Origin of the sequence: Aquamicrobium zhengzhouense (assembly GCF_016124105.1) — a bacterium.
Taxonomy (GTDB): domain Bacteria; phylum Pseudomonadota; class Alphaproteobacteria; order Rhizobiales; family Rhizobiaceae; genus Aerobium; species Aerobium zhengzhouense.
The window spans coordinates 1-47,013 of record NZ_JADGMQ010000024.1; the positions used below are offsets into that span (position 1 = coordinate 1).

Genomic DNA, 47,013 nt, shown 5'->3' on the forward strand with positions numbered 1-47,013 from the left:
CGCGCAACAAAGCCACCAGTCGGCCTCTATTGCCGCACTTCCCAGCGCGGATCTTGCCAGCGCCGACATCGGCCACAGATCGAAATCCCCATAGCCACCGACTATGGCCCGCGGGTTCCTGCATGAGAGGCTTTCGTACGCCTGCCGGCACCCGAAACCCTTCACCATCCCAGTCATTCGTCGATCGATTGCGATTTCCTGAAAGCTGACATTCCTTTGATCTCCAGCTTGGCGAGATGGGGTCGGGAGCTGACTGTCGTTCGGGTCAGACCTAGCATGCGGCATCCTCGTCTGCGGCTATTCGTCCGTGATGGACTTGCGCCCATGAGTTTGCTGCTGAATAGTGCCAGTTGCGATACCAAGGGGGGGTGCGGGTGAAGACTTCCGATGAAATTGCTTTCGAAGATTATCGCGCTTCTTGGCTCGAAGATGTAACCAAAGGCGGCCCTTCAACGGTTGAGCTCGGACGCCGTTTTGCCCTAAAGCTGATTACCCAGTGGATGGAAGACTCTATAGAAACCGACAACTTTATATACTGCGATGGGTCTAGGGATGGTGGAATTGACCTAGCACTCCTTGATACCGGGCCGGAAGAAGCTGCCGACGAAACCGGTGTGAGTGGGCACACTTGGTATTTAGTGCAAAGCAAGTACGGATCGGCCTTCGCAGGTCCGCAGACGCTCCTCATCGAAGGGCAAAAGGTCATCGACACCCTCGACGGCAAACGCGAGCGACTGAACTCGTTAGCCGAAGGACTCATGGAGCGTCTTTCAAACTTCAAGCGGGGGGCGGGTCCCGCGGATAAAATAGTATTGGTATTCGCCACGGAAACGCCTTTGAGCGAAGATGAGAAGCGCGCTTTGGCCGATTTGCGGTCCATGGGGACTACGCGTCTTGGACCCATGTTTGATATTGAAGCACTCTCGATTGAAACAATTTTCGCCCGCCTGCAAGAAATTGAAGCAGTTGGTTTGACGAAGAGGCTGAGAGTTTCCCTTGATGCGCAGATGGTGCCTTCTGGTCCAGATTTGCTGGTCGGCTCTGTTGGACTTCCTAATCTCTACGCGTTCTTGAAACGCTACCGCAATGAGACGGGCGATTTAGATCGGATTTATGAAAAGAACGTCCGCCGTTTCCTCGGTGCGCGTGGCAAGGTTAACAAAGCCATGCAGTCCACGCTCCGTGATGCGCCTGAACGTTTCGGCCTCTACAACAACGGGATCACCATCGTCGTTCACGACTACAGCGTCGGGGAAGGATCGGTTGAATTGGCTGAACCGTTCATCGTGAACGGCTGTCAGACTACAAGAACGATCTGGGATGTCTTTCATACCCGGTTGAGTTCTGGTGGCACAGGTGTGAATCCCGAAACCGAGGCATGGAAGGCAAAGGCCGACCAAGGTGTCGTGGTGGCCAAGATCGTCAAGGTGGGCAATAGCGGCGAAAGCCTGTTGCAGGCGATTACCCGCTATACCAACAGCCAGAACGCCATCCGCGAGAAAGACTTCCTCGCGCTAACAGGTGACTTCAAGACTTGGCAGGGGCAATTGGCGGATCAGCACGATCTTTATCTCGAAATCCAGCGTGGTGGATGGGACTCGCAGAAAGCTCTCCAGAACACCAATCCCGCTACCAAGCAGTTCACTGAACATGCTAACGCCGCTGATCTCATCAAGGTCTATGGTGCGGGTTGGATGGGTGAGGCGGGCTTGGCGTTCGGCAAAAATCCACCGTTCTTGCCAGATGGTTCTGTCTTCAAGCGAATTGTCAATGGCGCGGATGTCGATGGCGGGGCGTTTGGCGTCACAGACCTGTACGCCGCTTATCTGCTCCAAAAATATACGGCACAATATGGATTTGGGCGAGGTGCGCCCAAGCAGTCGCGGCGACAGTCACGATTCCTGTACTTCCTTGTGGTTCTCGACCTGTTCAAGGACGTCCTTTCTCGCGCGCCTCATCCTACCGATCATCGTTCCGTTGCCACAGCAATGGTCAAGGTGCTGAAAAACGACAGCGGGCGATCCGCGCTTCTGGACCGAGCGGCCGAGGTGATCGACTCCTATTTCACACAGGGTAACGACGATAGTTTGTTCAATGAACCGAGCTATCTGAATAGCTTCAATGCCGACCTGAACGCCTTCCTGAAATGGGAAAAGCTGGCACGGTCTGACGCCGAGACACCACGGCTTAAGCAACTGCTAGCGGTGAACAAGTCTGTCATGGGTATGTCGCTGGCCGGTAACCAGACACCCCGACAAACGATCATGGCAGCCGTGAACGCTGCTTGACGGTTGCGCTATACGGCTGTGTGTCGGTCCGCAGGCTAACGGTTGGAGGCGAGCGGGTCGAACTTGCCCCCTTTCTATCAGAACTGCGCGATGCCGCGACCCAAAGAGGCGGAATAGCGAGTATTCACTTGTTGAACGCCCGAGATGAGAGCGCGTTGCCGCGCCGAAGCTAGTTGATGCGATGAAAAGGCGGCTTTTCCAACTCTGCGGCCCGAAACCTGTTGGTCCGTTCCCCACCCCGTTGCCGAGGTTTAATCATGAGCTCCGTATTCGTCTTGGTCAGCATCGCCCTTTTATAAGCTCCGCAGCGCCCCATTGCACTCAGTGCCCCGCACCATCGCTTCTGCGATTTTACGCTCTGTAGATTCTCCCAGGCAGTAACCCGCGCGTAACCGCGGTATCCGGAATCAATTCTGCGCGTAAAAATTTCAGGGAGCTGAAAAGACGAAAGCCGCGCTTTCGCGCGGCTTTTCGTTTGAGGCAAACTGGAGCGGGCGAAGGGATTCGAACCCTCGACCCCAACCTTGGCAAGGTTGTGCTCTACCCCTGAGCTACACCCGCTCGCTTGTTGCGCCGCAGCTTGGCGCCGCGGACGGGTGCTATATGGCTGAACTCGGATTTGAATGCAACAGGGAAAATGCAATTTTTTCATTTCCTTGCGGAAGCCGGCAAATCCGGCCCCTTACCTGTTGAGAACCGAACCTGGCGACGGTCGCGGACGCAGCCTTGAGCGGCACTGAGCGCCCGTCCGTCAGGGCGGCAAGGCTGGACAGCAGCGCTTGCCATCGTTTACCGACATGCATCGCGCATCATGGGGGAGACGAATGGCAAAGAACCAGCAGGAACTTCTCGATTTTCTCGCAGGCCTTGGAATCGAAACCACCACTGTCAGCCACCCCCCGCTCTATACGGTTGCAGAATCGCAGGCGTTGCGGGGCGAGATTGCCGGCGGCCACACCAAGAACCTGTTCGTGAAGGACCGCAAGGACCGCTACTTCCTGCTGGTGGTCGAGGAAGATGCGGAGGTGGATCTGAAGCAGGTGCACCACATCATCGGTGCCTCCGGCAAGGTCTCGTTCGGCAAGCCGGAAAAGCTGATGGAATTTCTCGGCGTGATTCCGGGCGCGGTTACCGCCTTCGGCATCATCAACGATGTGGAAAAGCAGGTGGCGATCATCTTCGATGAAGCCCTGCTTCGTCACGATGTCATCAACGCCCATCCCTTGACCAACGAGGCGACCACCTCGATCAGCCGGGAAGGGCTGCTTCGCTTCGTCGAAGCGACCGGTCATGAAGCACGCGTCTTGAAACTGACGGCGTAGAAGCCACATTTTATCGCAATGTTGCTCTACCGCAGTTCGAAGGACGTTCGGGCGGTATGAGCCTTGAACCTTAAGGCAGGCAGGGGATTTTCATGAGCGCTGACAACAATTCATTTGGTGGCGGCTATACCGTCCAGTACGGCGCACCGCCTTCAGGCGAGTCGGCCGGCGCTGACAACACGATCAAGGATACCACCACGGCATCCTTTACGGCAGACGTCATTCAGGAATCGCGCCAGCAGCCGGTACTGGTCGATTTCTGGGCGCCCTGGTGCGGGCCCTGCAAGCAGCTTGCGCCTGCATTGGAAAAGGCCGTTCGCGAAGCTGGCGGCCGGGTGAAGCTGGTCAAGATGAACATTGACGACCATCCGGCAATTGCCGGTCAGCTTGGCATCCAGTCGATCCCCGCCGTGATTGCCTTCAGCAATGGCCAGCCGGTCGACGGCTTCATGGGCGCGGTGCCGGAAAGCCAGATCCGCGAGTTCATCGACAAGGTGGCGGGACCCGGCGGCGAAGCCCTTGCCGCAGCCGAGGCGCTTGCCGCTGCGGCCGATCTGCGCGCCGAGGGCGATCTGCAGGGCGCGGTGCAGGTCTATGCCGCCGTTCTGCAGGACGATCCGGAAAATCTCGAGGCGATTGCAGCGCTGGCCGACGTGCTTGTCGATGCGGGCAATCTCGACAGTGCCAAGGAAGTCCTTGCGCGCATCCCGGAAGGGAAGGACAATGCCCCGCAGCTTGCCGCTGTAAAGGCCAAGATTGCACTGGCTGACCAGGTCGCCGAGCTTGGTGATTCCGCCGAACTTGAGCGCAGGCTGGCTGCCGATCCGAACGATCACCAGGCACGCTTTGATCTGGCGCTGATCCAGAATGCCCTCGGTGAGCGTGGCCAGGCGGCTGACAGCCTTCTGGCGATCATGAAGGCCGACCGCAGCTGGAATGATGATGGGGCTCGTTTGCAATTGCTCCAGTTCTTCGAGGCGTGGGGCATGAGCGATCCGGCAACGCTCGCCGCGCGCAGAAAACTTTCCTCGCTTCTGTTCTCGTAACGGCGAGACCAACCTTTGGAGACGAGTGTGCAGGCAGGAAATGCTCGCTATCGGACCGCGGATGATCTTCCGGAAACGGTCATCGTCTTTCCGCTGGAGACTGCCCTGCTTCTGCCCGGCGGGCGGATGCCGCTCAACATTTTCGAGCCGCGCTATCTGGAGATGGTCGATCATGCCCTGCGCCATGATCGGCTGATCGGCATGATCCAGCCGCGGCTCGACGGGGCGCTGCGCGAAGATGGCGAGCCCGAACTTTGCGATGTAGGGTGCATCGGGCGGATCACTTCATTCGCCGAAACCGGCGACGGGCGATATCTGATATCGCTGCAAGGCGTCTGCCGGTTCCGTGTGTCCTCCGAGCTCCATGTAAAAACGCCATTCAGGCAGTGCCGCATTTCATCCTTCCTCACCGATCTGGATGCGGATGCTGGCGCCGCCGATGTCGACAGGCCGGCGCTCTTGAAAGCGTTCCGCGCCTATCTGAAGGCCAATGAGCTCGATGCCGATTGGGACAGCGTCAGCCGCGCGGAAAATGCGACGCTTGTGAACGCGCTGTCGATGATGGCGCCTTACGGCCCGGCTGAAAAACAGGCGCTTCTTGAGGCCCCGGACCTTAAAACCCGCGCCGAAACCCTGATTGCGATCACCGAAATCGCACTTGCCCGCAATGACGACGAATTCGGGACGAGCCTCCAATGAGTGGCGTGCCCGAGGGGAAGGGAGAGGGAGAGGGACCGGGGCAGGCCTCGGACGTGCCCGCACCTCGCTCCGCTCGCGGCGGGGTCGATCCCAAGCTTCTCGAAATGCTCGCCTGCCCGCTGACCAAGGGACGGCTGATCTGGAAGCCTGAGACCTGCGAACTTGTGTCGCCGGCAGCCCGCATCGCTTATCCGGTCCGGGATGGTGTGCCAATCATGCTGCCTTCCGAGGCGCGCAGCTTGCGCGATGACGAGCTCCAGCAGTGAGTGACGGCCTTGCATCCGGCGTGAAGGTCACGGACCGCCGCATCAAGAAGGGCAAGGCCAACCGCGAAGCAATCGTTGCCGCCGCTGCCAGTCTTTTTTGGCAAAATGGCTTTGCTTCGACATCACTGGCGGATGTCGGGTCGGATGCGGGTGTCCCCGCGGGCAACCTCTTCTACTATTTCCGGACCAAGGCAGATCTTGCCCAGGCAGTTGCAGATGTCTTCGTGATGGAAACCCACGCCATGCTGGAAGAAATCGCAGCCGAGGAAACAGATCCACGCAAGCGGCTTGTCGCATTGGTCGCGCGGCTTTCGCGCAGCCAGCGAAGCCGCGTTGCCTATGGCTGCCCGATCGCACTTTGTGTTCGCGATTTCCGGATCACCGCGCCGCAGGCATCCGAGCGAGCGGCAGAAAGCTTCACCATCCTGATCGCTTTCATGGCGCGCGAATTGGGGCGGGCAGGCCTTCGCCCTTCACTTGCGCTGGCGCAGGCCCGCGCAGCGCTCGCCGAATGGCAGGGCGGCATGATGCTGGCGCATGCCATGAAAGACGCGACGGTTCTGGCTGAAAGTTTCAGGCGTCTCGAGCGGCTGCTGGCTTCGTAAGCGTTAGCGAGTCAGGTCGGCGACGGTGCAATCGAGCACCGCGACAAGGTCCGCCGGTCTCATACGGATTTGCAAACCGCGCTGCCCGCCATTGAGATAGATTTCGTCGTAGAGCAGCGAAAGCTCATCAAGCGCCGTCGGCACGCGCTTGCGCTGGCCCAGCGGACTGATGCCACCGACCTTGTAGCCGGTCAGGCGCTCGGCATCGGCAGGCTTCATCATGCTGGCCGACTTGCCGCCAAGCGCAGCTGCCAGCTTCTTCATGTTCACTTCCTCATCCGAAGGCACGATGGCGCAGACCGGCTTGCCATCAAGCTCCAGCATGAGGGTCTTGAACACTTCGCCCGGCGCAGCGCCAATCGCTTCCGCCGCCTGCAACCCGACGCGCTCGGCATTCGGGTCATAGTCATAACTCGCCAGCGTGAAGGCGATATCGGCTTTGGTGAGCGCAAGCGTGGCAGGCGTGATCTTCGACATGACGCCTTTTTAGTCGAAGGACGCGATCAGGCAAGCTGGTCGCGCGCTCACCGTCTCAGTGAAAATTCCGCCCCTTCGGCATGGCGCTGGTGGTTGATCCGGGGGCCGGATGGCTTCCGCGTCGATCTTCGATCACTGGCCGTTTGGTCTCGTCCGTCGGCGCGCGGAAATCGACGCCTTGCGCGGCCTCCGACAGCTTTTCGAGCCGCACGCTGATATCCTCGATCTTGTCGCAGACGACATGAATGACGCCGGACGCTGATTGCAATTTGCCCGTCACGCGTACGAGCCGCGCCCCCAGAACGATCGGGCGAAACGCCTCAAACACCTTGGGCCAGACGATGATATTGGCCGTGCCGGTCTCGTCTTCGATGGTCATGAAGATGACGCCCTTGGCCGAGCCCGGCCGCTGGCGGATGAGAACAACGCCCACGACACTCACTCGCCGGCCATTGTTGATCGTCACCAGCTGGCCATTCGGCACGATGTTTTCGCGCCCAAGTTCTCCCCGCAAGAACGACACCGGATGCGCCTTCAGCGAGAAGGACTGGGTGCGGTAATCGCGAATGACATGTTCGCTAAGCGGCATGGTCGGCAGCTTTGTCTGCGGCTCCCGGTCCGGCAGTTCAACGTCAGGGCGGTCAAACAGCGGCAGGCCTTCCGCCGCCTGCTTGCGGTCAAGCGCACGCGCGGCCCAGAGCGCGGCGCGCCGGTCGAGCCCCATCGAGCGAAACGCATCCGCTTCGGCCAGCCGCTCGATTACGGCAGCCGACAGGCCTGTGCGCAGCCACAGATCGCGCACCGAGGCGTAGCCGTCTCCACGCTTGTCGGTCAGACGTTTAAGGTCGGCCTCCGACAGGCCCTTCAGCTGCTTGAAACCAAGCCGCACTGCATGGCTGCTGCGGATCGTTTGCGCCATCTCGCGATGGCGCGGCGCAATGCGCTGCGGATCAAACCGGCTTTGTTCGAGCGTTGCATCCCATTGCGAAAAGTTGACGTCGACGGGCCGCACCTCGATGCCATGGTCCCGCGCATCGCGCACCAATTGGCCCGGCCCATAAAACCCCATCGGCTGCGAGTTGAGGATCGCGGCGCAAAAGATGTCCGGATAGAAGGTCTTGAACCAGGACGAGGCATAGACGAGCAGCGCAAACGAGGCCGCGTGGCTTTCGGGAAAGCCATATTCGCCAAACCCCTCGATCTGCTTGAAGCAGCGATAGGCAAACTCTTCCGGATAGCCCTTGGCGATCATCGCCTTGACCATGCGCTCCTTGTACATGGCAACGCGGCCCGTACGCTGGAACGTCGCCATTGAGCGGCGCAGCTGATCGGCCTCGGCAGCGGAAAAGCCGCCGACATCGATCGCGATCTGCATCACCTGCTCCTGAAACAGCGGCACGCCAAGCGTGCGCTTCAAGATCCGCTCCAGCGCCTTGCCGTGATATTCGACCTTCTCCTTGCCTTCGCGCCGGCGCAGATACGGATGCACCATGTCGCCCTGGATCGGCCCCGGCCGCACGATCGCAACCTCGATGACGAGATCGTAGAATTTGCGGGGTTGCAGGCGCGGCAGCATCGACATCTGCGCCCGGCTTTCGATCTGAAACACGCCGATCGTGTCAGCCCTGCAGATCATGTCATAGACCTCGGATCGCTGATCGCGGTGAAGATCGGTCAGCTCCAGACGGCGCGGCCAATGGTGGCTGTATTGGGCTTCGAGAAGGTCAAAGCAGCGCCGCAGGCACGACAGCATGCCAAGCGCCAGAATATCGACCTTCAGAATGCCGGTGGCGTCGAGATCGTTCTTGTCCCACTCGACCATGCGCCGCTCTTCCATGCCCGAGCGTATGATCGGCACGAATTCATCCAGCCTATCCTGCGTGATGATGAAGCCGCCGACATGCTGGCTCAGATGGCGTGGAAATTCGAGGAGGTCATTGGCATGGCCCATGATATGCGCCGTCACCGGATCGCTGGTGCTCAAACCGCCGGCGCGCGCTTCATCTTCGCCGACATCCTTCGACCAGCCCCAGACCGCGCCCGACAGCGCGCCTTGCGCATCCTGCGACAGGCCAAAGGCTTTCGCGACTTCGCGCAGCGCCGAGCGCCCGCGATAGGAGGTGACGGCTGCCGCCAGCGCGGTGCGGCTGCCGGTATATTTCTCGTAGATATAGGCCATCACCTCATCGCGCCGCTCATGCTCGAAATCGACGTCAATATCGGGTGGCTCATGCCGCTCCACCGACATGAAGCGCTCGAAGAGAAGATCGTGAATGTTGGGGTCGACCTCGGTGATGTGCAGGCAAAAACAGACGGTGGAATTTGCCGCCGAGCCGCGCCCCTGACACAGGATGCCGCGCTCTTCGCGCGCAAACCGGACAATGTCGTAGACGGTCAGAAAATAGGGCGCATAGCCAAGCTGGGCGATCAGCTGAAGCTCGCTGACGATCGAGCGCCGGATCTTTTCCGGCAAGCCGCCCGGATAGCGTTTGAGCGCGCCTTCCCAGGTCAGCCGTTCGAGCTCGGCCTGCGGGTTCTTGGTCGTCTCATCGGGATAAAAATGCCGAAGATCGCCCAGCGAAAAGGTCAGCGTTTGCGCAAAGCGGATCGACTCGCTCAGCGCTTGCGGATAGCGACGAAACAGCCGCGCCATCTCGGCGACCGGCTTCATGTGGCGCTCGGCATGGACGCTCAGCGCATGGCCTACCTCGCCCACCGGCGTATTCAGCCGGATGGCGGTGACGACATCGAGCAGCGAGCGCCGCTCGGCATCATGATAGAGCACGTCATTGACCGCCATCAGCGGCACGCCCGATGCTTGGGCCAGCGCCGCCGCCTGCTCCAGCCGCCAGCGATCGTCACCCTGATAATGTGGCGCATGGCCAAGCCAGACCGCATTTTTGAACCGGTTTTTTGTCCGCGTGAGAAACGCGAGAATATCGTCGGCGGGCGTCTCGAGATCGGGAATGACTGCCAGCGACATGCCGTCGGCCCACTCGAAAAAATCCTCCTGTCGAAGGTCGGGCGTTCCCTTTTCGCCGCGCTCATTGGCAATGGTCAACATGCGGCAAAGCCGGCCCCAGGCGGCGCGGTCGCCCGGGTATGCAAGCACCTCTGGTCCACCATCGGCAAAGACCAGCCGGCAGCCGGGGTGAAAGTTCAGCCCCTCAACCTTGGCCTTGCTCCACGCCCGCACGACGCCCGAGACAGTGTTGCGATCAGCCAGCCCAAGCGCGCGGTAGCCGTAAAGCTTGGCCGCGATGACAAGCTCTTCGGGCCTTGAAGCTGCGCGCAGGAACGAAAAGTTCGACTGCACTGCAAACTCGGCATAGGCCGTTTTGACCTCGATATTCATGCAAACAGCCCGTGCATGTACCAGCGAGGCAGTTCCGGCGTTGCGCCGTAGAGGCCTTGGCGAAACAGCCAGTAGCGGCGACCCTCCTCATCCTCGATGCGGAAATAATCGCGCGTTGGCGCATCCGGCTTGTCGAGCCACCATTCGGGCGCAATGCGCTCGGGGCCTTCGGCCCGCGCAACGCGATAAAACACGCGCCGCCAGCGGAAACTTGCAGGAGCGCCTTCCGGAATTTCTGCAGCCGCCACCTCGACGGGTTCGGGCCGCGCCAAAAGCCGGATGGGCCGCTCGATCAGCGGGAAAGGCTCGGAGCGCACTTTCCGAACGGCTGCAGATGTGGCGCGAAACGGTGTGAAGGAAACAGCTCGTTCAGGCAGGTGGCTTGCCACCAGCCTTGGTTGCACAATGGCGCTACCTCCAAGCCGGGCGCAGATACGATCGGCAAACTGGGCAAGATCTTCCTCTGCATTTTCGTTCCGCCCGGTCAGGCTGGTCTGATCATCCCGAAAGGCGGACGTGGCAAGGGCGGCCAGCCGCACCATTTCGAAGCCGAAATCGGCATCGATCTTCGAGACCGCCAGCTTTTCCCGAAAAAGCCTCTGAATGGTGGGCGGATCCCGCAATGGTCGGGAAACGCCAAGCCTTAGTCGAAAGACCAGCCCATCGACGCGAAACAGCACCAGTTCCAGCGCGCGCGCGCCTTCACCGCGTCGTTCAAGATCGGCTTTCAGCGTTTCCGCCAGCGATAGAACCAGCCGCTCTATGTCGTGCGTGGCGGAAACGGGTTCGATCAGATGGCGCTCGACGCCAAGTGTCGGCACTGGCAGGCGCGGCGAGATCGCTTCTTCAACGCCACCGAGTGCCTGATCAAGGCGCAGCAGAAGATGGGCACCATAGCGTCTTGCCAGCGGTGCACGCGGCGCTGCCATCACCATGCCTATCGTGCGCAGCCCGACGCTTTCAAGACGTTCGCAAATGGGACCATCAAGGCGCAGGGCCGGCAGGGGAAGGGGGCTCAAGGCCTCTCGTTCGCCGCCTTGGGCAACACGGATGCCATCAAGAAATCGCGCGCCCGCCCAGGCCATTCCAGGGGTCGAGGCGAGCGAGGCCAGAGCACGAAACCCTTGCTCGGCCAGCCGCGTGACAACATCTTTCAGCATCGCCTCTTCGCCACCAAAAAGATGCGCGCAGCCGGTAATGTCGAGGAAAAGACCGTCATTTCCGCTCATTGCCACCAAGGGTGTGTAGCGGTCGCACCAATCGGCAAGGGCGCCGAGCAGGCGCGCATCTGCTTCGGGGTCTGCCTCGACGATCTCGACCTGCGGGTGCATGGCGCGGGCATCTGCAATGCCAAGGCCACGCTTCAGACCGAGCGCTTCAGCGCCTTCATCGAGACAGCCAATGATGCGCCGGTTGCCCTGGTGGTGGCTGACAATCAGCGGCGCATGTTCAGGCGCGCTTCCTTTGCGCCATGCCCGGCCCAGACGAGCCCGCAGAATGCGTTCGACCGGAAGATAGGGAAACCACAGCGCCAGAATCCTGCGCCCGGCCGGTTGATCCGGCCTGTCGTTCGCGAAAAGAGTGCTCATCCCGATTCCATTCGAGTGTCAGAGTTGCGGGGATCGATGTGCGGCTTCTGGAAACCGTGACAGTGAAAGCAGGAGGCCCGAGCGAGCCTGCAAGCGGGCCGAAAAGCGTGTGCCGTTCGCCGGCTGGGGCAGGAGAGACGATCAGCCGGACTGGCGCGGCAGTGGGTTCTGGCGCCGCCGATTGGCGCAGCAGATAAAGTGGCCTGCCTGTCGCTCGCGTGCGGTGATGCAGCCGGCGTGTGGCGGTAAGATCAAGACGGGCGGAGGTGCCGCGCACTTCGAGCAGCACGGCCGACAGGGCGCTCAGGCCTGCGGCTTCTTCCGCAATCCACAGCGCATCTTCGGTCTTGCGTGCGCTCGCAAGCAAAAGGTCTGACGGCTGAAGCGCGAACCGGTGCAGAAGGCCCGGCGCATAAGGCTGCCCGCCTTCATGCAGAACCTCTCCGGTAGAGATCCAGAGGATGGGAGAAGGCGCGGCGGCTTGCTTGCGGGCAAGCGCTGCCAGTGCCAGTGCAAAGCCGGCAACCGACCCTGCATCGCGGCTCTGGCGTCCGTGAATCTCGGTCAGCGCCGCGCGTGGCAGCCCGCCGCCCAGAACGGCATCAAGGCGGACGGCCCTCGTGGGCAGAAAATGGCGGTCTGAACCATCACCCACCTTGTCCGCAGGCAATTCCAGCCGTTCCGGCAGGGTGCCCTCAATGCGTGCGATTTCCTGGCGCAGAGCAAAAAAAGTCTCACGCGCCATGGCGGCCTTCGCCATGATGCCGTAACCCTCAGTAATTTGTTCCTGTTATGTTCCTATAGATTCCCGAGAGGGCAAAAGGAGTCAAGGGAAGCGAGGGAAGATTTTATTCCTATCCAGTGCGTTTGACCGAGAGGGGCAGTCTTCCACCTTCTCCGCGCCTATCCATGGAAAGGGACGCCATCCGCTATAAGCCTGGCGTGCAAAGAAAAAGGCGGGCCTTGCGGTCCGCCTTCAAAATCAGTCTATCCGAAAGGATCAGGAGACTGCGCCGCCGATCCAGGCCGACAGGGCAGTCTTCGGTGCAGCGCCAACTTTCATGTCGGCAATTTCGCCGTCCTTGAACAGCATCAGGGTCGGAATGGAGCGCACGCCATACTGGGCGGCAAGCTCGGGGTTCTCATCAATGTTGACCTTGGCCACTTTGACCTTGCCGGAAAGCTCGGTTGCGATTTCCTCCAGCGCCGGAGCAATCATCTTGCACGGACCGCACCATTCGGCCCAGAAGTCGACGACGACCGGCTCGGAAGCCTGAAGAACGTCGGACTGGAAATTGTTCTTGTCGATGGTGATGGTGGCCATGGGGAATCTCCCTGAGACAGAATTGTAGGCTGGAATGTGGGGCACGAGGCCGCGTGTTTCAACCGCTCTTGTCTCACGCTGATGTGAGTCGAGCAAGCGCGCCGTCCATCAGCTCGTTCGGAACCTCGATAAGAATTGGCGTCTCCGTATAGATCAACGCCGCCCGGATTTCCTTGCCAGGATAGATCGGTTTCAGCAGTTCGCGATAAAGCGCCATCTGCGCAACATGGCCCTGCGGCAATTCGGAAATGCCGGTTGGGGGAGGGCGGTTGGTCTTGTAGTCAACGACAAGAACACTGTCTCCATCAACGATCAGCCGGTCTATCTTTCCGGAAATCGCCCGCTCCACCGTGCCAAGCCTGACCCGGCCCATGACCGAAATTTCAGCGCGTGAGCCTGGCGAGAACAAGGGTGCGAATTCGCGCGTCTCGAGGATCGCTTCAACCGAATCCCAGAGCCTTTCCCGCTCGCCTTCCGGCCAAGTCTGCCCGATCCGTGCGAGATAGCGTTCTGCCGCCACCGCGCGCCGCTCGTGCTCGATCGAAGGAAGGATCTGCAACAGCCGGTGTGCTGCAATGCCGCGCTCGATCGCAAAGGACGGCTCATTGGCAGCGTCCAGTACGGGTGATCGCAGCTTCACCATCTCGACAGGTTCGGGCTCGATCATTGCCCCAGCCCCCGATGGCGAAAGCGGCCGCGGCAGCGCTGGCGGCGCCGGTGGCGTCGACAGCAATTGTGGTGGCAGTGGCGGCAGCACAACGGTCGCCGTGTCTTCCTGCTTTGCCGGTTCCTGCTGCGCCATGGGCGGTGTCACCTGATAGCGCAACACCTTGTCGCCGGTGGCAGGATGCTCGATCTGCTGTGTGTGGGGCGAGGTGCAGAGCGTTCTTTGCACCATGGCATGCCAGCTGCCTTCCTTTTGTCCGCGCTTGCCATGATAGCCGCAGACAATCAGGCGATCCTCAGCCCGGGTCATGCCGACATAGAGCAGGCGTCGATATTCCTGCTCGGCCTTGCGCTTGGCTTCCTCGGCAAGGCCCGCCGCAAACGAATTGGCCCGGCCAGAACCGGCCCGCCACAAAAAGCCGTCGCCTTTCCAGCCTTGCTCAGGAGGCAGGAACGGCATCAGGCGCGGCATGTGGCTGTCGACAAAGGCTTCGCCGCCACTATCAACGAGGAACACGATTGGCGCTTCCAGCCCCTTGGAGGCATGAGCGGTCATGATCCGCACCTCGCCGCGCGTCTGGTCCATCTCCCGTTTCACTTCCGGGCCGCCCCGGTCCAGCAGCGCGACCAGAGCTTCCAGCTGCGTTACGCCGGTCCGTTCGGCGGCAAGGCAGAAATTGAGGAATTCGTCGACAACGTCGCCTGCCTCGGCGCCGAGCCTGGCGATGAGCTTGCGCCTCAATCCATCGCGCGCCAAAAGGTTGGAAAAGAACTCGAACGGCTTCCGGTAGCCGGCTTCATTTCGCCAGCGCGCCAGCGTTTCCCAGGTCTGCTTGTGCATTTCCGAGCGCCGCAAGGATGCCAGCAATGGCTCCGCCTTGTCGCGCTTGGCCGCCAGTTCGAACAGCGCCTCTTCGGAGACGCCAAAGGCGGGGCTCTTCAGCAATGCCGCCAGCGACAGGTCGTCATCCGGCTGCAAGGCAATGCGTGCTGCGGCCAGCAGATCCTGAACCGCAATATGACCGGTCAGGAGGATGCGGTCGGCACCCGCCACCGGGATCTGCCGGTTCTTCAATTCGCGGCTCAGCGCATGGATGAAGCGGTCGCGCTTGCGCACCAGCACCATGATGTCGCCGGGACGAACCAGCCTGCCGCGTCCTTCGATCCGGTCTCCCGTCCGCAACCATTGGTCAATGGTTTTGGCGATCTGCTCCGCGAGGCGAACGGCGGGTGCCGAGGCGTGATCAACCGCCTCGGTCCAGTCTTCCGGTTCCTCGACATCGACCGGGCCGAGTGAGGGCCACAATTCGACGTGCCCCGGCTGGTTAGAACGGATTGCCAGATGCTGGATCGGTTCCGGATCCTGAGTCAGGCCGTCGCGGTGGCTTGTATCGGAAAAGACGAGGTCAACCGCGGCAAGAACATCCTCAGTCGATCGGAAAGAGCGTGTCAGCCGAACATGCTCGAACCGCTGCATCGCCGTTGACACGCGCTCGCGAAACTCGCGCCCGCTGCGGTCGAAAGCTTCCGGTTCCGCACCCTGAAACGAGTAGATGGATTGCTTTTCGTCACCGACGGCAAAGACCGTCCGGGCAACGCCTTCGCGCGATCCTTCGCCGGCAAAGAATTCAGCCGCAAGCGCGCGAACCACGGCCCACTGGTCCGGGCTGGTATCCTGCGCCTCATCCAGCAGGATGTGGTCGATCCCCTTGTCGAGCTTGTATTGCACCCACGCACCCGCGTCCGTGCGCGACAGAAGCGTTGCGGTGCGCACGATCAGATCATTGAAATCGAGGAAGCCGCGCGCGCTTTTCAATCGCTCGTAGCGCGCGATCAGCCAGTCCGCGATGATCAGTGCAGCCCGCGTGTCCTCCAGCATCGACAGCAATTCGACCCTGTCGAGGACGCGCATGATTTCCTGGCAATAGCGCTCGAACTGGTCCGGGAATTCCGGAAAATGCTCGCCGACGCCCTTGGCCATGATGTTCTTGACCGAACGAGGCTTGAAGCTTGAGCCACTGCCGGAGAAGAAGGCCTTCTTGAGATGTGCCAGCCTCTCGAGCGGATCGCTGGCGGCGCAGGCAGCGCCAAAATCCTCGGCAAACTGAAGGGCGATCTTCTTTCCGGCCTTCGAAGCCGCCGCACCGACATCGCCGCTCAAGGACGGAGTGAAATAATGGTCCGGCCACAGGCCGGCAGCCAGAGCGGAGGGGTTGTCGTTCGGGCCGAAGCCAAACTCCTCGAACAGAGGCCGGAACTTGCCGTCACCGGTGCTGATCTGCTCGATGAAGCGGCGCAACGCGTCACGCTTGCCGACAATATTGCCGAGCAGGGTCTCAAGTCCTGCCTCGCCGCCGCGCTGCAGAACGGTGGCGAACGCATCTGCAAGGCCGGGCTCATTGCCTTCGGAGGCGCGCGCGATCATCTCGCGGCGTGCTTCCGCGACCAGCGCTTCTTCCATCTGGCTGTCGAGGAGTTCGAAATGGCCGGCGATGTTGGCTTCCAGCGGAAATTGATGCAGCACCGCTTCACAGAAGGCATGGATCGTCTGGATCTTCAGGCCGCCCGGTGTCTCGAGCGCGCGTGCAAACAGCCGCCGTGCTCGCTTCAACCTGGTCGCGCTTGGCGCCTTGCCGTCCAGCTCCTCGATCGCTTTGGCAAGGTCCGCATCCGGAAGCGTTGCCCAGCCCGACAGGTTCTTGAAGACGCGGGTTGCCATGTTGGCCGCTGCAGCACGCGTATAGGTGAGGCAAAGGATGCGTGAGGGATCGCTGCCCTCCAGCAGAAGCCGCATCACGCGGCTTGCCAGCACATGCGTTTTGCCAGAACCCGCATTTGCGGACACCCAGGCGGACAGACCGGGCTCGGATGCAAGGCCCTGCGCCTTGCGCGTATCATCCGGAACGATGAACGGTGCGCTCATTCGCCATCACTCCCGCCAGCATCGCCATCGCCGCCTGCCGACCATTCGAGCACGCGGGCAAGATGGTCATAGTCGCCGCCAACATCGCCTTCACGGAACGGCAGTGCCCGGGAAAGGTATCCTGTCGTTTCCTTGGCGAAATGCGCAATCAGCTGCTCCAGCCGGGACCAGGCTTCTTCCGACAGCTCGATGCCGGACTTGATCGACTTTTCCTGACCCACGGGCTTGTATTCGAGGATGGTCTCCTCAACCACCTCGCCATTGGCCTTCATGCGCACATAGGCAAGCTGCGATGGTTCTGCGGTTCCGACATCGATGAAGGCGCCGCGACGCAGCAGCGCGCCTTCGAGCGCAAGTTGCGGTGACAAGAGCGTATGCGCCTGCGCCTTGGATGGTGATGAGCCGGTCTTGAAGTCCAGAATATCGGCCATGCCGCCAGCCAGAAGATCGATGCGGTCGGCGCGGCCGCGCAAGGTCGCGCCCGTCATGCCGATCGGCGTTTCGGTGGCGCGCGTTTCGGAGATCCGTTGCTTGATCGGCGGGCGGTTGCGCTCCCATTCTATGAAGTGCGCAGCCATGCGAGCAAAGCGCGGCCACCACACGGCGTCCACATCAAGCGGCAGCTCGGCCTGATCGAAGATTTCGCGACCGATCTTGAGAAGCTGGTCTTCTGCGAGCGGCGCGCTGGGCTCGATTCCGGCCTGAGTGAATTCATGCACGATGTCATGAAACAGGTTGCCGCGCTCTGCAGCGCCGGGGTCACGCAGCAGCGGCTCCAGCGCCTCCAGCCCAAGGATACGCCGGGCATAGATTGCATAAGCGTCCCGGCGCAGCGTCTCGACCTCCGTCACGGAAAAACGTGTGGGGCGCACATCAAGCGGCGGTGTCGGATTGGGACGGGGAGCAAACTTAACCGGATCGGCAACATCGAGCTCACGCGCCCAGTGCGTCAGCAACATCCCGCGATCACGCATTCCCGCAAAAACGGAGCTGCCGGCAAATGTCTCAAGCCGTTGAAGCCAGCGCGAGGCAATCGCCGGCGCATCGCCCGAGCGGGCAGCGCGGGTGAGGATCACCTTGCGGGTTCCCATGGCCAGCACGAAGTCGTGTGCCGCCTGACCGATGCGCCGTTCCGGCGGATCAAGCTCAAGATCGGACTTCATGAAGCGGGACATGAAACGGTCGGGCTCGGCCTTGCGCGGCCAGGATCCCTCGTTGAGGCCACCAAGAACAAGCGTGTCCACATCCTGAAGGCGCGCTTCGAGCGCGCCCCAGATGGAAACGCGGCTGTCGCCCGATACCGATGCCTTGACGCTTTCGCCCGAGATCAGGGCGTTCAGGACGTCCGGCCATTCGCCAGCCTCGACTTCCAGATCGACCTCGACGCCTGCAAGCGAGCGCAGGAAGGAGGCGAGCCTGTCGCCTGCATCGCCGCGATATAGCTCCGTCACCGAGCCGTCTTCATCACGGCCAAGTGCTTCAAGGCATTCAACGGTTCGTCTGACGAGTTCGGAAAGCGGCACTGCGCAGTCGCGAAGTTCCTGTAGCGGCGCAACGGCTTGCTCAAGCGCGGTTGCAAGCGCGCGCGCCTGCGTCAGCCGTTCTTCATTAAGGCGTGGCCACCAGGCGGGTTTGCGTGGGTCTTCGCTGCGCTGGCGGTATCTCTTTTCAAATTCTTCAGCAAGGTGGCCGATATCGGGCCGCCCCACGCCGCCTCGCAGCGCGACGAGATCCAGCGTTTCCGCGGCCTGCCGCGTGACCGAGCGTGCAAATCCGGCATGCAGCAATGGATGCTTGGCAAGCGCAAGGATGGTCACCGCGTCGCCCGGGCGAAACGCTGCCTCCAGCATCAGGTTCAACAGCGTCGCCGGTGGGGTCGCGGTGAGTGGCGTTCCGCCTGAATCGTCAGCCTCGATGCCAAAGCGGCGCAGTTCCATCGCCACCCGACGCGCCAGAGAGCGGTCGCCGGTGACGAAAGCGGTGGTTCCGTCCTCAAGTGCAAGACGCAGCGCAACCGCTATCGAAAGCGCTTCCTCGCGCTCGTTTGCGGCCTCAACCAGCGTGACATCGCGAAAGGCGGCTTCATTGCCCGTGCCGACATGTTCGACCCAAAGATCGGTGGTCTCTGCCGGTCTCAACGCCTCATTGATGATCGAGATGCGCTCGGCAATGTCGTCCGGCGCTGCGCCGATCTCGATGACGTCCTCCCGCTCTATGCCAAGGGTTGCAAGCAGCTTCTTCATCACCGCTTGCGGGTGGCCAAAGCTGGCAGGCGTCATGCCCGGCACGCCGATTTCCTTCCAGGCGGTCTCGTCCATCCCCAGGTCGAGACCCGGAAGCACAACAGCGCCTTTGGGGAGAAGGGCGATCGACTTCAGAAGCTGCGCCGTCGCCGGGATCGATCCGGTTGATCCTGCTGCGATCACCGGGCCCTCAGGCGGGTGTCGGAGCAGCCGTTCCGCCTCCGCCCTTATCATCGCATTGCGATGGGCGGCAGGGTTCGAGCGGGAGCGCTCGGCTAGCAAGGCGGGCCATGCCTGCGACACGATCTCGAGAAATTCGAGCGTCACCTGCCACCAATTGGCAAGATCCTCCGGAACCAGTCCCGAGAGCCGGTTCCAGTCGGCTCCGCCCGTCTCGACCTCGTCCATCAGCCCTGAAAGATCGCGCGCCAGCCAGATGGCATCGGCGAGCGAAGCGGGCACCACGACGTCTTCGCCAAACATCGCCGCAACGTGAGCGGGAAGCCGTTTCTTCCACGCCTGAACCAACGGTGCGAGCAGAAGGATCCGGTCGAGCTGGCCGATTGGCGGATTGAGCGACAGCTCATCCTCTTCGCTGCCCTCGAATATATCGGCATCATCATCGAATTCACCGAGCGGTCGGATCGTCGGCAGGATCGCGGCCACCCCGCCAAGCTTCTCGACGAAGGCATCGCGCAACGCGCGGGCGGCACGACGGGTCGGGACATAGATGGTCGCTTCCGCCAGGCGCAACGGGTCGGTGCCGTCGCCGGAAAATCCGGGGACAAGGCGGCCCTCAAGAAGCGCTTCGGCAAGTGTGGACAGAAACGGCGCGCCAGAGGGGATCGAAAGAACCCGGGGCGTCATTGCGTCCGTGCAAGCGCAATGGCTGCTTCAGCTGGCGCGATGGCATCCGGCGTGCCGACCGTGATCCAATGACCTTCCATTACCTGGCCGAACAGTCTGCCTTCGGCAATTGCGCGATCGAAATAGATATTGAGCGAATGCGCTGTCGCGCTGGCCTTGTCAAAAATGCGCGGGTGCACGATTGCGGCCCCGGCATAGATGAAGCTCTCGCTTGCGCCTTTCGCGCGGGCAAGCCGGCTGTCCTGACCGATCAGAAAATCGATCGACCCCGAATGACCAGTGGCACGGTGCGGATCTGCGAGCATGAGAAGAATATCCATGGCTTCGCCGTCCCATGCAAGCGCAAGCCTGTCGAGATCCGGCTCCCCGCGATCAATCCAGAACGTATCCGCGTTGAGAATGAAGAACGGCTCGTTGCCCAGGGCTGGCAAAGCCTTGACGATGCCGCCCGCCGAATCCAGCAATTCCTCGCGCTCATCCGAGATGGTGATTGTCGGCTTGTCGCGGTGCCTCACATGCTCGATGATCTGGTCGCCGAGATAGTGCACGTTGACGATGGCAGTCTCGACGCCGCTGGCGGCGAGGCTATCGAGCCCCCGGTCGAGCAGCGTTCGTCCAGCGATCTTGATAAGCGGCTTCGGCGTATGGTCGGTCAATGGACGCATGCGCTTGCCGAGCCCGGCCGCCAGAACCATCGCCTTTTTCGGCTTTCCGCTCACAATATCCCCGCCTTCTCGTAGAATTTGCGCACTTCGGCGAGCGCCGGATGATGTATCGACCGGCTGACATAATCGCGAATGCGCGGCAGGTGCTGCATGTAGCCCGGCTTGCCGTCGCGAACATTCAGACGGACGAAAATGCCGAGGATCTTCGAGTTTCGTTGCGCAGCCATGATTGCGTAAGCGGCTTTAAAGCCCGCACGATCGAACCCTTCGCCGCGAGCGCGCACATAGGCATCCAGCACCTGCGCCTCGAGTTCAGGCGAGATGGTCACGCGCGCGTCCTGTGCCAGCGACGCGACATCATAGGCCGATGGCCCGATCACAGCGTCCTGAAAATCGATCAGGCCCACCCGGTCATGCCCTTCCAGATCGCCGCGCCAGATGAGGTTCGGCGAGTGGTAATCACGAAGAACGATGCTCTTTTCCGCGGTTTCCAAAGCATCGAAGGCCGTATTCCACGAAGCAGTAAGCTCCTCGCGTTCCGCCTCTGTAGCCTGGCGCCCGACGATATGCGGCAGATACCAGTCCGTGACCAGCTCCGTCTCGATGCCAAGGGCCCGGCGGTCATAAGACGGGATCTCGTGGACAATGCCTTCAGCTACCGGAATCGTGGTTGGCCAATTGCGCTGATGCATCCTCGCCAGCAATTGTGCCGAGGCAATGTACCGCTCTGCGATCGGAGTGCCCTCCGCGTCGAGGACTCCCTCGCTCCCCAGATGCTCGACGAGCATGAAGCCCCGGTCGAAATCAACGGCCGGGATCTGAGGCGCGGCGAAACCTTCCTCGCGCAGCACCTTGGCAATCGCGACAAAGGGGATCACGTCTTCGGCAAGATGGGCGATACGGCTGTAGGGAAGGCCATCCCGGATCGGCGGACCGTCAGGTCGTCGCGGCGAATTCATCAGGATGATGGTGTCGCGACCTTCCTGATCGATGCTCTCATAGGCGCGCGCCGACGCATCGCCGACGAGAAAGGCGCGCCTTGCGCTCTGATAACCTGCTTCGTCGAGAAAGGCGCGGATCGCAAGGGATCTGGCCAGGCGATCGAGAAAGGCAGCCGGGCCGAGAATGGAGACGGTCCTTCCCGCGCCATCTTCCTCAAGATGAAAATGAACCGCGTCCTGCGGCATGTAGTCTTCGGCGCGTTCCGGCCATTCGATCAGGGCAGCGCCATCGCGGATGGCTTCGTCGAAGCCGAGCTCTTCGAGTTCTTCGGGTGAGCCAAGACGGTAGAGATCGAAATGCTGCACCGGAACCCGCGTCGCATAGGCCTGGACGAGGGTGAAGGTTGGACTTGGAACCTCCAGCGCCGGATCGTTGGCGATTGCGCGGATGATCGCCCGGGCCAACGTAGACTTGCCCATGCCAAGGTCGCCATGCAGCGCCAGCACGTCGCCGGCTGCCAGGATGATGGCGATGTCTTCGCCGAGGCGGTTCGTGGCGGTTTCATCCGCCAGGTGGAGGCGCATTTCTGACAAGCTGGCTTACTCGGCGGCGGCGCGGATACCTTCCGGCGCCATGGGAAAACGGCAAATGACGGTGGTGCCACAGCCCTTGTCGGTCTGGAATTCGACCGAACCGTGGTGCAGCCCGACGAAACTCTTGACGATCGAAAGGCCGAGTCCGGCGCCGCGGCGGCGTCCGCCATTGGCGCGTGGCTCGAAGCGGCGGAAGATTCCGTCAAGAACGTCCGGCGGAATCCCCGGTCCATCATCATGGACGGAGAAGGCAAGACCGGCTGCATCGCGTTCGCAAACGAGCTTCACCACCGAATTGTCGGGTGCGAAATTGGCTGCATTGTTGAGCAGATTGATGAGGATCTGGCGGACGCGATTTTCATCGGCATGGAAGGTGGCAGGCGCGTTGCGAAGGTCGATCTCAAGAGCGATCCCATGCTCGCGCATGCGCTCGGTCACGACTTCCGCCGCCGAATGAACGATGCGTTCGATCGGTACTTCGCTGACCGACAACTCCATCATGCCGGCATCGACGGTGGCGAGGTCGATGATGTCGTCTACGATCGTTTCGAGTTCCGACGAAGACGACGCGATGTGCTCGACATAGTCGCGCTGGCGCTGGTTGAGCGGTCCGGCTGTCTCCTGGCCCAGCAGCTCGGCAAAGCCGATGATGTTGGTCAGCGGCGAACGCAGCTCGTAGGAAACATGCTGGATGAAATCATTCTTCAGCCGGTCAGTGCGCTCCAGCGCTTCATTGCGCTCCTTCAGCATCCGCTCGACATTCACGCTGTCGGTCACGTCGAAGAAGGTCGTCATCAGCTGGCCGTTGGGCAGATGCACGACGGCGTAGCTGAGAATATTGCCGTTATTCAATTCGACCTGACCGCGCCCGTCGCGGCGCTCTTCGTCGAAGCCGGTCGCGGCGGCAGCTAGATCGCTCCACGGGTTGAAGCGCGTCAGGCTCTGGCAGGCCGCCCTGATGGCGGAGATGTGAGTGCCGGCCTGGACGAGATCTTCCGGCAGGCCCCAAAGCGATGCGAAGGCGGGGTTAGACAGGCGCACCCGCCCATCCGAGCCGAACACGGCAACGCCCTCGGCCAGATTGTCGAGCGTAACGCCCTGAACCCGAACCGCAGTGTTGTAGCGACTTTCGAGGCTGATCTTCTCGGTCAGATTCTCGAACACCCAGGTCACACCGCCATCGGCCTGCGGATTTCCGACCACGCGCAATGTCTGACCGTCTGGCAGATGCCAGATGTCTTCCAGCGGCTCGACGGAACGGTAAGCGGACAGGAGATTTTCCTTCCACCGCCGCCATTCCGGCTGCTCTGCCAGCTTGCCTTCCGAACGCAGACGGTCGAGCAGCAAGGTGTTGTCAGGATTGCTGTCAAGGAAGCCCGCGTCGAGTTCCCAGAGCTTCTGGAAGGCGCGGTTATAGAACCGAAGATCCTGGCTCGCATCGAAGATCGCGACCGCCGTGTTCAGGCGATCCAGCGTTTCGGCATGGCCGCGCAGGGTGCGTTGGTGCTCGGTTCGTGCAGCCTCGGCATCCGAAATGTCGTGCGCGAAGCCGGCCGAGCCTTCGCGTCCTGCGTAATCGGTGACGGCGAATACGCGACGATCCCCGCCGATGACTGTCGACAGGCCGCCAGCGAAGATCGGACTTGAAAGGTGGTCACGCGCGATCTGCTCGCGAGCGCCGGTGCCGAAGAGCTCTAGACCCTCGCTCGTTGCCGCCAGCGCGTCAGGCGCTTCCACGGCATCGGCATATGCCTTGTTGACCCAGCTCAGCCGCCCCTCCGGTCCGCGCAGCCATACGGGGGTCGGTATGGAATGGAGGAGGCCGAGGAGATTGTCGTGGTCGCGGCGAAGCTGCTGATATTCGAGCCGAAGTTCCGCATGTTCGCGCCGTGCCTGTGCCAGCGAGATGAATTTTACGGCAACGTTATTGGCGGCAGAGCGCCCCTGGATTTCCAGAAGGCTTCCTTTGGTGGTCTCGATCACCAGATCGAAAGCCTGCCGCTGTTCGCGCAGATCCGCAATGGCGCGCTCGATCTGCGCTGCGCTGCGCGGCGTCAGCCATCGTCCGAAGGCAAGGAAGGTGGCACGGTCTTCCGGAGCTTCCGCAAGCGTGCCGACCAGTTCCGGCTTACGCGTGTCGCCGAACCAGACAAGGATGCGCTGGTCGCGAAGATTCAAAAGGGCATCGGATCGCTGAACGGCGCTGTCGAGCTCCGCGACGCGGCCCCGCAATTCGACGTTTTCGGCGGCTGTGCGTGTCCGCTCGCGGATCAGCAGGATCGCCGACAGCATCGCTGCGCCGGTAATGCCCAGAAAGAGCGAAAGCTGGATCACCTCGCCGGTGGTCATCGAAAATGGGTGCACGAGTGCTGCTTCCACCTGCTGCGCCAGGGCAGCAGCCGGCCAGGCCACCGTCGCCAGCAAAGTGCTGACGGCGAGGCCCCGTCGCCTCTTCCTTGTGGAATCCTCAGTGTCGCCGGTTCCGGATTTCTCCGTACCCAGTGGGAAAACCCCAGGCATCTAAACTGTCCTCTCCGCCGCACGGACGCGAAAGACGTCCCGAAGGGACGCGTGTCCCCAACTGCTTCCCCTGACTGGGAACATCGCGAATCATGACACTGTACAGCGCCGCCGAATCGTCGTGAAGCCGCGCGCCGCGCAAAAATATAGCCGGGCGAAAAGTCAATCGCCCGGCCGCAACATCTTGTAGGTAATGGTTAATAAATCAGTACCTGTAGTGCTCGGGCTTGAACGGGCCGTTTGGCGATACGCCGATATAGGCAGCCTGTTCATCGCTAAGCTTGCTCAGCTTCGCACCAACGCGGTCGAGGTGCAGTCGGGCGACCTTCTCGTCCAGGTGCTTTGGCAGCACGTAAACCTGGTTCTGGTACTCTTCGCCCTTCGTGAAAAGTTCGATCTGCGCCAGCACCTGATTGGTGAACGAGGCCGACATGACGAAGCTCGGGTGGCCGGTCGCGTTGCCGAGGTTGAGCAGGCGGCCTTCCGACAGAAGGATGATCCGCTTGTTGTCCGGAAACTCGATCATGTCGACTTGCGGCTTGATGTTGGTCCACTTCAGGTTGCGCAGGGCTTCCACCTGTATCTCGTTGTCGAAGTGGCCGATATTGCCGACGATCGCCATGTCCTTGAACTTGCGCATGTGCTCAAGGGTGATGACGTCCTTGTTGCCGGTCGTCGTGATGATGATGTCCGCGGTATGCGCGGCATCTTCCAGCGTCACCACCTCGAACCCGTCCATTGCTGCCTGCAGGGCGCAGATCGGATCGACTTCGGTGACCTTGACGCGCGCGCCAGCGCCCTGGAGCGAAGCGGCAGAACCCTTGCCCACATCACCGTAGCCGCAAACGATGGCAACCTTGCCTGCCATCATCGTATCGGTTGCACGGCGGATACCGTCGACGAGCGATTCCTTGCAGCCATATTTGTTGTCGAATTTCGACTTGGTGACCGAGTCATTGACGTTGATTGCGGGGAAGGGCAGCAGGCCCTTCTTCTGCAACTGGTACAGGCGGTTGACGCCGGTCGTGGTCTCTTCGGTAACGCCCTTGATCGCGTCGCGCTGCCGGGTGAAGAAGCCGGGCGTTGCGGCCATACGCTTCTTGATCTGCGCGAAGAAGATCGTCTCTTCCTCATTGCCCGGATTGGACAGGACGTCCTCGCCAGCCTCGGCGCGAGCACCGGTCAGGATGTACATGGTGGCGTCGCCGCCATCATCGAGGATCATGTTGGAAACGCCGCCATCGGGCCACTGAAAGATGCGGTCGGTGTATTCCCAGTACTCTTCGAGCGTCTCGCCTTTGACTGCGAAAACCGGGGTGCCGGTTGCAGCGATTGCTGCTGCAGCGTGGTCCTGGGTCGAGAAGATGTTGCACGAAGCCCAGCGCAGATCTGCTCCAAGCTCCTTCAGCGTCTCGATCAGAACTGCGGTCTGGATCGTCATGTGCAGCGAGCCGCTGATGCGGGCGCCCTTGAGCGGCTTGGATGTGCCAAACTCGGAGCGGCAGGCCATTAGGCCCGGCATCTCGGTCTCGGCAATGTCCAGTTCCTTGCGGCCCCAATCGGCCAGCGAAATATCGGCTACGATGTAGTCCTGCGCGCTCATGCGTGTGCTCCGCGAGTTCTGGTCCGGTTCATGCCGGACCTTTTGTACATTTTGATGGGCGTATGGGAGCGCTGCCTAGCAGAAAGCCAGACACGGGGCAACATCACATAAAGAAGTCTTTATATGGCGAGGCTCAACACTCTTCGCCAAAGCGGTTGCCGACGAGTTCTTCCAGCGCGCTCATCACTGCGGCAGCATCGGGCCCCTGTGCGCTGACATTGATCGCGCAGCCGGGGCTGGCGGCAAGCATCATCAGCCCCATGATCGAGGTGCCGCCCACGCTGACACCGTCCTTCTCGACGGTGACGTTCGCGTTGTATTCGCCGACGAGCTGGACGAACTTTGCCGACGCGCGGGCATGCAGGCCCCGCTTGTTGATGATCATCATCTCCTTGCGGAGCACGTCTTCGGTCATTTTCCGCTCAAAACCTGGCTGGCGACATTGATGTATTTTCGTCCGGCGACCTGCGCTTCCTGCAAGGCCATGGCCATGTCGTTGCCAAGGCGGACGCTGGAAAGCTTGATCAGCATCGGCAAGTTGACGCCGGCGATCACTTCGACCCTGCCGGGGCTCATGACGGAGATGGCCAGATTGGATGGGGTTCCGCCGAACATGTCGGTGAGGATGATGACGCCGGTGCCGGTGTCTGCGAGCTGCACGGCATCGACAATGTCCTTGCGCCGCTGCTCCATATCATCGTCCGCGCCGATGCAGACGGTCTCGAAATTCTGTTGCGCTCCAACGACGTGTTCGACCGCGAGGCGGAACTCTTCGGCAAGGCCGCCGTGAGTGACGAGGACGATTCCGATCATGCTTGAACCCGATGCGCAGGCGCCGAAAATTGCGGGCCACAGGCGACAATTCCGCCTGCCCAGTTACGACATCCGTTCACATATCACTCCGTCGAACAACCACCCTTAGCTTCTCAAGCGTCAGGCACGGCTATCTTGTCAACGGGCTGTCGCATTACAAGGTGAAAAATGCCGGGGTTTTGGCCAAATTGCCGCAGAGAAGGGCAAGGTGGCGCGGTTTTGTGCATGTTGTTGCATGATTGCCATCTCCGGATGGCCACTCGAGCCCTTTTCAATTGAGTTGGACGCCGGATTGCTCTTAATGCTGGCATGGACAAGAGGAAAAGGTGAGAGTGTGACGAGCGTGAAAGCCGGGGTGAACGTGAAGCTGCGGAGTTTTTCCCGCTCGGTGCCGATGTCTCTTCTGCTGGCAAGAGAATCGATAATGGCGCATTTCCGCCCCGCACTGAAACTCTTCAATATCACCGAGCAGCAATGGCGCGTCCTGCGGGCGCTTGCTTCGGTCAGCGAGATCGAGGTGATGGAGCTTGCCAAGGCGACGTCGCTTCTGGCTCCCTCACTGTCACGTATCTTGCGCGACATGGAAGAGCGCGGCCTCGTCATACGTCGCCAGGTGCCAGATGATCTGCGTCGCTCTCTCACCTCGATCAGCCCCGATGGCCTGAAGCTGATGGATGCGGTCGCGCCCTATTCGGAGAGCATCTATCAGGAGATCACCGACAAGGTCGGTCGGGAGAAGATGGATCTCTTGCAGCAGCTGTGCCGGGAGGTCGTCGTGTCCCTTGGAGAGCTGACCCCGGAAAACTACGCTGGCACCAAGCTCGATCCGGAGATCCTGCGTATCGTGGGTGACAGCTCCCGCGGCCGGCCGCGCCTCGACGACTAGCTTTTCGCAATCATCGATATTGACACTGCGGAAGCTGCCGGTATTTAATTAACGTATTAAATACCGGAGGAATCATGCGGCTCGCCAGCTTTGCCCACAACGGAACTGACCTGATCGGCTTCGAGATTGACGGGCGTCTTTACGATCTGAATTCCGCGCTGAAAGCTGCGGGTCAGGACCTGTCCTACCCCACCATGATCGCCCTGATCGAGGATGGCGATCGCGGCCGTGAGGCAGCGCAAGCAGCCCTGCGCCACGTCGAGGTCGATCCGGGTTCCGTCGCAGGTATTCCGGCGGCGGAAGTGCGCTGGCACCCGCCGGTGCGCAAGCCATACAAGATCTGCGGCATCGCGATGAACAATTCCGCATCCGACGCCCGCAAGATCAGTGCGCCCGACCACCCGCTGTTCTTCCTCAAGCCCGCATCGAGCCTCGTTGGTCACAACGAGCCGATCATCGTCAAGGATCACTTCGGCAGCGTGCATCCCGAGCCGGAGCTTGCCGTCATCATTGCCAAGGATTGCAAGGACGTCGCGGTTGAGGACGCGATGGACTATGTTTTCGGCTATTCGATCCTCAACGACATGACCGGCAACGGCATGCGGGCTGAGGACATGGTCCATTATTACGCGCTCTATCCGTCGAAGGAAAATCCTGACGTCGTCGAAAAGCGCGAACAGCACCTGTCCTACACCGCTCGCTACAAGGGCACCGACACATTCGGCCCGATGGGGCCTTACCTCGTCACCAAGGACGATGTGCCGGATCCGCATGTGCTCGACGTGCGTGCCTGGCACAAGGACGAGATCATCGCGGAAGATTCCACCGCCTATTACACCTACTCGGTGCCAGAGATTATCGCCTTCGTGACGCGCTACCACACGCTGTGGGCCGGTGATGTTATCTCGATGGGCACGGCCTTTCGTCCGAGCGCTGGCGGCAAGCGCAGTCTGCACCTTGCCAATATCACCAAGCTGGGGGGGCCCGTCAGCGTCGAGATCTCTGGTCTTGGCCGCCTCGAAAATCCGGTCGAGAAGCGCTGATCATGGCGGGCCGTCTGGAAGATCGGCTGGCGCTGCGTGAGCTCAACGACGCTTTCGCCCACGCGCTGGATCACGGCGATCTCGAGCTCTTCGCGTCGCTCTTCACCGATGATGTCTTCTATCGGAATGGCGAACGCCGCCTCAACGGCCATGCGGAGCTTGAAGCATTCTTCCGCGCCCGTGCGAAAAGTGGCCGGCTGTCGCGCCACTTCTTCAGCGGGCTGATGCTGACATTTGTCTCGGACACAGAAGCCATCGGCAAATCCAGCTGGCTGACATTTGCCGGCTCCGGCACGCCGCCAATTGCAGGAACCCAGCCCTTCGTTATTGGCGACGTCACCGACCGTTATCGCAAATCGGCAGACGGGCGCTGGCAATTTACAGCACGCGAAATCGACGCCGTCTTCGTCAATGAGGCCATTGCGCCATTACCGACCTCGTTCGAGCAGAAGGCATGAGCGCGCCTCGCCAGGGAGAAATTGCGGTTGAGGGCGGAAAGCTCGCTTATGAGATCGCTGGCGAAGGTCCGGCCCTTGTCCTGATCCACGGCTTTTCGCTCGACATGCGCATGTGGCAGCCGCAAATCGCGGCCCTTGCGAGCAATCACACCATTATTCGCTATGATCTGCGCGGATTTGGCCGCTCCAGCCTGCCGGTAAGCGAATATGATCACTGCGCGGATCTGGATGCTCTGTTGACCAAGCTGGACATCCAGGAGCCGACGCTGGTCGGGCTTTCGCTCGGCGCGAACATTGCGTTGCGCTACGCGACGCTCGAAGCCAGCAAGGTGCGCGCGCAAATTCTGGCGGCACCCGGCCTTCCCGGCCACGCCTGGTCAACGCCGCGGCCACCCGAAGAGACCCGTGCCCATGCCCTTGAGCATGGCGTCGAGGCTGGCCGTCAATTCTGGCTCGACCACGCCCTGTTTGCTTCCCTCAATGATCATCCGGAAGCCAGGGCAACGGTTCACAAGATTGTCGCTGACTACAGCGGCTGGCACTGGCGCGAAACCGACCTTCAGGCAGCGTCAGCCCCGATCATTCCAAAGCTGGGCTTGATCGACATTCCGGCATTGATCCTCAGCGGCGAGCATGATGCTGAAGGCTATCGCGAGATAGCGGCGCGGCTTTCGCGGGAATTGCCGAATGCCGCACTCAAGGTGATCGCCGATGCCGGCCACATGCTGAACCTTGAGCAGCCCGATATCTTTACCGAGTTGGTCCGCCGTTTCGCGGACGGACAGATGCTGGAGGCATGAGACGATGAGCAACTCGATCCCGTTCAATCTCGATCCGCCGGGCACCTACATCTATACCGGCGAAATGGCGACCAAGGGCTACAAGCTGACCCGTTTTGGCCTGAGCCTGCGCCGCCCCGACAATCGCGAGAAGTTTCTCGCTGACGAAGACGCCTATATGCGCGCGGCGGGCCTTAGTGACGAGGAAATCGCGCTGGTGAAAGCGCGCGACTGGACCGGTCTGCTTCAGGCCGGCGGGCATTTGCAGGCCATGTTGAAGGTCGCCGCAACCCTCGGTCAGAACCTTTGGCATATCGGCGCGCACAATGCCGAGATGGAGGTTGAAGAACTGATGCGGCTCTGCCCGCGCAAGGTCAACGCGCTGCCAGGTGGAGAAGACTGATGGCAAAGATCATTGGCGGTTTTGCCATTTCGCACACGCCCTCGATGGGCATGGAATACGACAAGGGCATGGCCAATGGCTTCAGCCCGCACTGGCAGCCATGGTTCGACGGCACACGCCCGATGAAGGATTGGCTCGCCAGGATGAACCCGGACCGGATGGTCATCGTCTACAACGACCATCTCAACCATTTTGATTTCGACGCCTATCCGACGCTCGCCATCGGCATCGCGCCCGAATTCCGCCAGGCCGATGAAGGTTGGGGCCTGCGCCCGTTCCCGAGCCTGGTTGGCGACGTTGATCTTGGCTGGCACCTGACCAACAAGCTGGTGCGCGATGGCGGCTTCGACCTTACCGTCTGCCAGGACCTTGCCATCGACCACGGCATCTATTCGTGGATGCCGTATCTGAAGGACACGCCGTGGGACACGCCGATCGTGCCGATCGCGATCAACATGGTGCGCCATCCGATCCCGACCTCGCAGCGGCTCTACAATTTCGGCAAGTCGATCCGCGCCGCGATTGAAAGCTTCCCAAGCGACGAGCGCATCCTCGTCGTCGCGACCGGGGGCATGTCGCATCAGATCAGCGGAGCGCGCTTTGGCATCGCCAATGAAAAGCTCGACCGCTACTTCCTGTCGAAACTGAAGAGTTACGTTCAGGAACTGGTCGATCTGCCTCAGGAAGAACTGATGCGGCTTGGTGGAACAGAGGCGGCGGAACTGGCGATCTGGTTTGCGATGCGCGGTGCGCTCACGGACAATATCGACGAGGTCTACAGCTACTACACATTCCCGGCCATCACCGGGTGCGGTGTCATCGCGTTTGAAGAGAAGGGTTGATCTTCAGAGCAAATCGCCTCTGCGATTGTATACATAGGACAAATTGTGCCAGCGACTGATGCGTAGATCCGCGCATCTTATACGCTGGCGCAATTCTACTCTCCTCTCTATAAAAGTTCCCAACGGCGTCTTGCGCCGCCCGCCAGTCCGGCCAGCGAGGAGGCTGCTCGGATCAGCTTTCATCGTTAGCATGGCCCGGATGTGAGCGTCCGGGTCGTCTTTGGGAGGAGACATCATGAGTATTTTTTCACGTCATCTTTGCCGCACGGCAGTCGCTGCGGCGCTGACCTTCGGTTTTGGTTACGCCGCGCACGCGCAGCAGGAAATCAAGCTCGGATACGCTTTGGCGACCACGTCACATTATGGCGTCGCGGCAGACAAATGGCAGGAGGTCGTTGAAGGCGAGACCGACAAGCGTTTCGTGTTCCGTCATTTCCCGTCCTCAGGTCTTGGTGGTGAGCGTGAGGTTCTCGAAGGCCTGCAGATCGGCACGGTGGAAGCGACGATCGTTTCGTCCGGTACCTTGTCGAATTTCGTGCCGGATGCCGGGGTCTTCGATATTCCATTCCTGTTCCGCGATCTGACCCATGCCCGCACCGTGCTTGACGGTCCCGTCGGTCAGGAAATCCTCGCCAAGTTTGAAGATGCAGGTCTCATCGCGCTCGCCTGGGGCGAACAGGGTTTTCGTCATATCACCAACAACCGCAATGCCATCGAGGGACCAACTGACGTTGCGGGTCTGAAGCTGCGGACCATGGAAAACCCAATCCACATCACCGCCTTCAATACGCTCGGCGCGGCCCCGACGCCGATGGCCTGGCCAGAAGTGGTCGGCGCGCTGCAGCAGGGCACCATTGACGGACAGGAAAACCCGCTTTCGGTTATCACCTCGGCAAAGCTGTCAGAAGTGCAGGAGCATTTGACGGTATCCGGCCACGTCTATTCGCCCGCAATGCTGCTCGTCTCGCCCGATCTGTGGAACAGCCTCTCGGATGAAGACAAGGAGATCTTCAAGAAGGGGGCGGCGGAAGCGGTCGTTGCCATGCGTGCCTTTGTCGACAATGTCGAAACCTCAGGCGTCGAGCAGCTCAAGAGCGAAGGCATGACCGTGGGCGAGCTGACGGTCGAGCAGAAGGCCGAGTTCCAGAAGGCGCTCGAGCCTGCTTACGAGGAATATTACAAGACCTACGGCAAGGACCTCATCGACAGCATCATCGCTTCTGAGTGACGACCACTCGAATGCGTGAACGGGCAGGCCGGCAGGAGCTGGCCTGCCCGACGATGGAGGCCACATATGCAGAAAATTGAGAACGCGTTCGTTGAGGCCAACAAGTGGGCGCTGATCCTGCTTCTCGCGGCGATGTCCTGCATCGTCTTTGCCAATGTGGCGCTGCGCTACACCACCAATTTCTCGATCTACTGGGCCGAGGAAGTGGCGCGCTACATGATGATCTGGATGACGTTTCTGGGCGCGGGTCTGACACTTCGCTATGGCGGTCATGTCGCGATCACCAATCTGATGGACCTGATGCCGCGCAAGGGCCAGCAGATCCTGCGCACACTGATCGTGATCTCGCTCTTCGCCTTCTTCGCCGTGATGATCTGGGTTGGCTACAATTACGCCATGCGCATGCGCTTCCAGATGACGCCGGCAACCCGCATTCCCTTCGCCTACATCTACGCAGCCATTCCCGTCGGCTTCAGCCTTCTTGCCATCCACCTTCTGCTCGTGGTGCGCTCCTACATTCGCGACAATCGCTTTGAGGAAGCTGCCGAGGCCGGCGACATTGCCGGCAGCCTGAGCGCCTGACGCCGTTGGAGTAGAGCCTTGGCCTGGATCCTTTTCGCTGCCTTCGTCGTGCTTCTGGCGCTGGGCTTTCCCATCGCCTTCGTGCTGGCGATCTCGGCCTTCATCGCCGTCGTTTTTGGCAGCAACTATCCCTATCTCGTCGTCGTCAAGGAGATGTTCTCCGGCCTCGATTCCTTCCCGCTGATGGCGGTGCCGTTCTTCATCCTCGCCGCCGAGTTGATGACCGGCGGGGCGATGACCTACGTGCTCTTACGCTTTGCCTCGCAGTTCGTCGGCCATCTGCGCGGCGGGCTTGGCTATGCCAATGTCATCTCGTCATCGCTGTTTTCCGGCATTTCCGGCTCCGCGCTGGCGGATGCGGCTGGCCCCGGCGCGATGATGGTCCGGATGATGGAAAAGAGCGGCTACGACAAATCCTATGCCGGGGCGCTGACGGCATCCGCTGCCGTGCTCGGCCCGATCATCCCGCCGTCGATCATCATGATCGTCTATGCGCTGCAGGTCGAGGAAGTGTCGGTCGGGGCGCTGTTTGTCGCCGGCATGGTGCCCGGCGTCATCATCGCCATCGCGCTCTGCATCGCCAATTTTTACGTCTCGCGCGTTCGCAACTATCGCGGTGGCGACCCACGGCCGCCGGCTGCGGAAATGCTGCGCACAACAGTTCAGGCACTCCCAGCGCTGCTGTTGATCGTGATCATCATCGGCGGCATTCGCTTTGGCGTCTTCACGCCGACGGAAGCCTCGGTTGTGGCGATCTTCTATGCGCTCGCCTGCGGCATGTTCCTCTACCGCTCGCTGAAGCTGAAGGACCTTCCCGCGATCATCCTGCGTGCAGCGCTGATCTCGATTGCGGTTCTGTTGATCCTTGCAGCAGCGCGCGCCTTTGCCTGGGTGCTGATCATCGAAGGCGTACCGCAGCGGCTTGCTGAAACGATCATCGCCTGGAACCTCAGCCCGATCGTCTTCCTTCTCGCCGTCAACGTTCTTCTGCTCGTCTTCGGCCTGTTCATGGACCCGCTTCCGGGCGTGATGGTGCTGGTGCCGATCCTTGCGCCCATCGCCCATTCGCTCGGGATCGATCCGATCCACTTTGCGATGATCGTGATCCTCAACCTGACGATTGGCCTCGTCACGCCACCTGTCGGGGCGCTGCTCTTTGTCGTCTCATCAACGGTGAAGCTGCGAGTGAGCGAGATCATCCGCGAGATGCCGCCATTCCTGATCGCGCATCTGACGGTTTTGATGTTGCTGACCTTCATTCCATCGCTGTCGACCTGGCTGCCGAGGATAAGCGGGTTCTAGTTCCGCTTGCGCTCTTCTTCGCGCAGATCGTTCCACGCGTTCTGCTGCGAAAGCATGGTGCGCAGATAGGCAACATTGGCTTGGGCCTGCTGCGGGGCAAGTTCGCGTGAAGCGATCTCCTCGGCTTCCTTGAAGCGGCCCTGCAGGCCCACGACGAGCGCAAGGTTCTGGCGCACGCGGCTGTCGGCACCTGGTGCCTGCGCTGCCTGCCTCATATGCGTCTCAGCCGATTTCAGATCGCCTTCGAGCACATAGGACATGCCGAGATTGGACAGGATCGAGGCTTCGCCTGGCTTCAGTTCAAGCGCCCGCGAATAAAGACGGCGCGCATCACCCGACTTGCCGAGCTGGTCGAGGATCGCAGCTTCTGCGGACATCAGCTTCCAGTCGGGATATTCCGGCGTCTGGGCACGGCGCACCGCATCAAGCGCCGGCTCAAGCTCGCCTGCGGCAGCAAGCGCCTTGCCATATGCGGCAAGTACCTGCCGGTCGGCCGGGTAGTCGATGGCCAGCTTGCGCATGACAGCGAGCGACTGGTCCGGTCGGCCGCTCATCTGCAGCACCGAGGCGTAGCGCATCGCCGTTGCTGCGTCTTTCGGATTGCGAGAATAGGATTTTCCAAGCGTCTCGACGGTGGCCGCAAGCTGCTGCGCCGACATGGCCTCGAGCGCCTGCGGCGAGGCGCTGCGCGAGACAGATCCGGTTGTCATCTTGTCGGTAGCGCAACCGGCGAGGCAGATTGCAAGCGCCAGGGTGCCAAGAACAGCCCCACTGCGTTTCCCCGTTGCCTTCCTGGCGCGGTTGGTGAACATCGGCGCTAAACCTCCCCCTGCCCGACGATGACTTTCCAGTCACGATCGAGGATCAGCAATAATCTGTTAACGCTAACGGAACGTTAAAAGGATCAATCCAGCCATGCCGCTGACACTGACTGAGAAGGCAAATTCTGCTTCCCTCCCGGTTCATCTCGTCACCAGGGAAAGCTTCGCAGCGCTGGAAATCGCTCCAGCCGCGCGCGCCTGGGCGGAGGCGAACCGCTTTTCCGGTGCAGCTGGCCAGTTCCTGCTGTTGCCTGGCAAAGAGGGCGCGCCGGTCGGAGCTTTGTTTGGTGTGGCGGAAAATTCTACCGGTTTCGCTCCACTGGCGACCGGATCATTAGCCCGCCATCTTCCGTCCGGTGCATGGCATTTTGCGCAAACGCCTGAGGCGCCAGAACTTGCCACCCTTGGCATTCTCCTCGGCAGCTATTCTTTCAGTCGCTATCGCAAGAGCGATGAGCGCGAGATCGAGTTTGTCGCGCCAGAAACTATCGATATCGAGGCTGTCCGCCAGCAGGCGGAAGCTGCCTTCCTCGTTCGCGATCTTATCAACACGCCGACCAACGATCTTGGCCCGGATGAACTTGAGGCTGCTGCCCGCAACCTCGCTGAACGCCACGGTGCCAAGATCAACGTGATCACCGGCGATGCGCTGCTCGAGCAAAACTTTCCGATGATCCATGCGGTCGGCCGCGCTTCGGCCACGGCCCCCCGCCTGATCGACGTCTCCTGGGGCAGGGAAGACGCGCCAAAGGTAACGCTCGTCGGCAAGGGCGTCTGCTTCGACACTGGCGGTCTCGACATCAAGCCGGCATCCAGCATGCTCTTGATGAAGAAAGACATGGGCGGCGCTGCCAATGTGCTCGGCCTTGCCTCGATGCTGATGGCGGCGAACGCCAATATCCGCCTGCGCGTCCTGATCCCGGCAGTCGAGAATTCCATTTCAGCCAATGCCTTCCGTCCCGGCGACGTTCTCCAGAGCCGCAAGGGCCTGACCGTCGAAATCGGCAACACCGATGCAGAAGGTCGCCTGGTCCTCGCCGACGCGCTGGCGCTTGCGGATGAGGAAAAGCCCGAGATCCTGATCGACATGGCCACGCTGACAGGCGCGGCACGTGTGGCGCTCGGGCCCGACCTGCCACCATTCTTTACCGATGATGATGAGTTTGCCGGTGCACTTGCGAGCGCGTCGGATGCGGTGGCAGATCCGATCTGGCGTCTGCCGCTCTGGTCGAATTACGACGCCAAGCTCTCCTCGAAGGTTGCCGACATCAACAACGTCACGACGGACGGCATGGCGGGTGCCGTGACAGCAGCACTCTTCCTTCGTCGTTTTGTCGGGAACGCGCAAAGCTGGGCGCATTTTGACGTGTTCGGCTGGTCGCCGGTGGATCGTCCGCATTGCCCCATCGGCGGCGAAGCGCAAGCCATCCGCGCAATATTTGACGTCGTCAGCAAACGATATGGAGTGCGCTGAGCACTCCAGATTGACGCCCCCAAGTACAGCAGCTAAGTATTCGGATGGAACAGGTTCCGCCCTCGGGTGGATGAAAATGGGAACACGGTGAGATCGTTTTTTTGATCAAGGCCGTGGCTGCCCCCGCAACTGTAACCGTTGAGCTTTCTTCCTGATGCCACTGGCGTTTTGCCGGGAAGGCGGAAGTAGAGCGACGACACGGAAGCCAGGAGACCTGCCAGTTCCGGTCACCCATGTCTCGATGCGGGGTGCATCGAGGCGCGGTCGTCCGTCGCGGTGACATTCGATGAATGTGCTGCATGCCGAAATTCGGCAGGGATGACCTATGGCGCGGAAGACGCCGCGTGTTTTTCAGTGTGCAGCCTCAGATGTAACCACCGTTCGGCTTGGCCGATCGGTTTGATGTGGGGACTGCAATGAAAACGCCGCTGCTGGCTGCGAGCGCAATTACACTCATCCTGTCCGGGGCAGCTCATGCCCAGGACAATCCCGCAAATGACGACGTGCTCGTGCTCGACACCATCATGGTCACGACGCCGCTGCGCCGCGAAACCTCGCTCATTCGCAGCACCTCGTCTGTCTCCGTCCTGACCGCACAGGACATTGAACGGTCGGCGGCATCGGATTTGCCCTCGCTGCTGCGCACGGTTGCGGGCATCTCGACCAATGGCGGTATGGGATCGCGCGCGGGGGTATCGATCCGCGGCGCAAAATCCAGCCAGACCCTGATCCTCATCAACGGCGTCAACATCAAATCCGCGACTGCCGGCGAAGGCTCGGTGTTCAACATCCCGCTCGATTCCATCGAGCGCATTGAGGTGGCCAAGGGTGCCCATTCGGCACAATACGGCTCGGACGCCATTGGCGGCGTGATAAACATCATCACCAAGTCCGGCGCCAATTGCGGCGAGGATATCTGCACGACACTGACCACCGGCATCAGCCACCCATGGGGCGGCCATGTCGGACTGCGTCTTGACGGCACCACGCAAGACGGCACGACCTTCTCGCTCGGCGGCCGGGTGATCGGCACGCGCGGATATAATTTCACGACCCCTGACAATGTGGCGACTTATGAGCCGGATGACGATGGCTTCCTGCAGGGCTCGCTCGATTTCCGGTTCGACAAGGAGTTGGGCTGGGGCGCTATTTACGGTGCCGGAACCTACGCCCGTGCCCGGACCGAATATGACGATGCCGGCATGTGGGGCGGCGATGCCGCTGACAACGACCTCTTCTCCGGCAAGCTCGGCGCGCGCATCGACCATAATGAAGATTGGTCATCGACAATCGAGTTTTCCGGCACGCTCGATGCGCAGACGAATTTCCGCAAGGAAATTGGCTATGAAGACCAGTTCGACTCCCGTCGCCTCGGCGTCCTTGCCTCGACCGAAAAGACATTCCGGATCGGGGAAGCTGCCCATACAATTGTTCTGGGCGGCGAGTTCATCCGCGAGAGCGTCGATTCTTCAATCGCGTATGAAGTGACCTCACGCGATCTTGCTGCAGGTTTCGTGCAGAACTCATTCGAACTCGGCGCGCTGACCGTTGATGCGGGTCTGCGTTATGACCACAACGAGCAGTTCGGTGACGCGACGACCTACAATATCGGCAGCAGCTACGAGCTGGTTCCGGGGCTTGTCGCCCGCGCGTCCTACGGCACCGGCTTCCGCGCTCCGACCTTCAATGATCTTTACTATCCGGGATGGTCGAACCCGGACTTGCAACCCGAAGAATCCAGGACCTTTGAAGTCGGCTTGCGCTGGCAGCCGACCAACGACACCAGCTTCGACGTTGCGCTTTACCAGACCCGTCTGCGTAACTTCTTCAACCCGCTGGCAGGTGGCGGCCTGGTGAATGTCGATGCCGCACGTATCCGTGGCGTCGAGGCAAGCATCGCCCACCGTTTCAACGAGCGCTGGCATACGGCTCTGGCTCTGGACTGGCGCGATCCAGCTGATCTGACGACGGGCCTCGACCTGCTGCGTCAGGAGCGGTTCAAGGCGAGCCTCGAACTCGGCTTCCGTCCGATCGAGCAGCTGAGCTTGAATGCGACGCTGATCTATGGCGGCAAGCGGGACGACATCGATCCGACCACCTTTATGCGGACCACCGTCCCGTCCTACACCACGCTCGATATGACCGCGATCTACGATTACGATGATCGCACGCAGTTCAAGCTCTCGGTCGAAAATCTGTTCGACAAGGACTATTCGACGAGCGCAGGCTACCGGTCTCCGGGTCGGACGATCAACGTCGACTTTACGCGGACCTTCTGACGATGAAACTTGCGGGATGGTTTTGTGCAATCGTGCTGGCGGGGGGCGCCGCTGCCGGTCCGGCTGCCGCACAACCGTCCCGCGTCGTGTCGATGAATGTCTGCACGGACCAGATGGCGATGCTGGTCGCGGGCGAGGGGCAGCTGATTTCGGTCACCCACCTCGCCACCGATCCGCACACATCGGCAATGGTCGAGGAGGCACAGGCATTTTCCGTCAATCATGGTCTGGCCGAAGAGATCTTCCTGATGAAGCCGGACCTTGTCCTCGCCGGCACCTACACCTCGCGGGCATCGGCTGATCTTCTTCGGAGCCTTGGCATTCGCGTAGAGATGTTCGACCCCGTCGACAATTTCGGCGAGGTTCGCGAGCAGCTTTTGCGCATCGGTGAAGTGTTGGGGCGCAAGGACCGGGCTGCGGCGATCGTCGCCGAACTTGATGAGGGCTTGCGCGAATACACGACCGATATGAGCGGGATCACCGCGCTGGGCTGGTCCTCCAACAGCTACGCGACAGGTGGAGGTACCTTCACCGACGCAGTCATGAAGGCGGCCGGGCTCACCAACATTGCCGCGCGTGAAGGCATCCAGGGGGGTGCGCGCGTCCCGCTCGAAACGCTTCTGGCGCAAAAGCCGGATCTGATCGTCACCGGCAGTACCTCATATGAACGTCCGGCAATGGCGCAGGACAATTTTGCCCATCCCGCCTTCAGAGCCTACGTTTCGGACGGAAAACAGGTGTCCGTTCCCGATCAATATTGGGTATGCGGCGCTCCTTTCACGCTTGAGGCCGTCCGCATATTGCAAATGGCTGCGAAGGCGCGCGGAGCGGCGAATTGAACGAGGCTTTGCGTTACAAGCTGGTTCTCGCAGTCTTAAGCATCGGCGTGTTCGCGCTGTTCCTCGTCTCGCTTGCCACGGGACCGGCTGCAATTGGTTTCGCGGATTCGATGCGCGCACTCTTTTCGAGTGACGCCTACGAGATCGGACTGATCATGCGTGAGATCCGACTGCCGCGCGCCATCCTCGGGCTGATGGTCGGCGCGACGCTTGGCCTGTCCGGGGCGGTGCTCCAGGGCTATCTGCGCAATCCGCTGGCGGAGCCTGGTCTCCTTGGCATCAGCGCATCGGCCTCGCTCGGCGCGGTGCTGACGATTTACACCGGCGTGTCGCTCGCCTTCCCCCTTGCTTTGCCGATGGCAGCGCTTGCTGGCGCCGGCATCGCCGTCCTCGTGGTCAGGGCAATGGCCGGCGGCGCGGGCGGGACACTGTCGATCATTCTCGCTGGCATTGCGCTCTCGGCATTTGCTGGCGCGATGACCTCGCTGGCGCTCAACCTCTCGCCCAACCCGTTCGCGGCCATGGAAATCGTCTTCTGGATGCTGGGGTCGCTCACGGACCGCTCGATGGTCCATGTCTGGCTTGCCGCGCCTTTCATGCTGCTTGGCTGGGTGATGCTGGCTTTGACTGCTCGCGCGCTCGACGCGCTCACGCTTGGCGTCAGCGCAGCGTCGAGCCTTGGCGTTGATCTTCGGCGAACCCAGTTTCTTGCCGTCGGCGGGACTGCAGCGTCGGTCGGCGCCGCAACAGCGGTCGCTGGCGCAATCGGTTTCATCGGGCTTATCGTTCCCCACATTCTGCGCCCGCTTGTCGGCAGCATGCCGTCCCGCCTCCTGCCGGCGAGTGCGCTTGGCGGTGCGGCGATGCTGCTTGCAGCCGACATTCTTGTCCGGCTGATCGCGCCGGAGCGTGATTTGAAGCTCGGCGTCCTGACTGCGATGGTCGGAGCCCCGTTCTTCCTGTGGCTGATCTGGCGCTCGCGGAGGACAATGGTGTGACCCTGCTTGCCGTTTCGGATCTTCGTGCCAGCCTTGGCCGACGCCAGGTCCTGCGCGGTGTCTCCTTCACCGTCGAAGAGGGCGAATTTGTCGGTCTGATCGGCCCGAACGGAGCTGGCAAGACAACCTTGCTGCGCGCCATTCTCGGCCTCAGCCCTTCGCAGGGCAGCGTTCAGATCGGTGGCCATGAACGCCTGAAGCCGCGCGAGCAGGCAAAGATCGTTTCCTATCTTCCGCAAGAGCGCGAGATTGCCTGGCCCGTCACTGTCGAGCGTGTCGTCGCATTGGGACGAGCGCCACATCTGCCAGGCTTTGCAGTTCCCGGCGGAGAGGACCAGGCGGCAATCCAGGCGGCTATGGCGCGCATGGAGATCGAGAGTTTTGCACAGCGCCCGGCAACGGAACTGTCGGGAGGAGAGCAGGCGCGCGTTCTGATCGCCCGGGCGCTGGCACAGGAAGCCCCGCTTCTCCTGGCGGACGAACCTGCCGCGGGGCTCGATCCGGCGCACCAGATCGCGCTGATGAAGATTTTCGCAAATCTCGCGCGCGATGGCTCGGGTGTCGTCGCCTGCCTTCACGACCTTGGCCTTGCCGCACGTTTTTGCACGCGCCTCATCATTCTCGAGGCGGGCACAATCGTTGCCGATGGTCCCCCTCGCGCCGTGCTGACGCCTGAACGCCTGCGTGACACTTACGGTGTTGCGTCCTTCCTCGGCGAGCATGAAGGCGGGCTTATCGTCCAGCCTTTCGATCTGGCGGATCATCCCGGGCACGGGGGATGACCCCGGCAAAACGTCGTGGTACGAAACCGGCGCGGCTTACAGCCTTTCCAATTCACCTTTCGCCGGTCCGCCGGCAAGGACATTTCCATGACTGCACATTCGACCCTGACCCCTGCCACTGCATCCAAGTCTGAAGCGCTCACCGGAACCGTTCGCGTGCCCGGCGACAAGTCGATTTCGCACCGCTCCTTCATGTTTGGCGGACTTGCTGCTGGCGAGACCCGCATCACTGGCCTGCTTGAGGGCGAAGACGTCCTACGCACTGGCGACGCCATGAAGGCGATGGGCGCGAAGATCGAAAAAAGCGGCGATGAGTGGATCATCCAGGGCACCGGCAACGGCGCACTTCTTGAGCCGCAGGGGCCGCTGGATTTCGGCAATGCAGGCACAGGTTCGCGCCTCACCATGGGGTTGGTCGGAACCTATGACATGACCACCACTTTCATCGGCGACGCCTCCCTGCAGAGCCGCCCGATGGCGCGTGTCCTCAATCCGCTGCGCGAAATGGGCGTTCAGGTGATTGACGCTGCGCCCGGAGATCGCATGCCGCTCACCCTTCGCGGCCCAAAGCGCGCCAACCCGATCTCCTACCGCGTGCCCATGGCGTCGGCTCAGGTGAAATCCGCGGTTCTGCTTGCGGCCCTTAATACGCCGGGCATCACGACGGTGATCGAGCCGGTGATGACGCGCGACCACACTGAAAAGATGCTGCAGGGCTTTGGCGCCAACCTTGAGGTCGAGACCGACAAGGATGGCGTGCGCCACATCCGTCTTGAAGGCGAGGGCAAGCTGACCGGCCAGATCATCGCCGTTCCGGGCGACCCGTCTTCGGCGGCCTTCCCGCTGGTTGCGGCGCTTATCGTTCCGGGCTCGGACATCCTCATCGAAAACGTGCTGATGAACCCGACCCGCACCGGCATCATCGACACGCTTCTCGAAATGGGCGCCTCGATCGAGATCCTCAACCGCCGCGATGCCGGCGGCGAAGAAGTTGCCGATTTGCGGGTCCGCCATTCCGAACTGAAGGGTGTGACCGTGCCTCCGGCGCGTGCCCCGTTCATGATCGACGAATACCCGATCCTCGCAATTGCCGCCGCGCTTGCCGACGGCGAGACAATCATGGACGGCCTCGAGGAGCTGCGCGTCAAGGAAAGCGATCGCCTTGCGGCGGTGGCGCGGGGTCTGGAGGCCAATGGCATTGATTGCACCGAGGGTGAATCCTCGCTGACCGTGCGCGGACGTCCGGATGGCAAGGGCCTCGGCGGTGGCACGGTCGCAACGCATCTCGACCACCGCATTGCGATGAGCTTCCTCGTCCTTGGCCTGGCTGTCGAGAAAGATGTGACCGTTGATGATCGCGCCATCATCAATACCAGCTTCCCCGAATTCATGGATATGATGCGCGCGCTCGGCGCGAAGATCGACTAGGCCGCCAAGGCCGCGTCCTGCAGCCCTTGCCCTCTTCCCCTTGCGGGAAGGGACGCTGGGCGTACACTCCGGTTCGGACATCGGATGAGGGAGTTCGTGCATGAGCGGATCAAAGGTTGCGATGATCGTCGGCGGTGGCAGTGGTATGGGCGCAGCCTCGGCCCGCAAGCTCGCCGCAAGCGGCTATGCCGTGTCTGTCATGTCGTCATCCGGCAAGGGCGAGGCGCTTGGCAAGGAACTCGGCGGCATCGGTCTTACCGGATCGAACCTGTCCAATGACGATCTCAAGCGCTTCGTACAGCTAACTCTTGAGAAGTTCGGGCGCATCGATGTCCTGGTAAACAGCGCAGGCCACGGCCCCAAGGGGCCACTGCTCGAAATTTCCGATGAAGATTGGCACAAGGGGTTCGACGTTTATTTCATGAACGTCGCGCGTGCGGCTCGTCTCGTCGCGCCGCATATGATCGCGCAAAAGTCCGGATCGATCGTCAATATTTCCACCGCCTGGGTCGATGAGCCCAGCGACATGTTCCCGACCTCGGCCGTCGCGCGCTCAGGCCTGACGGCCTACACAAAGCTCTTCGCCGACCAATATGCGGCGCAAAATGTGCGCATCAACAATGTCCTGCCCGGCTGGATCGACAGCCTGCCGGAAAAGGACGAGCGCCGCGCCGCCGTGCCCATGCAGCGCTATGGTTCAGCCGAAGAGATCGCAGAAGCAGTTCTCTTCCTCGCCTCGGAAAAATCCTCCTACATCACCGGCCAGAACATCCGCGTCGATGGTGGGTTGATGCGGTCGGTCTGATGTCGCCGTTCAGCCGTTGATCCCGGCAATTGAAGATCAGATGCTGGAACCGCGCGCAGAAGCGGCTAAAAGGACTTTCCATCATGCGGCAGGCGCAGGTCTTCCGCTCGCACGACACAGAGCTTGCATGACACATTTCACAATCGCCATCGACGGTCCGGCAGGTGCAGGCAAGGGCACCATGGCGCGCAGACTTGCCGATCACTTTCATCTGAACCTGCTCGACACCGGCCTGACCTATCGGGCTGTCGCGCATCGCATGCTGGCTCTTGGACTGCCATTGAATGATGCCGAGGCTGCGGAACGGGTCGCGCGCGATATCGATCTTGGCGCGCTTGACCGGGATATCCTGTCCCAGCACGCGGTTGGCGAGGCCGCGTCCCAGGTTGCGATCATCCCGGCCGTTCGGCGCGCTCTGGTAGACAAGCAGCGCGAGTTTGCCCGGACCTCTCCAGGCGCAGTGCTGGACGGGCGCGATATCGGGACGGTCGTCTGCCCCGACGCAGACGTGAAACTCTATGTCACCGCAACTGCGCAAGTGCGTGCAAAACGCCGTATCGCCGAGATCGAGGCGCGCGGCGGCACCGCAGAGCTTGCGCAGATCCTGTCCGACATCGAAAAGCGCGATGCCCGCGACATGGGCCGCGAGGATTCACCGTTGCGCCCTGCTGCAGACGCCCACTTGCTCGATACGAGCGAAATGGATATAGAAAACGCGTTTCAGGCGGCGAGAACGCTGGTCGATCAGGCCATGGCTGCCAGAAACATAGACTGATGCAGGACGCGGTACACGTTTTTCCCCCCGGGGAAGAAGCGTGATGCCGCTTATCCCGTTTCGAACCCGGCCAGCCCGCATTTTCATGCGCCGGAATGCCGCGAGAGCGGCAGATGACCTTTAAGCGGGTCACGATGTCGGCAGGCCATACGCAACGCTAACACTCGGCGCACGCCCGGAGGACCCGAAAGGTCAGGGCATTTCAGGAGCACTTATGTCCCAATTCAACCCATCCCGTGACGATTTCGCCAGCATGCTCGACGAGTCGTTCTCGGCCGAGCATTCCGCAGAAGGTTCCGTCGTCAAGGGCCTCATCACCGCCATTGAAAAGGACATGGCGATCATCGACGTCGGCCTGAAGGTCGAAGGTCGTGTTCCGCTTAAGGAGTTCGGCGTACAGGCCAAGGAACTCAAGGCTGGTGACGAAGTCGAAATTTACGTCGAGCGTATCGAAAACGCACTCGGCGAAGCCATGCTGTCGCGCGAGAAGGCTCGCCGCGAGGAAAGCTGGGTTCGTCTTGAGGCGAAGTTCAACGCCGGCGAGCGCGTCGAAGGCGTTATCTTCAACCAGGTCAAGGGTGGCTTCACGGTCGACCTCGACGGCGCAGTGGCGTTCCTGCCGCGTTCGCAGGTTGATATCCGTCCGATCCGCGACGTTACCCCGCTGATGCACAACCCGCAGCCCTTCGAAATCCTCAAGATGGATCGTCGCCGTGGCAACATCGTTGTCTCGCGTCGTACCGTTCTCGAAGAGAGCCGTGCTGAGCAGCGTTCGGAAATCGTCCAGAACCTCGAAGAGGGTCAGGTCGTTGAAGGCGTTGTCAAGAACATCACCGATTACGGTGCATTTGTTGACCTCGGCGGCATCGACGGTCTGCTGCATGTCACCGACATGGCATGGCGCCGCGTCAACCATCCGACCGAGATCCTCAACATCGGTCAGACGGTCAAGGTGCAGATCATCCGCATCAACCAGGAAACCCACCGTATCTCGCTCGGCATGAAGCAGCTCGAGTCGGATCCGTGGCAGGACATCGGCACCAAGTTCCCGCTGGGCAAGAAGATCGGCGGCACCGTCACGAACATCACCGACTACGGTGCGTTCGTCGAGCTGGAGCCGGGCATCGAAGGCCTGATCCACGTTTCGGAAATGTCCTGGACCAAGAAGAACGTCCATCCGGGCAAGATCCTTTCGACGACTCAGGAAGTCGAAGTGGTTGTGCTCGAGGTCGATCCTCAGAAGCGCCGCATCTCGCTGGGCCTGAAGCAGACCCTCGAGAATCCGTGGGAAGCATTCGCACGCAACCACCCGTCGGGTTCGGTCGTCGAAGGCGAAGTCAAGAACAAGACCGAGTTCGGCCTGTTCATTGGCCTCGAGGGCGACGTCGACGGCATGGTTCACCTGTCGGATCTCGACTGGAACCGTCCGGGCGAGCAGGTCATCGAAGAGTACAACCGTGGCGACATGGTTTCGGCGCAGGTTCTCGACGTCGACATCGAGAAGGAGCGTATCTCGCTGGGCATCAAGCAGCTCGGCCGCGACTCCATCGGTGAAGCAGCGACCTCGGGCGAACTGCGCAAGGGCGCGGTCGTGACCTGTGAAGTCACCGACGTCAAGGACGGCGGTCTGGAAGTTCGTCTCGTCGATCATGACGTCGATTCGTTCATCCGTCGCGCTGACCTGGCCCGTGACCGTGACGAACAGCGTCCGGAGCGTTTCTCGGTTGGCCAGAAGGTCGACGCGCGCATCATCGCCTTCGACAAGAAGACTCGCAAGCTGCAGGTCTCCATCAAGGCGCTTGAGATCGCTGAAGAGAAGGAAGCAGTCGCACAGTACGGCTCGACCGACTCGGGCGCATCGCTCGGCGACATCCTCGGCGCAGCGCTGAAGAAGCAGAGCCGCGACTAATCGCACCCGGTTTCTGAACTAAAAGACCCCGCCGGCGCAATCCGGCGGGGTTTTTCTTTGCTGCCAGGCTCAATCACCTGGGGCTGCGAGAGTTATAGCGAGCCAATCGTCCAAGCCGGCAGCCGCTCCCCTCCCCAACAAACACCACCCGCCCCCTCCGTCGCTCCGCGACACCTCCCCCATAAATGGGGGAGGATCCGAACGTAGCGCGTTGCCTTTCAGGTTCCTCCCCCTCGCGAGGGGAGGTGGCTCAACGGGCCGGAGGGGGCATCTGGGAACGACGGATGGCTGCTCTTGCACCGATAAACGCGGCAGTTTCCCCATCACACCCCGCGGCCTCCGCACACTCACCCTCTGCGAAGCCTCCCCTATAAACGGCACAAGCCGCCCCCTCCGTCGCTCCGCGACACCTCCCCCATAAATGGGGGAGGATCCAAGCGTCGCGCACTGCATTTCCGGGGTTCCTCCCCCTCGCGAGGGGGAGCGACTGTGTTGGGGGTCAAGCTGTTTTCCATGGTTTGCTGTCCCGGAGCATGGCGTTGAGGATGGTGACGAGTTTGCGCATGGCAGCTAC

At 61.2% G+C, this 47,013-nt stretch carries 38 protein-coding genes, 1 tRNA gene and 1 riboswitch; of the genes, 24 read left to right on the plus strand and 15 right to left on the minus strand.

Going from position 1 to position 47,013, the window contains the following annotated elements:
• Positions 1–374 precede the first annotated feature (374 nt).
• Positions 375–2,288 (plus strand): AIPR family protein, encoded by a 1,914-nt coding sequence (locus IOD40_RS20130; protein WP_198478355.1) that lies wholly within the window; start codon positions 375–377, stop codon positions 2,286–2,288.
• Positions 2,289–2,774: 486 nt separating this feature from the next.
• Here the strand turns inward: IOD40_RS20130 and IOD40_RS19390 are convergent.
• A tRNA-Gly gene (locus IOD40_RS19390) sits at positions 2,775–2,849 on the minus strand.
• Between the two features lie 263 nt (positions 2,850–3,112).
• Between IOD40_RS19390 and IOD40_RS19395 the strand changes: the two genes are divergently transcribed.
• The 5 genes from IOD40_RS19395 to IOD40_RS19415 all read left to right on the plus strand — a co-directional run bounded on the left by IOD40_RS19395 (position 3,113) and on the right by IOD40_RS19415 (position 6,226).
• Complete coding sequence (locus IOD40_RS19395) at positions 3,113–3,610, plus strand: prolyl-tRNA synthetase associated domain-containing protein (protein ID WP_198478356.1); 498 nt, start codon at positions 3,113–3,115, stop codon at positions 3,608–3,610.
• Between the two features lie 92 nt (positions 3,611–3,702).
• Complete coding sequence (gene trxA / locus IOD40_RS19400) at positions 3,703–4,656, plus strand: thioredoxin (RefSeq protein WP_198478357.1); 954 nt, start codon at positions 3,703–3,705, stop codon at positions 4,654–4,656.
• A 27-nt stretch (positions 4,657–4,683) separates the two neighbouring features.
• Positions 4,684–5,355 (plus strand): LON peptidase substrate-binding domain-containing protein, encoded by a 672-nt coding sequence (locus tag IOD40_RS19405; RefSeq protein ID WP_198478358.1) that lies wholly within the window; start codon positions 4,684–4,686, stop codon positions 5,353–5,355.
• 53 nt (positions 5,356–5,408) lie between these two features.
• Entirely contained in the window at positions 5,409–5,621 is a 213-nt protein-coding gene (locus tag IOD40_RS20245; RefSeq protein WP_325099789.1) for a Trm112 family protein, read from the plus strand.
• A complete protein-coding gene (locus IOD40_RS19415) occupies positions 5,618–6,226 on the plus strand; it encodes a TetR/AcrR family transcriptional regulator (protein ID WP_325099785.1) in 609 nt (202 codons plus the stop codon). Before IOD40_RS20245 ends, IOD40_RS19415 begins: the two co-directional genes overlap by 4 nt.
• A gap of 3 nt (positions 6,227–6,229) precedes the next feature.
• Here the strand turns inward: IOD40_RS19415 and ybaK are convergent, their stop codons facing one another.
• The 13 genes from ybaK to IOD40_RS19475 all read right to left on the minus strand — a co-directional run bounded on the left by ybaK (position 6,230) and on the right by IOD40_RS19475 (position 26,806).
• On the minus strand, positions 6,230–6,703 hold the full coding sequence (ybaK, locus tag IOD40_RS19420) for a Cys-tRNA(Pro) deacylase (protein ID WP_198478360.1): 474 nt from the start codon (positions 6,701–6,703) through the stop codon (positions 6,230–6,232).
• A gap of 55 nt (positions 6,704–6,758) precedes the next feature.
• Complete coding sequence (locus IOD40_RS19425) at positions 6,759–10,058, minus strand: error-prone DNA polymerase (protein ID WP_198478361.1); 3,300 nt, start codon at positions 10,056–10,058, stop codon at positions 6,759–6,761.
• Positions 10,055–11,494, minus strand: coding sequence for a Y-family DNA polymerase (locus IOD40_RS19430; RefSeq protein ID WP_325099790.1), 1,440 nt, complete (start codon positions 11,492–11,494; stop codon positions 10,055–10,057). Before IOD40_RS19430 ends, IOD40_RS19425 begins: the two co-directional genes overlap by 4 nt.
• Positions 11,495–11,507: 13 nt before the next feature.
• A complete protein-coding gene (locus IOD40_RS20140; RefSeq protein ID WP_233714063.1) occupies positions 11,508–12,407 on the minus strand; it encodes an ImuA family protein in 900 nt (299 codons plus the stop codon).
• Between the two features lie 240 nt (positions 12,408–12,647).
• On the minus strand, positions 12,648–12,971 hold the full coding sequence (trxA, locus tag IOD40_RS19435; protein ID WP_198478363.1) for a thioredoxin: 324 nt from the start codon (positions 12,969–12,971) through the stop codon (positions 12,648–12,650).
• A gap of 73 nt (positions 12,972–13,044) precedes the next feature.
• Positions 13,045–16,560 (minus strand): double-strand break repair helicase AddA, encoded by a 3,516-nt coding sequence (gene addA / locus IOD40_RS19440; RefSeq protein ID WP_198478364.1) that lies wholly within the window; start codon positions 16,558–16,560, stop codon positions 13,045–13,047.
• Positions 16,557–19,670 (minus strand): double-strand break repair protein AddB, encoded by a 3,114-nt coding sequence (addB, locus tag IOD40_RS19445; RefSeq protein ID WP_198478365.1) that lies wholly within the window; start codon positions 19,668–19,670, stop codon positions 16,557–16,559. Before addB ends, addA begins: the two co-directional genes overlap by 4 nt.
• Positions 19,667–20,365 (minus strand): nucleotidyltransferase family protein, encoded by a 699-nt coding sequence (locus tag IOD40_RS19450; protein ID WP_198478388.1) that lies wholly within the window; start codon positions 20,363–20,365, stop codon positions 19,667–19,669. Before IOD40_RS19450 ends, addB begins: the two co-directional genes overlap by 4 nt.
• A gap of 20 nt (positions 20,366–20,385) precedes the next feature.
• A complete protein-coding gene (gene tsaE, locus IOD40_RS19455; RefSeq protein WP_198478389.1) occupies positions 20,386–21,861 on the minus strand; it encodes a tRNA (adenosine(37)-N6)-threonylcarbamoyltransferase complex ATPase subunit type 1 TsaE in 1,476 nt (491 codons plus the stop codon).
• 15 nt (positions 21,862–21,876) lie between these two features.
• On the minus strand, positions 21,877–24,390 hold the full coding sequence (locus IOD40_RS19460) for a sensor histidine kinase (protein ID WP_198478366.1): 2,514 nt from the start codon (positions 24,388–24,390) through the stop codon (positions 21,877–21,879).
• Between the two features lie 205 nt (positions 24,391–24,595).
• Positions 24,596–25,993 carry an adenosylhomocysteinase gene (gene ahcY, locus IOD40_RS19465; RefSeq protein ID WP_198478367.1) on the minus strand — a complete coding sequence of 466 codons (1,398 nt, stop codon included), beginning with the start codon at positions 25,991–25,993 and terminating at the stop codon, positions 24,596–24,598.
• Between the two features lie 133 nt (positions 25,994–26,126).
• Positions 26,127–26,408: an HPr family phosphocarrier protein gene (locus tag IOD40_RS19470; protein WP_198478368.1), complete on the minus strand. Its 282-nt coding sequence runs from the start codon at positions 26,406–26,408 to the stop codon at positions 26,127–26,129.
• Positions 26,405–26,806 (minus strand): PTS sugar transporter subunit IIA, encoded by a 402-nt coding sequence (locus IOD40_RS19475; RefSeq protein WP_198478369.1) that lies wholly within the window; start codon positions 26,804–26,806, stop codon positions 26,405–26,407. The genes IOD40_RS19470 and IOD40_RS19475 overlap by 4 nt, the downstream gene beginning before the upstream one ends.
• 334 nt (positions 26,807–27,140) lie before the next feature.
• On the opposite strand from IOD40_RS19475, the gene hpaR reads away from it, so the two are divergent.
• From hpaR to IOD40_RS19520, 9 genes are all read left to right on the plus strand, one after another.
• Complete coding sequence (gene hpaR / locus IOD40_RS19480; RefSeq protein ID WP_325099787.1) at positions 27,141–27,692, plus strand: homoprotocatechuate degradation operon regulator HpaR; 552 nt, start codon at positions 27,141–27,143, stop codon at positions 27,690–27,692.
• Positions 27,693–27,766: 74 nt separating this feature from the next.
• Positions 27,767–28,735 (plus strand): fumarylacetoacetate hydrolase family protein, encoded by a 969-nt coding sequence (locus tag IOD40_RS19485; protein WP_198478371.1) that lies wholly within the window; start codon positions 27,767–27,769, stop codon positions 28,733–28,735.
• A 2-nt stretch (positions 28,736–28,737) separates the two neighbouring features.
• Positions 28,738–29,193 (plus strand): nuclear transport factor 2 family protein, encoded by a 456-nt coding sequence (locus IOD40_RS19490; RefSeq protein WP_198478372.1) that lies wholly within the window; start codon positions 28,738–28,740, stop codon positions 29,191–29,193.
• Positions 29,190–29,993 (plus strand): alpha/beta fold hydrolase, encoded by an 804-nt coding sequence (locus tag IOD40_RS19495; protein WP_198478373.1) that lies wholly within the window; start codon positions 29,190–29,192, stop codon positions 29,991–29,993. Before IOD40_RS19490 ends, IOD40_RS19495 begins: the two co-directional genes overlap by 4 nt.
• Positions 29,994–29,997: 4 nt before the next feature.
• On the plus strand, positions 29,998–30,375 hold the full coding sequence (locus IOD40_RS19500; RefSeq protein ID WP_198478374.1) for a hypothetical protein: 378 nt from the start codon (positions 29,998–30,000) through the stop codon (positions 30,373–30,375).
• A complete protein-coding gene (locus IOD40_RS19505; RefSeq protein WP_198478375.1) occupies positions 30,375–31,217 on the plus strand; it encodes a class III extradiol dioxygenase family protein in 843 nt (280 codons plus the stop codon). Before IOD40_RS19500 ends, IOD40_RS19505 begins: the two co-directional genes overlap by 1 nt.
• 235 nt (positions 31,218–31,452) lie before the next feature.
• Positions 31,453–32,445 (plus strand): TRAP transporter substrate-binding protein, encoded by a 993-nt coding sequence (locus tag IOD40_RS19510; RefSeq protein ID WP_198478376.1) that lies wholly within the window; start codon positions 31,453–31,455, stop codon positions 32,443–32,445.
• A gap of 66 nt (positions 32,446–32,511) precedes the next feature.
• Positions 32,512–33,027: a TRAP transporter small permease gene (locus tag IOD40_RS19515; protein ID WP_198478377.1), complete on the plus strand. Its 516-nt coding sequence runs from the start codon at positions 32,512–32,514 to the stop codon at positions 33,025–33,027.
• 18 nt (positions 33,028–33,045) lie between these two features.
• A complete protein-coding gene (locus tag IOD40_RS19520; RefSeq protein WP_198478378.1) occupies positions 33,046–34,329 on the plus strand; it encodes a TRAP transporter large permease in 1,284 nt (427 codons plus the stop codon).
• On the opposite strand, the gene IOD40_RS19525 is transcribed toward IOD40_RS19520, so the two are convergent.
• Entirely contained in the window at positions 34,326–35,141 is an 816-nt protein-coding gene (locus tag IOD40_RS19525) for a tetratricopeptide repeat protein (protein ID WP_198478379.1), read from the minus strand. The genes IOD40_RS19520 and IOD40_RS19525 overlap by 4 nt on opposite strands.
• 103 nt (positions 35,142–35,244) lie before the next feature.
• On the opposite strand from IOD40_RS19525, the gene IOD40_RS19530 reads away from it, so the two are divergent.
• The 9 genes from IOD40_RS19530 to rpsA all read left to right on the plus strand — a co-directional run bounded on the left by IOD40_RS19530 (position 35,245) and on the right by rpsA (position 46,439).
• Positions 35,245–36,624, plus strand: coding sequence for a leucyl aminopeptidase family protein (locus IOD40_RS19530; protein ID WP_198478380.1), 1,380 nt, complete (start codon positions 35,245–35,247; stop codon positions 36,622–36,624).
• 34 nt (positions 36,625–36,658) lie between these two features.
• Positions 36,659–36,860: riboswitch (cobalamin riboswitch) on the plus strand.
• Positions 36,861–37,040: 180 nt separating this feature from the next.
• Positions 37,041–38,903 carry a TonB-dependent receptor domain-containing protein gene (locus IOD40_RS19535; RefSeq protein ID WP_233714064.1) on the plus strand — a complete coding sequence of 621 codons (1,863 nt, stop codon included), beginning with the start codon at positions 37,041–37,043 and terminating at the stop codon, positions 38,901–38,903.
• 2 nt (positions 38,904–38,905) lie between these two features.
• Positions 38,906–39,742, plus strand: a complete 837-nt coding sequence (locus tag IOD40_RS19540; protein WP_198478381.1) for an ABC transporter substrate-binding protein — start codon at positions 38,906–38,908, stop codon at positions 39,740–39,742.
• On the plus strand, positions 39,739–40,740 hold the full coding sequence (locus IOD40_RS19545) for a FecCD family ABC transporter permease (protein ID WP_198478382.1): 1,002 nt from the start codon (positions 39,739–39,741) through the stop codon (positions 40,738–40,740). Before IOD40_RS19540 ends, IOD40_RS19545 begins: the two co-directional genes overlap by 4 nt.
• A complete protein-coding gene (locus IOD40_RS19550; RefSeq protein WP_198478391.1) occupies positions 40,737–41,522 on the plus strand; it encodes an ABC transporter ATP-binding protein in 786 nt (261 codons plus the stop codon). The genes IOD40_RS19545 and IOD40_RS19550 overlap by 4 nt, the downstream gene beginning before the upstream one ends.
• Positions 41,523–41,609: 87 nt before the next feature.
• Positions 41,610–42,950, plus strand: coding sequence for a 3-phosphoshikimate 1-carboxyvinyltransferase (gene aroA / locus IOD40_RS19555; protein ID WP_198478383.1), 1,341 nt, complete (start codon positions 41,610–41,612; stop codon positions 42,948–42,950).
• A gap of 100 nt (positions 42,951–43,050) precedes the next feature.
• Complete coding sequence (locus tag IOD40_RS19560) at positions 43,051–43,755, plus strand: SDR family oxidoreductase (RefSeq protein ID WP_198478384.1); 705 nt, start codon at positions 43,051–43,053, stop codon at positions 43,753–43,755.
• Between the two features lie 127 nt (positions 43,756–43,882).
• Positions 43,883–44,530, plus strand: a complete 648-nt coding sequence (cmk, locus tag IOD40_RS19565) for a (d)CMP kinase (RefSeq protein WP_198478385.1) — start codon at positions 43,883–43,885, stop codon at positions 44,528–44,530.
• Positions 44,531–44,744: 214 nt separating this feature from the next.
• Complete coding sequence (gene rpsA / locus IOD40_RS19570; protein WP_198478386.1) at positions 44,745–46,439, plus strand: 30S ribosomal protein S1; 1,695 nt, start codon at positions 44,745–44,747, stop codon at positions 46,437–46,439.
• Positions 46,440–47,013: the final 574 nt, after the last annotated feature.

Excerpts from the sequence above, each read along its gene's own strand:
- IOD40_RS19395 (WP_198478356.1), top strand. The coding sequence starts at position 3,113 with ATGGCAAAGAACCAGCAGGAACTTCTCGATTTTCTCGCAGGCCTTGGA.
- trxA (WP_198478357.1), top strand. The coding sequence starts at position 3,703 with ATGAGCGCTGACAACAATTCATTTGGTGGCGGCTATACCGTCCAGTAC.
- ybaK (WP_198478360.1), bottom strand. The coding sequence starts at position 6,703 with ATGTCGAAGATCACGCCTGCCACGCTTGCGCTCACCAAAGCCGATATC.
- IOD40_RS19425 (WP_198478361.1), bottom strand. The coding sequence starts at position 10,058 with ATGAATATCGAGGTCAAAACGGCCTATGCCGAGTTTGCAGTGCAGTCG.
- IOD40_RS20140 (WP_233714063.1), bottom strand. The coding sequence starts at position 12,407 with ATGGCGAAGGCCGCCATGGCGCGTGAGACTTTTTTTGCTCTGCGCCAG.
- trxA (WP_198478363.1), bottom strand. The coding sequence starts at position 12,971 with ATGGCCACCATCACCATCGACAAGAACAATTTCCAGTCCGACGTTCTT.
- addA (WP_198478364.1), bottom strand. The coding sequence starts at position 16,560 with ATGAGCGCACCGTTCATCGTTCCGGATGATACGCGCAAGGCGCAGGGC.
- addB (WP_198478365.1), bottom strand. The coding sequence starts at position 19,670 with ATGACGCCCCGGGTTCTTTCGATCCCCTCTGGCGCGCCGTTTCTGTCC.
- IOD40_RS19450 (WP_198478388.1), bottom strand. The coding sequence starts at position 20,365 with ATGGTTCTGGCGGCCGGGCTCGGCAAGCGCATGCGTCCATTGACCGAC.
- tsaE (WP_198478389.1), bottom strand. The coding sequence starts at position 21,861 with ATGCGCCTCCACCTGGCGGATGAAACCGCCACGAACCGCCTCGGCGAA.
- IOD40_RS19460 (WP_198478366.1), bottom strand. The coding sequence starts at position 24,390 with ATGCCTGGGGTTTTCCCACTGGGTACGGAGAAATCCGGAACCGGCGAC.
- ahcY (WP_198478367.1), bottom strand. The coding sequence starts at position 25,993 with ATGAGCGCGCAGGACTACATCGTAGCCGATATTTCGCTGGCCGATTGG.
- IOD40_RS19470 (WP_198478368.1), bottom strand. The coding sequence starts at position 26,408 with ATGACCGAAGACGTGCTCCGCAAGGAGATGATGATCATCAACAAGCGG.
- IOD40_RS19475 (WP_198478369.1), bottom strand. The coding sequence starts at position 26,806 with ATGATCGGAATCGTCCTCGTCACTCACGGCGGCCTTGCCGAAGAGTTC.
- IOD40_RS19485 (WP_198478371.1), top strand. The coding sequence starts at position 27,767 with ATGCGGCTCGCCAGCTTTGCCCACAACGGAACTGACCTGATCGGCTTC.
- IOD40_RS19490 (WP_198478372.1), top strand. The coding sequence starts at position 28,738 with ATGGCGGGCCGTCTGGAAGATCGGCTGGCGCTGCGTGAGCTCAACGAC.
- IOD40_RS19495 (WP_198478373.1), top strand. The coding sequence starts at position 29,190 with ATGAGCGCGCCTCGCCAGGGAGAAATTGCGGTTGAGGGCGGAAAGCTC.
- IOD40_RS19500 (WP_198478374.1), top strand. The coding sequence starts at position 29,998 with ATGAGCAACTCGATCCCGTTCAATCTCGATCCGCCGGGCACCTACATC.
- IOD40_RS19505 (WP_198478375.1), top strand. The coding sequence starts at position 30,375 with ATGGCAAAGATCATTGGCGGTTTTGCCATTTCGCACACGCCCTCGATG.
- IOD40_RS19510 (WP_198478376.1), top strand. The coding sequence starts at position 31,453 with ATGAGTATTTTTTCACGTCATCTTTGCCGCACGGCAGTCGCTGCGGCG.
- IOD40_RS19515 (WP_198478377.1), top strand. The coding sequence starts at position 32,512 with ATGCAGAAAATTGAGAACGCGTTCGTTGAGGCCAACAAGTGGGCGCTG.
- IOD40_RS19525 (WP_198478379.1), bottom strand. The coding sequence starts at position 35,141 with ATGTTCACCAACCGCGCCAGGAAGGCAACGGGGAAACGCAGTGGGGCT.
- IOD40_RS19530 (WP_198478380.1), top strand. The coding sequence starts at position 35,245 with ATGCCGCTGACACTGACTGAGAAGGCAAATTCTGCTTCCCTCCCGGTT.
- IOD40_RS19535 (WP_233714064.1), top strand. The coding sequence starts at position 37,041 with ATGAAAACGCCGCTGCTGGCTGCGAGCGCAATTACACTCATCCTGTCC.
- IOD40_RS19540 (WP_198478381.1), top strand. The coding sequence starts at position 38,906 with ATGAAACTTGCGGGATGGTTTTGTGCAATCGTGCTGGCGGGGGGCGCC.
- aroA (WP_198478383.1), top strand. The coding sequence starts at position 41,610 with ATGACTGCACATTCGACCCTGACCCCTGCCACTGCATCCAAGTCTGAA.
- IOD40_RS19560 (WP_198478384.1), top strand. The coding sequence starts at position 43,051 with ATGAGCGGATCAAAGGTTGCGATGATCGTCGGCGGTGGCAGTGGTATG.
- cmk (WP_198478385.1), top strand. The coding sequence starts at position 43,883 with ATGACACATTTCACAATCGCCATCGACGGTCCGGCAGGTGCAGGCAAG.
- rpsA (WP_198478386.1), top strand. The coding sequence starts at position 44,745 with ATGTCCCAATTCAACCCATCCCGTGACGATTTCGCCAGCATGCTCGAC.